Annotated in this window: 52 protein-coding genes, 1 pseudogene and 1 riboswitch (1 of these 54 only partly in view); of the genes and pseudogenes, 20 read left to right on the top strand and 33 right to left on the bottom strand. The window is 73.1% G+C overall.

From position 1 onward, the window contains the following. Window positions 1–1,216, top strand: partial view of a lipase maturation factor family protein gene (locus tag IE295_RS28290; protein ID WP_190066611.1) — the 3' portion only. 215 nt of this gene lie to the left of the window's left edge; 1,216 of the gene's 1,431 nt are visible here — the last part of the coding sequence; its start codon lies beyond the left edge, outside the window; its stop codon occupies window positions 1,214–1,216. 67 nt (window positions 1,217–1,283) lie between these two features. On the opposite strand, the gene IE295_RS28285 is transcribed toward IE295_RS28290, so the two are convergent. After that, window positions 1,284–2,729, bottom strand: coding sequence for an FAD-dependent monooxygenase (locus tag IE295_RS28285; RefSeq protein ID WP_224323432.1), 1,446 nt, complete (start codon window positions 2,727–2,729; stop codon window positions 1,284–1,286). A 125-nt stretch (window positions 2,730–2,854) separates the two neighbouring features. On the opposite strand from IE295_RS28285, the gene IE295_RS28280 reads away from it, so the two are divergent. Both IE295_RS28280 and ligD (IE295_RS28275) read left to right on the top strand, forming a co-directional pair. Then, complete coding sequence (locus IE295_RS28280) at window positions 2,855–3,859, top strand: PHP domain-containing protein (protein WP_190066678.1); 1,005 nt, start codon at window positions 2,855–2,857, stop codon at window positions 3,857–3,859. Between the two features lie 32 nt (window positions 3,860–3,891). After that, window positions 3,892–4,815 carry a non-homologous end-joining DNA ligase gene (gene ligD, locus IE295_RS28275; protein ID WP_190066610.1) on the top strand — a complete coding sequence of 308 codons (924 nt, stop codon included), beginning with the start codon at window positions 3,892–3,894 and terminating at the stop codon, window positions 4,813–4,815. 7 nt (window positions 4,816–4,822) lie between these two features. On the opposite strand, the gene ligD (IE295_RS28270) is transcribed toward ligD (IE295_RS28275), so the two are convergent. Then, complete coding sequence (gene ligD, locus IE295_RS28270) at window positions 4,823–5,743, bottom strand: non-homologous end-joining DNA ligase (RefSeq protein ID WP_190066609.1); 921 nt, start codon at window positions 5,741–5,743, stop codon at window positions 4,823–4,825. Window positions 5,744–5,775: 32 nt separating this feature from the next. Here ligD (IE295_RS28270) and ku point away from each other — a divergent pair, with 32 nt between their 5' ends. After that, a complete protein-coding gene (gene ku / locus IE295_RS28265) occupies window positions 5,776–6,741 on the top strand; it encodes a non-homologous end joining protein Ku (RefSeq protein WP_190066608.1) in 966 nt (321 codons plus the stop codon). Window positions 6,742–6,777: 36 nt separating this feature from the next. Here ku and IE295_RS28260 read toward each other — a convergent pair whose 3' ends face one another. Then, entirely contained in the window at window positions 6,778–6,945 is a 168-nt protein-coding gene (locus tag IE295_RS28260) for a hypothetical protein (protein WP_229923009.1), read from the bottom strand. Between the two features lie 59 nt (window positions 6,946–7,004). Then, window positions 7,005–9,482, bottom strand: coding sequence for an ATP-binding protein (locus IE295_RS28255; RefSeq protein ID WP_190066606.1), 2,478 nt, complete (start codon window positions 9,480–9,482; stop codon window positions 7,005–7,007). Between the two features lie 405 nt (window positions 9,483–9,887). On the opposite strand from IE295_RS28255, the gene IE295_RS28250 reads away from it, so the two are divergent. The 5 genes from IE295_RS28250 to IE295_RS28230 are packed head-to-tail and all read left to right on the top strand — an operon-like array spanning window position 9,888 to window position 14,195. Continuing rightward, window positions 9,888–11,375, top strand: coding sequence for a sensor histidine kinase (locus tag IE295_RS28250; protein ID WP_190066605.1), 1,488 nt, complete (start codon window positions 9,888–9,890; stop codon window positions 11,373–11,375). 25 nt (window positions 11,376–11,400) lie between these two features. Next, on the top strand, window positions 11,401–11,787 hold the full coding sequence (locus IE295_RS28245; protein ID WP_086571098.1) for a roadblock/LC7 domain-containing protein: 387 nt from the start codon (window positions 11,401–11,403) through the stop codon (window positions 11,785–11,787). After that, window positions 11,784–12,143: a DUF742 domain-containing protein gene (locus IE295_RS28240; protein WP_190066604.1), complete on the top strand. Its 360-nt coding sequence runs from the start codon at window positions 11,784–11,786 to the stop codon at window positions 12,141–12,143. The genes IE295_RS28245 and IE295_RS28240 overlap by 4 nt, the downstream gene beginning before the upstream one ends. Further along, window positions 12,124–12,747, top strand: a complete 624-nt coding sequence (locus IE295_RS28235) for a GTP-binding protein (RefSeq protein WP_190066603.1) — start codon at window positions 12,124–12,126, stop codon at window positions 12,745–12,747. The genes IE295_RS28240 and IE295_RS28235 overlap by 20 nt, the downstream gene beginning before the upstream one ends. Further along, on the top strand, window positions 12,744–14,195 hold the full coding sequence (locus IE295_RS28230) for a cytochrome P450 (protein ID WP_224323435.1): 1,452 nt from the start codon (window positions 12,744–12,746) through the stop codon (window positions 14,193–14,195). Before IE295_RS28235 ends, IE295_RS28230 begins: the two co-directional genes overlap by 4 nt. 284 nt (window positions 14,196–14,479) lie before the next feature. Here the strand turns inward: IE295_RS28230 and IE295_RS33835 are convergent. Together IE295_RS33835 and IE295_RS28225 are read right to left on the bottom strand one after the other, a co-directional pair. Continuing rightward, window positions 14,480–15,298 (bottom strand): annotated as a pseudogene (locus IE295_RS33835) (terpene synthase family protein); the annotation flags it as partial. Window position 15,299: 1 nt separating this feature from the next. Next, entirely contained in the window at window positions 15,300–16,148 is an 849-nt protein-coding gene (locus IE295_RS28225; RefSeq protein ID WP_224323436.1) for a class I SAM-dependent methyltransferase, read from the bottom strand. Window positions 16,149–16,747: 599 nt separating this feature from the next. Between IE295_RS28225 and lnt the strand changes: the two genes are divergently transcribed. After that, on the top strand, window positions 16,748–18,301 hold the full coding sequence (gene lnt / locus IE295_RS28220) for an apolipoprotein N-acyltransferase (RefSeq protein ID WP_190066601.1): 1,554 nt from the start codon (window positions 16,748–16,750) through the stop codon (window positions 18,299–18,301). Here lnt and IE295_RS28215 read toward each other — a convergent pair. Further along, entirely contained in the window at window positions 18,273–19,178 is a 906-nt protein-coding gene (locus tag IE295_RS28215) for a Gfo/Idh/MocA family protein (RefSeq protein WP_190066600.1), read from the bottom strand. The two genes, lnt and IE295_RS28215, sit on opposite strands and share 29 nt — an antisense overlap. Then, complete coding sequence (locus tag IE295_RS28210) at window positions 19,175–20,395, bottom strand: FAD-dependent monooxygenase (protein ID WP_190066599.1); 1,221 nt, start codon at window positions 20,393–20,395, stop codon at window positions 19,175–19,177. Before IE295_RS28210 ends, IE295_RS28215 begins: the two co-directional genes overlap by 4 nt. A 116-nt stretch (window positions 20,396–20,511) precedes the next feature. Here IE295_RS28210 and IE295_RS28205 point away from each other — a divergent pair, with 116 nt between their 5' ends. Both IE295_RS28205 and IE295_RS28200 read left to right on the top strand, forming a co-directional pair. Then, a complete protein-coding gene (locus IE295_RS28205) occupies window positions 20,512–21,141 on the top strand; it encodes a TetR/AcrR family transcriptional regulator (protein WP_190066598.1) in 630 nt (209 codons plus the stop codon). 95 nt (window positions 21,142–21,236) lie between these two features. Further along, the gene (locus tag IE295_RS28200; protein ID WP_190066597.1) at window positions 21,237–21,926 is read left to right on the top strand and encodes a hypothetical protein; all 690 of its coding nucleotides are present in this window, start codon (window positions 21,237–21,239) and stop codon (window positions 21,924–21,926) included. Between the two features lie 91 nt (window positions 21,927–22,017). Here IE295_RS28200 and IE295_RS28195 read toward each other — a convergent pair whose 3' ends face one another. From IE295_RS28195 to IE295_RS28175, 5 genes are all read right to left on the bottom strand, one after another. After that, the gene (locus tag IE295_RS28195; protein WP_190066596.1) at window positions 22,018–22,704 is read right to left on the bottom strand and encodes a uracil-DNA glycosylase; all 687 of its coding nucleotides are present in this window, start codon (window positions 22,702–22,704) and stop codon (window positions 22,018–22,020) included. 87 nt (window positions 22,705–22,791) lie between these two features. Continuing rightward, a complete protein-coding gene (locus IE295_RS28190; RefSeq protein WP_190066595.1) occupies window positions 22,792–23,553 on the bottom strand; it encodes an SDR family oxidoreductase in 762 nt (253 codons plus the stop codon). A 17-nt stretch (window positions 23,554–23,570) separates the two neighbouring features. After that, window positions 23,571–24,332, bottom strand: a complete 762-nt coding sequence (fabG, locus tag IE295_RS28185) for a 3-oxoacyl-ACP reductase FabG (protein ID WP_190066594.1) — start codon at window positions 24,330–24,332, stop codon at window positions 23,571–23,573. Between the two features lie 133 nt (window positions 24,333–24,465). Then, window positions 24,466–24,858: a DUF3037 domain-containing protein gene (locus tag IE295_RS28180; protein WP_086574892.1), complete on the bottom strand. Its 393-nt coding sequence runs from the start codon at window positions 24,856–24,858 to the stop codon at window positions 24,466–24,468. Further along, window positions 24,855–25,679, bottom strand: a complete 825-nt coding sequence (locus IE295_RS28175) for a HipA family kinase (protein WP_190066593.1) — start codon at window positions 25,677–25,679, stop codon at window positions 24,855–24,857. Before IE295_RS28175 ends, IE295_RS28180 begins: the two co-directional genes overlap by 4 nt. 94 nt (window positions 25,680–25,773) lie before the next feature. Between IE295_RS28175 and IE295_RS28170 the strand changes: the two genes are divergently transcribed. After that, entirely contained in the window at window positions 25,774–26,229 is a 456-nt protein-coding gene (locus IE295_RS28170; protein WP_190066592.1) for a Rieske (2Fe-2S) protein, read from the top strand. Between the two features lie 59 nt (window positions 26,230–26,288). Here IE295_RS28170 and IE295_RS28165 read toward each other — a convergent pair whose 3' ends face one another. Further along, on the bottom strand, window positions 26,289–26,936 hold the full coding sequence (locus IE295_RS28165; RefSeq protein WP_190066591.1) for a cysteine hydrolase family protein: 648 nt from the start codon (window positions 26,934–26,936) through the stop codon (window positions 26,289–26,291). Window positions 26,937–27,042: 106 nt separating this feature from the next. Between IE295_RS28165 and IE295_RS28160 the strand changes: the two genes are divergently transcribed. Next, complete coding sequence (locus IE295_RS28160) at window positions 27,043–27,510, top strand: pyridoxamine 5'-phosphate oxidase family protein (protein ID WP_190066590.1); 468 nt, start codon at window positions 27,043–27,045, stop codon at window positions 27,508–27,510. Between the two features lie 81 nt (window positions 27,511–27,591). Here IE295_RS28160 and IE295_RS28155 read toward each other — a convergent pair whose 3' ends face one another. Then, on the bottom strand, window positions 27,592–28,512 hold the full coding sequence (locus IE295_RS28155; RefSeq protein ID WP_190066589.1) for a LysR family transcriptional regulator: 921 nt from the start codon (window positions 28,510–28,512) through the stop codon (window positions 27,592–27,594). A 74-nt stretch (window positions 28,513–28,586) separates the two neighbouring features. On the opposite strand from IE295_RS28155, the gene IE295_RS28150 reads away from it, so the two are divergent. Continuing rightward, complete coding sequence (locus IE295_RS28150; RefSeq protein ID WP_190066588.1) at window positions 28,587–29,642, top strand: DMT family transporter; 1,056 nt, start codon at window positions 28,587–28,589, stop codon at window positions 29,640–29,642. A 19-nt stretch (window positions 29,643–29,661) separates the two neighbouring features. Here IE295_RS28150 and IE295_RS28145 read toward each other — a convergent pair whose 3' ends face one another. After that, a complete protein-coding gene (locus IE295_RS28145; RefSeq protein ID WP_190066587.1) occupies window positions 29,662–30,993 on the bottom strand; it encodes an aminotransferase class I/II-fold pyridoxal phosphate-dependent enzyme in 1,332 nt (443 codons plus the stop codon). A 35-nt stretch (window positions 30,994–31,028) separates the two neighbouring features. Between IE295_RS28145 and IE295_RS28140 the strand changes: the two genes are divergently transcribed. Next, window positions 31,029–31,712: a pyridoxamine 5'-phosphate oxidase family protein gene (locus tag IE295_RS28140; RefSeq protein ID WP_190066586.1), complete on the top strand. Its 684-nt coding sequence runs from the start codon at window positions 31,029–31,031 to the stop codon at window positions 31,710–31,712. On the opposite strand, the gene IE295_RS28135 is transcribed toward IE295_RS28140, so the two are convergent. The 4 genes from IE295_RS28135 to IE295_RS28120 all read right to left on the bottom strand — a co-directional run bounded on the left by IE295_RS28135 (window position 31,685) and on the right by IE295_RS28120 (window position 37,113). Next, window positions 31,685–32,725, bottom strand: coding sequence for a DMT family transporter (locus IE295_RS28135; RefSeq protein ID WP_190066676.1), 1,041 nt, complete (start codon window positions 32,723–32,725; stop codon window positions 31,685–31,687). The genes IE295_RS28140 and IE295_RS28135 overlap by 28 nt on opposite strands. A 262-nt stretch (window positions 32,726–32,987) precedes the next feature. Next, window positions 32,988–34,094 carry an EamA family transporter gene (locus IE295_RS28130; RefSeq protein WP_190066585.1) on the bottom strand — a complete coding sequence of 369 codons (1,107 nt, stop codon included), beginning with the start codon at window positions 34,092–34,094 and terminating at the stop codon, window positions 32,988–32,990. Between the two features lie 55 nt (window positions 34,095–34,149). Continuing rightward, window positions 34,150–34,680 carry a Clp protease N-terminal domain-containing protein gene (locus tag IE295_RS28125; RefSeq protein ID WP_190066584.1) on the bottom strand — a complete coding sequence of 177 codons (531 nt, stop codon included), beginning with the start codon at window positions 34,678–34,680 and terminating at the stop codon, window positions 34,150–34,152. Window positions 34,681–34,803: 123 nt separating this feature from the next. Then, a complete protein-coding gene (locus tag IE295_RS28120; protein ID WP_190066583.1) occupies window positions 34,804–37,113 on the bottom strand; it encodes a glycoside hydrolase family 3 N-terminal domain-containing protein in 2,310 nt (769 codons plus the stop codon). 170 nt (window positions 37,114–37,283) lie between these two features. On the opposite strand from IE295_RS28120, the gene IE295_RS28115 reads away from it, so the two are divergent. Beyond that, window positions 37,284–38,099, top strand: coding sequence for a PhzF family phenazine biosynthesis protein (locus IE295_RS28115; RefSeq protein ID WP_190066582.1), 816 nt, complete (start codon window positions 37,284–37,286; stop codon window positions 38,097–38,099). An 18-nt stretch (window positions 38,100–38,117) separates the two neighbouring features. Here the strand turns inward: IE295_RS28115 and IE295_RS28110 are convergent, their stop codons facing one another. Then, entirely contained in the window at window positions 38,118–38,990 is an 873-nt protein-coding gene (locus IE295_RS28110; protein WP_190066675.1) for a CPBP family intramembrane glutamic endopeptidase, read from the bottom strand. Window positions 38,991–39,057: 67 nt separating this feature from the next. After that, entirely contained in the window at window positions 39,058–40,557 is a 1,500-nt protein-coding gene (locus IE295_RS28105) for a glutamate-cysteine ligase family protein (RefSeq protein WP_190066581.1), read from the bottom strand. Window positions 40,558–41,046: 489 nt separating this feature from the next. Here IE295_RS28105 and IE295_RS28100 point away from each other — a divergent pair, with 489 nt between their 5' ends. Together IE295_RS28100 and IE295_RS28095 are read left to right on the top strand one after the other, a co-directional pair. Then, window positions 41,047–41,634, top strand: coding sequence for a hypothetical protein (locus IE295_RS28100; protein ID WP_190066580.1), 588 nt, complete (start codon window positions 41,047–41,049; stop codon window positions 41,632–41,634). A 314-nt stretch (window positions 41,635–41,948) separates the two neighbouring features. Beyond that, window positions 41,949–42,155, top strand: a complete 207-nt coding sequence (locus IE295_RS28095; protein ID WP_190066579.1) for a DUF5999 family protein — start codon at window positions 41,949–41,951, stop codon at window positions 42,153–42,155. Window positions 42,156–42,308: 153 nt separating this feature from the next. Here the strand turns inward: IE295_RS28095 and gcvP are convergent, their stop codons facing one another. Beyond that, complete coding sequence (gcvP, locus tag IE295_RS28090; protein WP_190066578.1) at window positions 42,309–45,194, bottom strand: aminomethyl-transferring glycine dehydrogenase; 2,886 nt, start codon at window positions 45,192–45,194, stop codon at window positions 42,309–42,311. A 189-nt stretch (window positions 45,195–45,383) separates the two neighbouring features. Next, a riboswitch (glycine riboswitch) is annotated at window positions 45,384–45,492 on the bottom strand. A 124-nt stretch (window positions 45,493–45,616) separates the two neighbouring features. On the opposite strand from gcvP, the gene IE295_RS28085 reads away from it, so the two are divergent. After that, on the top strand, window positions 45,617–46,000 hold the full coding sequence (locus tag IE295_RS28085) for a PRC-barrel domain-containing protein (RefSeq protein WP_190066577.1): 384 nt from the start codon (window positions 45,617–45,619) through the stop codon (window positions 45,998–46,000). On the opposite strand, the gene IE295_RS28080 is transcribed toward IE295_RS28085, so the two are convergent. The 10 genes from IE295_RS28080 to clsA form a co-directional block, all read right to left on the bottom strand. Continuing rightward, window positions 45,910–47,382 (bottom strand): DNA polymerase IV, encoded by a 1,473-nt coding sequence (locus tag IE295_RS28080; RefSeq protein ID WP_190066576.1) that lies wholly within the window; start codon window positions 47,380–47,382, stop codon window positions 45,910–45,912. The genes IE295_RS28085 and IE295_RS28080 overlap by 91 nt on opposite strands. A 125-nt stretch (window positions 47,383–47,507) precedes the next feature. Further along, a complete protein-coding gene (locus IE295_RS28075) occupies window positions 47,508–48,149 on the bottom strand; it encodes a MerR family transcriptional regulator (protein ID WP_086574148.1) in 642 nt (213 codons plus the stop codon). 203 nt (window positions 48,150–48,352) lie between these two features. Further along, complete coding sequence (locus IE295_RS28070) at window positions 48,353–48,826, bottom strand: bifunctional nuclease family protein (protein ID WP_086574146.1); 474 nt, start codon at window positions 48,824–48,826, stop codon at window positions 48,353–48,355. A 52-nt stretch (window positions 48,827–48,878) separates the two neighbouring features. Beyond that, window positions 48,879–49,658 carry a transcriptional regulator FtsR gene (gene ftsR, locus IE295_RS28065; protein WP_190066575.1) on the bottom strand — a complete coding sequence of 260 codons (780 nt, stop codon included), beginning with the start codon at window positions 49,656–49,658 and terminating at the stop codon, window positions 48,879–48,881. 43 nt (window positions 49,659–49,701) lie between these two features. Continuing rightward, window positions 49,702–50,550: an FHA domain-containing protein gene (locus IE295_RS34515; protein ID WP_372479439.1), complete on the bottom strand. Its 849-nt coding sequence runs from the start codon at window positions 50,548–50,550 to the stop codon at window positions 49,702–49,704. A gap of 130 nt (window positions 50,551–50,680) precedes the next feature. Next, on the bottom strand, window positions 50,681–51,730 hold the full coding sequence (locus IE295_RS28055) for a DUF881 domain-containing protein (RefSeq protein ID WP_190066574.1): 1,050 nt from the start codon (window positions 51,728–51,730) through the stop codon (window positions 50,681–50,683). Window positions 51,731–51,736: 6 nt separating this feature from the next. Next, window positions 51,737–52,069 carry a small basic family protein gene (locus IE295_RS28050; protein WP_071964751.1) on the bottom strand — a complete coding sequence of 111 codons (333 nt, stop codon included), beginning with the start codon at window positions 52,067–52,069 and terminating at the stop codon, window positions 51,737–51,739. After that, window positions 52,066–52,947 carry a DUF881 domain-containing protein gene (locus IE295_RS28045; protein WP_190066573.1) on the bottom strand — a complete coding sequence of 294 codons (882 nt, stop codon included), beginning with the start codon at window positions 52,945–52,947 and terminating at the stop codon, window positions 52,066–52,068. The genes IE295_RS28050 and IE295_RS28045 overlap by 4 nt, the downstream gene beginning before the upstream one ends. A 115-nt stretch (window positions 52,948–53,062) precedes the next feature. Further along, window positions 53,063–55,558 (bottom strand): mannose-1-phosphate guanyltransferase, encoded by a 2,496-nt coding sequence (locus IE295_RS28040; protein WP_190066572.1) that lies wholly within the window; start codon window positions 55,556–55,558, stop codon window positions 53,063–53,065. Window positions 55,559–55,651: 93 nt separating this feature from the next. Further along, window positions 55,652–56,242, bottom strand: a complete 591-nt coding sequence (gene clsA, locus IE295_RS28035) for a cardiolipin synthase ClsA (RefSeq protein ID WP_190066571.1) — start codon at window positions 56,240–56,242, stop codon at window positions 55,652–55,654. Window positions 56,243–56,457 lie beyond the last annotated feature (215 nt).

Raw genomic sequence — 56,457 nt, 5'->3', positions numbered from 1 at the left:
CGCCGCCTGGGCCTGGGGCGGCGCGCTGCTGGCGGCCGCGGTGACGGCGGGGGCGGCGGACGCGGTGCCGCTGTGGGCGTCGATGCTGATGTGGCTGGCGCTGTGGGCGCTGTACCTGTCCATCGTGAACGTCGGCCAGACCTGGTACGGCTTCGGCTGGGAGTCGCTGCTGCTGGAGGCCGGCTTCCTGGCGGTCTTCCTGGGCAACGCGCGGACGGACCCGCCCGTGCTGGTGCTGTGGCTGGTGCGGTGGCTGCTGTTCCGCGTGGAGTTCGGCGCGGGGCTGATCAAGCTGCGCGGGGACCCCTGCTGGCGGAATCTGACCTGCCTGTACTACCACCACGAGACCCAGCCCATGCCCGGGCCGCTGAGCTGGTTCTTCCACCGGCTGCCCCGGCCGCTGCACCGCGTGGAGACGGCCGCCAACCACGTCGCCCAGCTCGTGGTGCCCATCGGGCTCTTCGCCCCGCAGCCGGTGGCGAGCGTCGCGGCCGGCGTGATCATCTGCACCCAGCTCTGGCTGGTCGCCTCCGGCAACTTCTCCTGGCTGAACTGGCTGACCATCGTCCTGGCCTTCGCCGCCGTCGACGGTCAGGCGATGGCGGACGTGTTCTCCGTGGCGCGCCACGCACCGCTGGGCCCGGCGCCCGTGTGGTACGAGGTCCTGGTCCTCGCCGCGACGGCGCTGGTGGTGGTGCTCAGCTGGTGGCCCGCGCGCAATCTGCTCTCCCGGCACCAGCGGATGAACATGTCCTTCAATGTGTTTCACCTGGTCAACACCTACGGTGCCTTCGGCAGCGTCAACCGCAGCCGGCACGAGGTGGTCGTCGAGGGCACCGACGAGGAGACCCTCACCGACGGGACGGTCTGGAAGGAGTACGGCTTCAGGGGCAAGCCGGGCGACCCCCGCCGGCTCCCCCGCCAGTTCGCCCCGTACCACCTGCGACTGGACTGGCTGATGTGGTTCGCGGGGATCTCACCGGCCTACGCGCGGGAGTGGTTCGGCCCCTTCGTCGAACGGCTGCTGACGGGCGACCCGGCGACCCTGCGCCTGCTGCGGCACAACCCCTTCCCCACCGCCCCGCCCACCCACGTCCGCGCCCGGCTCTACCTCTACCGCTTCACCACCTGGCGGGAGCTGCGGGAGACCGGCGCCTGGTGGCACCGCACCCTCGAGCGCGAGTACCTCCCGCCCACACGGCTGGCCAGGCGCTGACCGGCGCGCGGGCGGGGAAGCACGCCGGCCCCGCCGCGCGGCCGGTCAGCTGCCGGCCGGCAGCCGGTCAGCGGGCCGCCAGGCCGGCGCGGGCCATTTCGTCGGCAGTGACCGGCGGCTCGTGCGGCGGCCGGAGGCCGGGGCCGCGCGCCACGCGCAGCGCCACGTCGGGCGCGAACAGCCGCGACAACGGCGCCGACAGCGTCATCACGTCGAGCAGCACCCGGGTCACGGCGTGGTCCACCGTCCCCGTGCGCATCAGGCGCTGCAGATAGCCCCGCAGCAGCCGCGTGGCGGCCGGCGGCCGCTCGCCGACGGCGCCCGGGTAGTGGATGTCCTCGCCGGCCGCCATGGCCCAGGCCGCGTCCGCCGTACGGGCGAGGGCGCGCTGGGCACGGCGGGCCACCCGGGGGTCGGCGAGCACCTCCCCCGCCAGGACCTCGCGCAGCGCGACCGCGTCGAGGGCGGCCACCGACATGCCGTGCCCGTAGACGGGGTTGTAGGCGGCGACGGCGTCCCCGGTGACGACGAAGCCGGCGGGCCAGGCGTCCAGGCGCTCGAAGCGGCGGCGCCGGTTGACGGTGGAGCGGTTGAGGTGGACGTCGGTCAGCGGCTCCGCGCGGGCGATGAGGTCGGCCGCGATGGGGTGGCGCAGCCGGCGCGCGAACGGCTCGAACGCGTCGTTGTCCCGGGAGGGTTCGCCGCCGCGCGTGCCGGAGACGGTCATCAGCCACCGCCCGCCCTCGACGGGGTGCATGGTCATCCCCTGGCCCGGCAGGTCCCTGCCCGGCGAGGGCGCGACGCTCACCAGGGGGAAGTCCTCGGCGCCCGGCGGTGCCCGGAAGAGCCGGCTGGCGTAGACCAGGCCGGAGTCGACGGTCTCCTCCCGGACCGCGGGCAGGCCGAGCCCGGTCAGCCAGCGGGGGGCCCGCGAGCCGCGGCCGGTGGCGTCGACGACGAAGTCGGCCGCCAGCGTGCCCGGGCCGCCGTTCCCCTCGTCGGTCAGGCGCACGCCGGTGACCCGCCGGGCGTCGCCGGTCAGGCCGTGGACCTCGACGCCCTCCCGCACGGTGACCCGCGGCAGGGCCGTCACCCGCTGCCGGACGACCAGGTCGAGCAGGTCACGGCTGCAGGAGATGAGGAACTGCCGCTCGGCCGCGCGCGGGATCCAGCCCTGTGCCGACAGCGACACCAGGGCGGTGGGCAGCGCCATCCGCCGGGCCCCCGCCGCCAGCCAGGCGTCGGTGATCCCGGGCAGCAGCGACTCCATGGCCCGGGCCCCGCCGGAGAGCAGCACATGGGCGTGCCGGGCCTGCGGCAGGCCCTTGCGCGGCAGGGCCGTCGCCGGGAGCCGGTCGCGCTCGAGCACCACCACCTCGTCGGCGTGGCCGGTCAGCACGGACGCGGCCAGCATGCCGGCCAGTCCCCCGCCGAGGACCACCGCCCGGCGGGGCCTTGCGGCCGGCGGGCCGTGCCGCGGGGTGCTCGTCTCGGCTCTCTCCTCGACGCTCACGTCCGCCTCCTCGAGGTCGCTGCGCGGGAAGGTGCTCCGGGTTGGTCCTGCCCGTACGGGGCCCGGGCCGAACGCGTGCGAACGCGCGAGGGGTAGCGCACGGTGGTGGTGTGGAGGCAGAGGCCATGGAACCGGTGGAGGCGCTCGAGCGCATCGCGTTCCTGCTGGAGCGCGCCCAGGCGCCCACCTACCGGGTGAAGGCGTTCCGGACGGCCGCCGCCGTGGTCGGCGCGATGCCGGACGAGGAGGTGCGCCGCCGCGCCGCCGACGGATCCCTCACCGGCCTGAAGGGCGTCGGGCCCAAGACCGCGGCGGTGGTGACCGAGGCCGTGCGCGGCGAGGTGCCCGGCTATCTGGCCCGCCTGGAGGAGGAGGCCGGGCCGCTGGCGGAGGGCGGGCTGGAGCTGCGGGCGGCGCTGCGCGGCGACTGCCATCTGCACTCGGACTGGTCGGACGGCGGCAGCCCGATCGGGGAGATGGCCCGCGCCGCCCGGGCGCTGGGCCACGAGTGGGCCGTCCTCACCGACCACTCCCCCCGGCTGACGATCGCCCGCGGCCTGTCGCCGGAGCGGCTGCGCGAGCAGCTCGAGGTGGTCGCGGAGGTCGACGAGCTGTTCGGGGACGGCTTCCGGCTGCTGACCGGCATCGAGTGCGACATCCTGGCCGACGGCTCGCTGGACCAGGACCCGGAGCTGCTCGAGCGCCTGGACGTGGTGGTCGCCTCGGTGCACTCCAAGCTGCGGATGGACGCCGAGTCCATGACGCGCCGCATGGTGGCCGCCGTCGCCAATCCCCTCGTCGACGTCCTGGGGCACTGCACGGGGCGGATCCTGGGCCACCGGCCGGAGTCGGAGTTCGACGCGGCGATGGTCTTCGCCGCGTGCGCCCGCTTCGGCACCGCCGTGGAGATCAACTGCCGGCCCGAGCGCCTCGACCCCCCGCGCAGGCTGCTGCGCGAGGCGCTGGACGCGGGGGTGCTGTTCTCCATCGACAGCGACGCCCACGCCCCGGGCCAGCTCGACTGGCAGATCCACGGGTGTGCGCGGGCCGAGGAGTGCGGCGTGCCCGCCGACCGCGTCGTCACCACCTGGACGGCGGAGGAGCTGCTGGACTGGGCCGGGTCGACGTGACGCCGGCGCACGACCTCCCGGAGATCGGGCCCATGCTGGCCACGCCGGCCCCGCTGCCCGCCGAGGACGACGAGGCGTCCTGGGGCTTCGAGGTCAAGTGGGACGGCGTGCGCTGCGTGGTCGGCGCACCGGGCGACGGCACCCTGCGGCTGGTCACCCGGGCGGGCAACGACGCCACCCGGACCTACCCCGAGCTGCAGGGGCTCGGCGAGCGGCTGGCGGGCCGGCCGGTGGTGCTCGACGGGGAGATCGTGGTGGTGGACGAGCGGGGGCGGCCCGACTTCGGGCTGCTGCAGCGGAGGATGGGGGTCACCAACCCGCGCCGCGCGGCGCACCTGGCGATGGAGTGCCCCGTCCACCTGATGCTCTTCGACGTCATGTACCTCGACGGCGCGCTGCTGACCGAGCTCCCCTACCGGGAGCGCCGCGCCCTGCTGTACGGGCTGGGCCTCGGGGGGCCCAACTGGTCGGTGCCCGCGCATCTGGAGGGGCACGGCCGGCAGGCGTGGGACGCCACGCTGGCGAGCGGCTTCGAGGGGGTGCTGGCCAAGCGGCTGACGTCCCGCTACCTGCCGGGCGTCCGGTCACCCGACTGGCGCAAGACCAAGCACGTGATCACCCTCGACGTGGTCATCGGCGGCTGGGCGGAGGGACGGGGCCGCCTCTCCGGGCTTCCCGGCGCCGTGCTGACCGGCCTGCCGGAGCCGTCCGGCCTGCGCTACACCGGTTCCGTGGGTTCCGGGCTCTCCGAATACGAACGCGGGGAGCTGGCCCGCTACCTGGGGGTGATCCCGCGCGACGGTTCCCCCTTCACCGGCCCGGTCGACGTGAGCGGCGCGCACTGGGTCGAGCCGCGCCTGGTGGCGGAGGTCGTCTTCTCCGGCTGGACGGCCGGCGGGCGGCTGCGGCACCCGACCTGGCACCGGCTGCGCCCGGACCTGACGCGGCTGGGGTGAGTCCCTGTCAGGGCAGCGGCGCCCGGGTGTCGTCGCCGGCGAGGGGTGCCAGCGGGTCGCCGTGGGCGTCGAGGCGGTCGAGGACCTCCTCCGGGGTGAAGGCGAGTTCGCCGGGCTCGGCGCAGGCCGCGACCTCGTCCCAGGTGACGGGGGCGGCGACGCCCGGGCGGTCGGGCAGCAGGCGCACGGTGTAGGGGGCGGCGGTGGTCTTCGCGCTCGCGTTCTGCGACCAGTCGATGAGCACCTTGCCCTCGCGTTCGGCCTTGGTCATGGAGACGACCACGAGGCCGGGGTGTTCGTTCATCATCGAGGTGGCCAGGCGCTTGGCGTAGTGCCCGGTGGCCCGGCCGGAGGTGGCCTCGACGGGCGCGTACAGGTGCAGCCCCTTGGCGCCGGAGACCACCGGATAGGCCGTGAGCCCGTCGTCGGCGAGCAGCTGGCGCAGCCGCTGGGCGACGCGGCAGCAGACGACGAGGTCGGCGCCGGGGCCGGGGTCGAGGTCGAGGACCAGGCGGTCGTGGCCGTCGGGGCCGGCTTCGGCGGTCCACTGCGGGACGTGCACCTCGTACGCGCCGAGGTTCACCATGGCGATCAGGGCCGCCGTGGAATCGATCATCACCTGTTCGGCCACCCCGTCCTTGTGCCGGACCGGTACCCGGGGCACCCAGCCGGGTGATCCGTTGGGCGGGGTCTTGGCGACCCAGCTCTGCCCGCCGGTGCCCTCGGGGGCGCGGACGAAGGAGGCGGCCCGGCCCGCCGCGTGCGGCAGCATCGCCGGGGCGGCGCCGGCGTAGTACCGCAGGATCTGGGCCTTGGTGTGCCCGGAGGCCGCGAAGAGCACCCGGTCGAGGTGGGAGAGGGACAGCCTGCGGCCCTCGACCTCCACCACCTGCCGTTCCGGGGACTGCCGCTCCGAAGAAGTGGACATATGGTGATAATTCCCACGGAGGGACACGAGCTATGCGGACGATGTGGAAGGGCGCGATCGGGTTCGGGCTGGTCTCCGTCCCCGTACGGCTGTACGCCGCCACCGAGGAGCACGGCACCAGGCTGCACCAGGTCCACGACGCGGACGGCGGCCGGATCCACCTCAAGCGGGTCTGCGACGCGTGCGGCAAGGAGATCGACTACGAGCACGTCGCCAGGGGCTTCGAGGACGACGAGGGCAACACCGCCGTCCTGACCAAGAGCGACCTGGCCGGCCTGCCCCTGCCGAGCAAGAAGCTCATCGACGTCCTGGCCTTCGTCGACGCCGACCGCATCGACCCCCTGCGGCTGTCCGGCGCCTACTACCTGGCGCCGGACAACGCCGCCGCCGGCAAGCCGTACGTCCTGCTGCGCGAGACCCTCAAGCAGACCGAACGGGTGGCCGTCACCAAGATCGCACTGCGCACCCGGGAGTCCCTGGCGCTGCTGCGCGTCCACGACGACCTGCTGACCCTGCACACGATGTACTGGCCCGACGAGATCCGCGAGCCCGCGGGCCTGGCCCCGCCCGCCTCGGTCACCGTGCGCCCGCAGGAACTCAAGATGGCCACCAGCCTGATGGACACCCTCTCCGAGGACTTCGACCTGGAGTCGCTGGAGGACGAGTACGAGGTCGCCCTCGGCGAGCTCATCAGCGCCCACCTCGAACACCGGCCCGCGCCCAAGAAGGCCACCGCGGCCGCCCCCGACAACGTCATCGACCTGATGGCCGCCCTGCAGGCGTCCATCGACACGGCGGGCAAGAAGGGCGGGGCCGCCGAGAAGGCCCCGGGAAGGGCTCCGGCCGCCGCGAAGAAGACGACGGAGACGAAGAAGCGCGCGGCCGCGAAGAAGTCCGCCGCCTCCTCGACGACGAAGAAGGCCGCCACCGCCAGGACGACGAAGGCGGCCGGGACGGCCAAGAGCGCGACCAAGAAGTCGGGCCGCCGCGCGGGCTGACCCGCCCCGCGCCACGGCCCCCGGCCGACCGGTCCCCTACCGGACCGGCTGCCCCTCTTCCCCGGCGAGCGCGGCGACCTCTTCCCGGGCCGTCGCCGCGAGTCCCTCCGCCCCGCACTCCTCCGCGAGCACCAGCCCCTCGCTCAGCTGCGCCTCGGCCTCCCCGGACCGCCCGGCCCGCCGCAGCGCCACGCCGTGGTCCACCAGCGCGGCCGCGTACTCGGAGCGGCAGGGGGACCTGCGCAGATGCTCGAGCGCCTGCGTCAGCCGGGGCAGACCTCGTGCTCCTCGACCACCCGCGCGGACCGCCGCAGCGCCTCGCCCATGGCGGTGTCCGTACCGAAGAGGGCGGCGTTGCGCACCGCCTGCTCGGCCAGCGCCCGGGCCCGTTCGGGCTCCTCGGGCGCCACGGCCAGGGCCAGGTCGAGGGCCCAGGGCGCCCAGAGGGTGTTGTTGCGGCCGCGCTCCTCGAGCCGGCGCCCGGCGGCCTCCAGCTCCGCGACGGCCTCCTTCCGCCGGCCGAGCGCCAGCAGCAGGCGGCCGACCACGCTCGGCGCGTCGGGCATCACCATCGCCGGAGGATAGGGCGGCCCGAACGCGTACGTCTCGGCGACGACCCGGGCCTCGTCCACCCGGCCGCGGGCGAGGAGCGTGTCGATGAGCAGACAGGTCCCGTCCCACTGGATGGGCAGCCCCGGCCCCAGCCGGTCGGCCAGGCGCAGCCCCTCGCGCAGGAAGCCCTCGGCGAGGTCGAGCTTGCCGCGCCGCAGGTGGACCATGCCGAGGAACTCGTGGGCGAACGCCAGGTGGGCGCCGCGCCATCCGGAGATCTCGAAGGACCGCACGGCCTCGTTGAAGAGCTCCTCGGCCTGGTCGAGCCGGTCGGTGTAGGCGTAGGTGATGCCGACGACGCTGGGGATCTCGAAGCCCCACTCGGTGTTGGTCCAGGACATGCCGGGGTCGAGCCGGCCGTCCTTGAGCACCCGGTCGTTGAGCTCGGTCACCCGCACGGCGTCCTCGCCGCGGATCATCGCGTCGAAGGCACGCAGCGCGAGCATGGCCCGCTCGGCGTTGTCCCGGCCCTGCAGGGGGTCGGCGAGCCGGGCGAGCCGCCGCGAACGCTCGTGCGCGCCCTCTTCCTCCAGCTGGATGCCCTTCCAGAGGTAGTGCGCGGCCTGCAGCCGCATGCGTCCCGGCCCGTCCGGGGTGTTCGCCTCCTGCTCGGCGACCACCCGGGCCGCCTCCTCCAGCTGGCTGTTGTGGGCGTAGGCCTGCGAGAGCCGGTACGTGGCGTCGACGCGCACTTCCCTGGGCAGGCCGGGCAGCTCGAGGGCCGAGCGCAGGTGGTTGATGGTGGTGGGCGGGGACGTCAGCAGCGCGGAGCAGCCGAGTTCGTAGAGGACGGCGGCCCGGTCGTCCGGGGGCGGCGGCTCGGCCAGCGCGCGCTCCAGACAGCGGCTGGCCGCCTCGGGCGCCCCGACGGCGAGGTGCTCGCGGGCGGCCTCGCGCAGGGATTCCACGAGCTCCGCGTCGCCGTCGGGGTGGACCTCCAGCAGGTGCCGCGAGGCGGCGGCGGCGCCGAGGCCGGCGTTGGTGAGCGCCCAGGCCGCCAGGCCGTGCATCGCGGTGCGGGTGGCGGGCGGGACGGCCTGGTAGACGGCCGTGGCGATCAGCGGGTGGACGAATTCCAGCGTCTCGGCGCCGGTCAGGATGCGCGCCTCGCGCAGCCGGTCCGCGCAGTCGTCGGCCTCCGCGGGGCTCATCCCGGCGAGCATGGCGGCCCGGCGCGGCGAGATCTCGGTGCCGAGCACGGAGGCCGCCCAGGCGAACCGGGTGGCGGACGTGCCCAGCCGCTCCAGCCGGGTCACCAGGCCGCTGCCGCGGGCGGCGGCGCCGAGCTCGCGCAGCAGGACCGCCGACTCCTCGGCCGGCTTCAGGCCCCGGTCGCACGCCTTGGCGATCAGCTCCGTGGTCTCGTAGGGGTTGCCGCCGGTGACGGCCCACACCTCGCGGCAGAAGGGGTCGTCGGCCTTGTCCCCCAGGGCGGCGCGGACCAGCTCGGCCACCGCGCGCGGGGTGAGGGCGTGCAGCACGACCGGGCGGTGGCCGCGGCCGCCGACCAGCTCCTGGAAGGCGGGGGTGTGGGCGGGAAGTTCGTCGTGCCGGTAGGCGACGACCATCAGCAGCGGCAGGTCGCCGAGGCGCACCGCGAACGAGGAGAGCCAGGCGAGGGACTCCGCGTCGCCCCAGTGCGCGTCGTCGACGATCAGGATCAACGGGGCGCGGGTCAGCGCCATTTGCGTGACCAGCCAGTCGATGCCGTCGCGCACGCCCTGCGGGTCGGCGGGCGGGCCGACGGGCGGCGCGATGCCGAGCGCCGGGCCCGCGATGTCGAACCAGCCGCCGAGCAGCTCCTCGCGCTGCGCCGGCGTCATGGCGGCGAGGGCCGGCTGCAGGAGCTGCCGGACGATGTGGAAGGGGACGGTCTCCCCCGAGGCGCTGCAGCGGGCGTGGAGCACGGTGCAGCCCTCGTACCCGGCGGCCATCCGCCGCAGCTCGCTCAGCAGCGCCGTCTTGCCCGCTCCCGCCTCCCCGCTGTACAGCAACAGGCCGCCCTGCGCCGGCCGCCCCTCGGCGACGCCGGCGCACAGGGCCTCGACGGCCTGCCGGGTAGCGGTGATCTCCTGCTCGCGCTCGAACAGGGCGTTGTGCGGGCGTCGTTCACGCTGTTGCCCCGTCATAAGAGTGTCTCCCGTATGAGTGTGGTGCAGCGAGCCTAGACCCGTCGGCCGGGCTTGTGGACAGGGTTCCGCCAGCCGAACCACCCGGGAGCGTGACCCCACCAGCGAATCGAACGCCCATTCCGCTATTCAAAGATTTATTCGGCGGGCATGGTGCGGGGTCATTGTGAACCCTTTCGAATTCGCCTGTCAGCCCATTCTGCGAATATGACAACTTCACGTCGTCACACCGCACGACAGGCTACGCTCCATCTCGCACAGCTGGTTGCGGCAACCGCAGCACGCTGCTGCCCCCTGCTGCGCCGCGCAGCCGGAGAAGCCGCCGCGCATTTCGCGGCAGGGCGGCGCTCCCCTTATTTCCCCATGCCGCACGCACATCATTTCCCAAGAGCTTCGAGGACGTCGATGGCTGGTACTGGATCGTCACAGCAAGGCAGGCGGCCCGCCTCCTCCCTCATATGGCTGGTACCCCCTGTCGTGCTGGCGGTCTGCACGGCCGCCGCGGCCCTCCTCACGCCCGACGGGGCGCGCGTGCCGGCCCTGTGGTGCGGCACGGCGGCGACCCTGGCGGTGGCCGTCACCTCGTCCGAGACCGCGCGCCGGGGGCGGGTGATCGACGCGCTGCGCCGGCGGAGCGCCGAGCAGGAGGCCGTACTGCGCCACCGGCTCGTCCAACAGGAGGCCGAGACCCAGCGGTTGGCGCGCGAACTGCTCCCCGCGGCCGTCCGCATGCTGCAGCAGGGCGCGTCCACCGAAGAGGTCCTGCGCGAGGTGGCTCCGCGCACCTCTCTGGACCCGTCGTTCCTGGCCGCCCACCGCGCCGTGCTCCGTTCGGTGCTGGAGGCGGTGCAGGCCGAGGAGGGGCTGCGCGAGTCCGCGCACCGCGCGTTCGTCAACATCGCCCGCCGGGTGCAGGCGATCGTGCACCAACAGGCCACCGACCTCCGCGAGATGGAGGACCGGCACGGCAACAGCCCCGAGGTCTTCGGCGACCTGCTGCACCTGGACCACGAGACCGCGCTGGTCGGCCGGCTCGCCGACAGCATCGCGGTGCTCGGCGGCTCCCGGCCCGGCCGTCAGTGGAAGAACCCGGTGCCCCTGTACAACGTCCTGCGCGGCGCGATGTCCCGGATCATGGACTACCGCCGGGTCGACCTCCACTCGGTGGCCGACGTCGCCGTGGTGGGCCCCGGGGTGGAGCCGCTGATCCACGCGCTGGCCGAGCTGCTGGACAACGCCACCCGCTACTCCCCGCCGCAGACCCGCGTCCACCTGACCGCCGTGGAGGTCCAGTCGGGGGTCGCGGTCGAGATCGAGGACGCCGGCGTCGGCCTCACCGACGAGGCCCGGCGGCGCGCCGAGGCCGTGCTGGAGATCGCCGACCGCGGGCTCGACCTCAACGACCTCGGCGAGACCCCCCGGCTCGGCCTGGCCGTCGTCAGCAAGCTCGCCAAGACCTACGCCTTCCGGGTCTCCCTGCGCCCCTCGGCCTACGGCGGGGTGCGGGCGGTCCTGATCGTGCCGGAGGACCTCACCACCCCGAGCGCGACGCCGGGCGGCGAGATCGCCCGGGCGGCCACCCTGCCGCCCCCCAAGATCAGGAAGAAGCCGGGCCGGCCGCTCCCGGACCTCCCCTTCGACGCACAGGCCGTCGCCTCGCACAGCTCCGGCGGGCTGCCGCAGCGTCGCAGGCGGGCCCCCGGGCTGGCCGCGCGCGGTGTGCGGGCCGGCGCGGCGGCCCCGGCGGCCGCCCCGCGCCACCAGCCCCCGGCCGAGCCTCCCCCGCAGCCGGGCATGTGGCTGGCCGCCTTCACGAGCGCCGTCAACGGCGAGGCTCGTCCGGCGGGTTCCGGGGGACCGAACAGTGATGAATCGTCAGACGAGAAAGAGTAGCCAAGTGACGCAGCCGCGGTTCAACATGGACTGGATGCTCAAGGACCTGGCATCCAGCGTCCCTCAGACGCGCCACGTGATCGTGCTGTCCTCGGACGGCCTGCGCATGGCTCAGCACGGCTCGGACACGGATGCCGCGGACCGCCTGGCAGCCGCCTGCGCCGGACTGCAGAGCCTCTCCACGGCGGTGGCCGCCGAGTTCCCCAACGGCGACGGCCGGATGCGCCTGGTCGTGATCGAGGTCGACGGCGGCTTCTTCTATCTGATGGCGGCCGGCGCGGGGGCGTACCTGGCGGTGCTGGCGGACGACGACGTGGACGCCGGGCTGATGGGACAGCGGATGCGCGACCTGGTGGCCCGCATCGGCGAGCATCTCACCAGTCCGCCGCGCGTCAGCGGGCCGGTGGCATGAGCAAAGCCGGAAAAGCGTGGGACCCCGGCAATCCGGACCGGCTCTACATCATCACCAGCGGCCGCAGCCGTACGGGCAAGCAGGCCAAGCTCGACCTGGTGACGCTGGTCGTCGCCCGGGCCGACCCCGACCCCGGGCTCCAGCCCGAGCACTCCGCCATCGTCCAGATGTGCGACTACCCGCTCTCCGTCGCCGAGATATCCGCGTACCTCACGTTACCCGTCAGCACCGTGACCGTCCTGGTCACCGATCTGCTCAAGGAAGACCAGGTGGAGGCCAGGCCCCCCGTACCGGTCGCCGCCCTGCCCAATGTCCAGCTCCTGGAGGCGGTGATGCATGGACTACAAAACCTCTGACTCATACGCCGGCCCCAGGAAGGAGGACATCCTTCCCTCCTCGACGGCGGCCGCCGTCAAGGTGGTGATCGTCGGCGGGTTCGGTGTCGGCAAGACGACGCTGGTGGGCACGGTCAGCGAGATCAGACCGCTGACCACCGAGGAGACGATGACCCAGGCCGGCGTCGGCGTGGACGACCTCGCCGGCATCGAGCACAAGATCGAAACCACCGTGGCCATGGACTTCGGCCGGATCAGCATCAACGAGCAGCTGGTGCTGTATCTGTTCGGCACTCCGGGCCAGGAGCGCTTCTGGTTCCTGTGGGACGGCCTCTTCGAAGGCGCCCTGGGCGCGGTGGTGCTGCTCGACACCCGCCGCCTGGAGGTGAGTTACGACGTGATCGGGCTCCTGGAGGAACGCGGCGTCCCGTTCGTGGTCGCCGTCAACACCTTCCCCGGGGCGCCCGTCCACCCCATGACGGAACTGCGCTCCGCCATGGACCTGCCCGAGTCGGTCCCCATGTTCACCTGTGACGCGCGTGACCGCGTCTCCTGCCGGGACACGCTGATGGCGCTCATGCGCTACCTCTACCACCTCACGAACGAGATCTCGGAGCCACAGTGACCCCACCCGACGAGCACTCCCAGGCGGACACCACCCTGGCCGCTCCCCCGCCGCAGTGCCCGGCCCACGCCTACGGCCCCGGGGGCGTCGCGCGGCTGTACGGTCCGGCCGCGGAGGCCGACCCGATGGGACTGTACGAGCAGCTGCGCGACCGGCACGGCGGCGTGGCCCCCGTCCTGCTCCACGGTGATCTGCCCGCCTGGCTGATCCTGGGGTACCGCGAGAACCTCGACGTCACCCGCACGCCCTCGCGCTTCTCGCGCGACTCCCGCATCTGGCGCGACATGCGCGAGGGCAAGCTGACCCCCGATCACCCCCTGGCGCCGATCTCGACCTGGCAGCCCATCTGCGCGTTCGCCGACGGCCAGGTCCACGAGCGGTGGCGCGGCGCCATCAACGACTCCCTCGGCCGCTTCGACCGGCGCGGGGTCCGGCGCCACATCACCCGCTTCGCCGACCAGCTGGTCGACACCTTCTGCCTCAAGGGCAGCACCGATCTCGTGCACGAGTTCGCGGAGCCGCTGCCCATGCTGGTCATGACCCAGCTGCTGGGCATGCCCGAGGAGTACGGCCCCCGGCTGGTCAAGGCCGCCCGTGACATGATCAAGGGCACCGAGACCGCCGTCGCCAGCAACGAGTACGTGCAGGAGGCCCTGCGCAAGCTGGTCGCCCGCAAGCGCACGGACCCCGGCCCCGACTTCACCAGCTGGCTGCTGGAGCACTCCAGCGAGCTCACCGACGACGAGGTGCAGCAGCATCTGCGGCTGGTGCTCATCGCCGCGTTCGAGACCACGGCCAATCTGATCGCGAACACTCTGCGGATGCTGCTGACCGACCCCCGCTGCCGCGCCAATCTGGCCGGCGGGCACATGACGCTGCCCGACGCAGTCGAGCAGGTCCTCTGGGACGAGCCTCCCTTCACCACCATCCTCGGCCGCTGGGCGACCCAGGACACGGAACTCGGCGGGCAGAAGATCAAGGCCGGGGACGCCCTCGTGCTGGGCCTCGCCGCGGCCAACGTCGACACCGCGATCCGCCCCGACCCCACCACGCCCGTCCACGGCAACCGCTCCCACCTCGCCTTCAGCGGCGGTGCACACGAGTGCCCCGGCCAGGACATCGGCCGTGCCATCGCGGACACCGGCATCGAGGCGCTGCTGAACCGGCTGCCCGACATCCAGCTGGCCGCCCCCGAGGACGAACTGCGCTGGATCTCGTCCCTGATGTCACGTCATCTCGTGGCGCTGCCGGTCAAGTTCACTTCGCAGCAGCCGCTGCCCGCCGAGCGGACCGAACCGGTGACCACGACCGCGGCCATCGCGGATCACGAGTCCGGCCGGGCCTTGGCGCCCGAGCAGCCCACGGCGATCCCGGCGCCGCCGGTCCGCGCCTCCGGCACCCGCGCCTCCCGGTGGAGGTCGCTGACGCGGTGGTTCCGGCGCCGCTGAGCCGTGGCGTCGAGCTGATCCCACCACCAGGCCGCCGACGCTATGGGCAGCGGCCCGGTGCCGGGGTCGCTGGGGGTGTCGCGCCACGTTATGCCGTAGGTCGCGCCGGGGACCGGGAGGTCGTAACGGTTCCGCGGGCTGGCGTAGCGCGGCGCGGCGTTCATCCACCGGATGCAGCCGGAGATGTAGTGCCCCAGCGCCTCGAGGTAGCGCAGCAGCTCCGGGTCGGCTTCGCGGGCGATCTGTTCGCGGAGCCGCAGGAAGAGCGTCATGGCACGGTCCCTTATGGCCAGGGCGTCGCGCAGGGCCCGCTCCGGGGAGCTGCCGTCGTGGTGGACGAGGACGTTGACGATGTTCTGGTCCGTGGTCTCCTGGTTGTCCTCCTTGGCGTAGGAGAACAGGTCGTTGTCACAGCTGACGATGAAGCCGGCGGCCTCGGTGAGGGCCTGCACCGGGGCGGAGTACAGGTCGCTGTCCGGCACCTCGATGCCACTGGCGATCTCGCTCCAGGACAGCGAGAAGCGGGTTCCGTTGATGGACGGCCGCAGGGCGACGTAGTCGGAGAGCGTGGGCATGACGCGGCGCTCGATGTTGCTGACCTGCCAGGAGGCGCCGAGCAGCCAGTCCCGCATCCCCTCGGCCACGCGCCGGAGCTGGACCGGTGTGGCCATGGCGCGGGTGCGGGCCGCGAGGTCCTCCAGGGCCGCGTCGAACGGGCTGTCGCCGAGCATGGCGGAGCCCGGGGCCTCCAGGGAGCGGGAGATCCGCGCGTTGAGGTCCACGATGGCGGCCGTGCGGATGTCGGCGCTGCCGGTGTCGTGCCAGACGTCGTCGAGGGCGAACGCCCAGTGGTTCCACTCGATGAACAGCAGCAGCGGCTCGTCCCGGCCGTAGGGGATGATGCGGCAGCTGAAGTCGGTGCTGTGGGTGGCGATGCTCCAGGCCCGTTCGGTCTCGTCGCGGAAGATGCCGGTCGAGTCCAGCCAGGAGATGGCCCGTCGCTCCAGCTCGTCCACGCGCGGGTGGACGGGCGATTCGATCGGGCAGTAGAACGGCGGTAGCCGCCAGCCGATCGCCGAAGCGCGCACTGCGCCGTCGCTCATGTCACCTTCCTTCGAGCCGGAAGAGCAGCTGGCGGGTCTCGACGGCGTGGTCGCGCCACACCCGGAAGAGCTTGCCGTGGGCGAGCGCCGACTCCAGCAGCCGGTTCTTCGCGATGGGGGACTGCGTGCCCGCGTGTTCCACCCGGTCGAGCTCGGCCGTGGTCCAGGCCATGGACTGCACCCAGAACTCGGCCACGCGGTCGGTCAGGTCCTCGTCCTGTTCCAGGGTGAAGCCGGCGGCGTGGGCGGCCGCGATGTACTCGGGGAGCGTGCCCAGGCGGGTCTTGTAATAGCCGTCGATGAAGGCCGTCCACTCGGGGCGGCACAGGAAGTGTTCCTGGATGCCGAACCAGCCGCCCGGCTTGAGCGCCTTGGCCACCACCGAGAAGAGCCGCTCGCGGTCCATGTATCCCGAGCTCTCGATGGCGACGGCCGCGTCGTACGTCCGCTCCTCGCGCAGGTCGTGGATGTCGCCGAGGACCGGGGTGACGCGGTCCTCGACGCCGGCCTTGCGGACCAGTTCGGCCATCACGGGGACGTGTTTGGCGGTCACGGTGATGGCGGTGACGGAGCAACCGTACTCCTGGGCCCAGTAGATGGACCCGCCGCCGAGGCCGCAGCCGATGTCGAAGAGCCGGGCGGGTGGGTTCTCGGCCACGCGCCAGGCCTGGGCCGCGTGCGCGAGCGCGGCCTCCTGGGAGTCGAACAGGCGCCGCCTGAGCATGGTCTGCGACACCGTGGTGTTGGGGGTGGCACCGGTATCGAAGATGCCCACGTGGAAGTGCACCCGCGGTCCAGGCCCGTACTTGTGCAGGATGTCCGTGGTCTTGCGCGAGTAGTACGAAGGCACCTGGGTCTTATCACGTACCACGTCAGCAGCAGCGGTCACTTCAGCAACAAGGTGGTCCATGAAGTCCTCCGGGACATCGGCTGTCGGTGGATGGACGAACGGAACGGTCGGCTACGAAGGGGGACGGTCCCCTCCGGCGGGATACCTATTCGATCACGCGTGCGTGTCACGCCGCCCCCCAGCGACCAACGGCCAGCGTTCCTGTCCAGTTTTGCCCGGTACCTGCCCACGCCGGGTCAGCGATAACCCACGGTACGTACCGGCACGGGCCTTTCTGACGTGCGCGACTACGATCGATTCGCTTCACCTTAGATCAAATCAAGTCATTTTTGCCTTACTTGAAGACCAGAAAGACTGAAACTTGCGCACCGTTGTCGGGGTTTTGGCCTCACGGTAGGCGATATTCCGGCCGCCCGGCACATGGCCGGATCCCGCTGGAGGGCCTGGTGTGCGGACGATCGAGGGGGCGCTGGGCATGTGCCATTCGCGCCCCCGCAATGCCCCCGCAACGCCGTCGCAGCGTGTCGCAGAGGGCGCCCCCTGTGTCCCGCCGCCTCACTGGCGCACACTGGTGACCGGCCGGAACGAGGGAGACGCGCATGGCGGTGACTGCGGGGCGGCGGGAGCGGCTCCTCGCCTCGTCCTGGTGGCGGGGAGCCGCCGCGATCGGCGCGGGCGCGCTGCCCGCCCTGACGTTTCCGGCACCGTCCTGGTGGTGGCTGGGGTACGTGGCGCTCGTGCCCTGGCTGCTCGTGCTGCGTTCGGCCACGACCGCCCGCCGCGCCGCGCTCCTGGGCTGGCTGGGCGGCGCCGGGTTCCTGCTGGCGGTGCATCACTGGCTGCTGCCGAGTCTGCATGTCTTCATTCTCGTACTGGCGGGCCTGCTGGGCCTGTTGTGGGTCCCCTGGGGGCTGCTCGCGCACCGGCTGCTGGGCGGCTCGCCCGGGCCCGGGCGGGTGGCGGCGGCCCTGCTGGTACTGCCGTCGGGGTGGCTGCTGGCCGAACTGGTGCGGTCCTGGGAGTACTTGGGCGGGCCGTGGGGCCTGCTCGGCGCGGGTCAGTGGCAGGTCGCCCCGGCGCTGCGGCTGGCCTCGGTGGGCGGCGTCTGGCTGGTCGGCTTCCTGCTGGTGGCGGTCAACGTGGCGCTGGCGGCGCTGATTTCGGCCCCCCGGGCCCGCAGGACGGCGCTGGGCGGCGTCCTGGCCTGCGGAGCGGTGGTCGGCTGGGTGTGGGCGTGGGCGCCCGTGCCGGAGCCGGCGGGCACGGTGCGCATCGCACTGGTCCAGCCGGGCGTGGTCGACGGGCCGGGCAGCGCGGGGCGCCGCTTCGACCGCGAGGAGGAGCTCACGCGGACGCTTGCGGGGCAGCGGGTGGACCTGGTGGTGTGGGGCGAGAGCAGCGTCGGACAGGACCTGGGCAGCCGGCCGGACCTGCGGGAGCGGCTGGCCGCGCTTTCCCGCACGGTCGGCGCGGACCTCCTGGTGAACGTCGACGCCCGGCGCTCGGACCGGCCGGGCATCTTCAAGAGCTCGGTGCTGATCGGCCCCGACGGACCGACCGGCGACCGCTACGACAAGATGCGGCTGGTGCCCTTCGGCGAGTACGTCCCCGCCCGCTCGCTGCTGGGCTGGGCCACGTCGGTGGGGAAGGCGGCCACCGAGGACCGCAGGCGCGGGGACGGGCCGGTGGTGATGCGGGTGCCGGGCGCGGGCGGCGGGCTGCGGATCGGCCCGCTTGTGTGCTTCGAGTCGGCGTTCCCCGACATGAGCCGGCGGCTGGCGCGCGACGGCGCCCAGCTGCTGGTCGCCCAGTCGGCGACCTCTACCTTCCAGCACAGCTGGGCGCCGTACCAGCACGCCTCGCTGGCCGCGCTGCGGGCGGCCGAGACCTGGCGGCCGATGGTGCACGCGACCCTGACCGGCGTGAGCACGGTCGCGGACGCCCACGGCCACCTGATCGGCGAGCGGCTCGGCCCGGACCGCTCCGCGGCCGCCGTCTACGACGTACCGCTGGCGCGCGGGACGAGCCCGTACGTACGGACCGGCGACTGGGTCCTGTACGGCTCACTCGCGGTCCTGGCCGTCACCTGTGCCGTCGAGGGACTGCGAAGGATCCGACGGACCGTCAGGAAGCCTGCTGCTGAACGAGAGTGACGACGCGTTCGCACAGCTCGTGGGTGCGCAGCGCGTCCTCGGCGTCGAGGGTGGACCCCGCCCGGACGGCGTCGAGGAAGGCGTGCGCGACCTGTTCGATGCCCCGCTGGCGGGCGACGGGGACCCAGTCGCCGCGGCGGCGGACGGTCGGCTGTCCCTTGTGGTCGATCACCTCGGCGAGGTTGAGGACCTGCCGCTTGGAGTCCTGGCCCGACACCTCGAGGATCTCCTCGGTGGAGCCGCTCATGCGGTTCATGGTGCCGATGGCGGTGAAGCCGTCGCCGGAGAGCTGGAGCACGACGTGGTGCAGCAGGCCGTCGCGCGTCCTCGACCGTACGTCGACGTGGTCGACGGGGCCCGGCGCGAGGAAGCGCAGGGTGTCGACGACGTGTATGAAGTCGTCGAAGACGAGGCTGCGCGCGGCTTCGGGGAGGCCGACCCGGTTCTTCTGCATCAGGATCAGGTCGCGCGGGTGCTCCAGGCACTGGGCGTACCCGGGCGCGTGGCGGCGGTTGAAGCCGACCGCCAGCGAGACCCTGCGCTCCCGGGCCAGGTGGACCAGCCGCTCGCTCTCCGCGTAGGAGTAGGCCAGGGGCTTGTCGACGTAGACGGGGACGTCCGCTTCGAGGAGGCGGGTGACGATCTCGGGGTGGGCCTCGGTGGGGGCGTGCACGAACGCCGCGTCGAGGCCGGCCGCGAGCAGGGAGTCGAGGTCGGTGTGGCGGTGGGCGTCGGGCACGCGGTAGGTGTCGGCGACCCGGTGGAGGGTGGCCGGCGTGCGGGTCTGCAGGTGCGGCACGAGGCCCGGGTGCGCGGCGAGCACGGGCAGGTACGCCTTCTGCGCGATGTCGCCCAGACCGATGCAGCCGACCTTCACTGTGCCTCCTGTGACGTGCGATTCGTCCGTTCCGTCTGTGCAGCATACGTGCGAACGGGCGGCCGCCAGTCGGCTATGCCGTCGAATCCGCGCAGCAGCGCTCCCGGGGCGAATCGGCTGACGGCGGCGATCCCGACGTCGCGCAGGGCGACCGCGGGGGCGGCGGTGAGCATGAACAGCCGTGCCGCCGAGGCCGAGCGGCGCACGACGGCGGTGGTGCGGGGCAGCCGGTCGCGGGTGTAGGCGGCCAGCGCGGACGCCGTGTCCGGCCGGCCGGAAGCCAGGTGGTGGGCGAGGACGACGGCGTCCTCGATGGCCTGGTTGCCGCCCTGGCCGAGGCTGGGGGCCATGGCGTGGGCGGCGTCGCCGACGAGGGCGGTGCGCCCGCGGTGGTGGGCGGGCAGCGGGTCGGTCATGTGATGGACGTCGTGACGGAGGACGTCGCCGGGGGTGATCGCGGCGAGGATGCCGGGGACCGGGGCGTGCCAGGTGCCGAAGCGGCGCAGGAGTTCGGCCTTCTCGTCGTCGGGTGCCCTGCTTCCCGCCGGGGCGAGGGCGGCGGCGTAGGCGTAGATCCGTCCGTCCTTCAGCGGCTGGGTGCCCCAGAGCCGGCCACGGCCCCAGGTCTCGTGGGGGGCGAACGGCCCTACGGGGGCGGGGGTGACGACCCGCCAGGTGGTGAATCCGGCGTAGGCGGGGCCGGGGTGGCCGGGGAAGAGGGCACGGCGCACGGCGGAGTGGATGCCGTCGGCGCCGACGACGAGGTCCGCCTCGATCTCGCCGTCGGAGGCGGTGACGACGGCGGGGCGGCCGGCATCACCGGGGTCGGCCAGGGAGGCGTCCTCTCCTGTGCGTATGGCCCCGTCGGGCAGGCGGGAGGAGAGCAGGCCGGCGAGGGTGGCGCGGTGCAGGAGGACCAGGGGGCCGCCGAAGCGCCGGGCCGCGGCATCGCTGTCGGTGCGCGAGAGCCAGCGGCCGCCCGGTGCCCGCAGCCCGCCGTCGCCCTGCCAGGCGGCCAGGGCCCGGACCTCGTCGCCCAGGCCGATGACGTCGAGGGCGCGCTGGGCATTGGGGGCGAGGGAGATGCCTGCGCCGACGGGCTCGAGGGAGGCGGCGCGTTCGAGGACGGTGACCCGCCAGCCCGTGCGGTGCAGGGCCACCGCCGCGGTGAGACCGCCGATTCCGGCACCGACGATCACGGCGTGGGGCTGTTCCATGGCTCCTCCTCGGCATGGGGGCGCGGACGGTCGCGAGGGCTCGACCCACGGGAACCGACCACTACAGGTGTAGTTGCAGGTTACTACGCCCGTAGTGGAACGGCTAGGTTGGACTCATGACCACGGAACGTCCCGCCGCCCCTCCCCCGGGCGCCGCCTCCCGCACCGAGCTCATCGCCGACACCGCCCTGGCCCTGCTCGCCGAACGCGGCATGCGCGGCCTGACCCACCGCGCCGTGGACGAGGCGGCGGGGCTGCCGCCGGGCTCGACGTCCAACCGGGCCCGCACCCGCGCGGCACTGCTGGAGGCCGCGGTGCGGCGGCTGGCCGTGCGCGAGGCGGCGGTGCTGGGCACCGCGGAGCTGCCGGACCCGGCGGGCGGCCCGGACGCGCTGGCCGAGGCGCTCGCGCCCGCCCTGCACGGCTCGCTGACCGGGCAGCGGGAGCTGCTGCTGGCCCGCTACGAGCTGGCGCTGGAGGCGGCCCGGCGGCCCGAACTGCGGGAGATCTACGACGCGACGGGGCGGGGCCACTTCCGGGAGCCGCTGGTGGCGCTGATGGCGGCGGCGGGATCGGCCGACCCGGAACGGCACGCGCTGTCCCTCATCGCCTGGTGCGAGGGGCTGATGTTCTCGTGCGCCGCGGGGTCGTACCACGCCGAGGTGCCCGGCGAGGCGCAGCTGCGCGCGGGGATGGCGGAGCTGCTGCACGGCATGCTCGGGCGCGGGCGGCGGGACGGGGGGTGACGGGGGTGCGGGACGGCGCGCGCCGAGGGCCGTGATCCCGCGCCACTCCGGCGGGGTGTTCACAACCGCTGTTGTCCGCCTGCAGGGTTGGGCGGGTGCAGCGAATGCCCGCGGCGGCGGTCCTGGTGGCGGTGGCGATGTCGGCCGCCGTCGGCTGTGTCTCCGTCTCCCCGCCCACCGAACGTACCGGTCCGCACCGCCTCACGCGCGGCGCCGCACCGGAGGACGGGCCGGGCCCCGCCCGGGAGTCCCTGGTCACCGTCGGGGGCGGCCCGGCGCGGGAGGGGTCCACGGACCCGGCGGCGCCGTCACCGGCCCTGCCCCCGGGACCGTCATGGGGTCCGGAGCACATCCGGCCGTGGGATCCGCCGTGGCTGCCCGGGCGGGATCCGGCCCGGGGCGCGGACGCCGGGCCGCGCCGTCCGGCCGGCCAGGCCGCCCCCGGGGAGCCCGCCCGGGAGGCGGAGCGCCCGGCCGGCTCCCCCGGCTCCGCGGCTCGCCCGCCCGCCGCCGGACCGGCCCCCGCCTCGCGGGAGGCACCCCCGGCTTCCGCCCCGCAGCGCCAGGCACCGCCGGCCGAGTCCCGGCGCGTGGAGCCCCGGCCCGATGCCGGCGAGCGCCGTGAGGCCCCGCGTCAGGAGGCCCCGCGCCAGGAGATGCCCGCCCCCGCCCCGGACCGGCGCGGCCAGAAGGGCCGTGGCGTCTGCGCCTTGGGCGACACCTACGGAAAGTGGCAGAAGGGCGAGGACGCGTCGCGGATCTGCCACCAGGTGTACGGCAACTGACCGGCCGGGCGCGCCCCGTACGAAACGGAGCCGCGCGCCCGGCGCGACCGGACCACGATCGAAACGCGATCGGGCCGCCATCAATTCGCGATCAGACGGCGAGGTTGGGGATCCGCCAGTCGATCGGCTCGTGGCCCTGGCCCGCGACCGCCTCGTTGATCTGCGTGAAGGGACGGCTGCCGAAGAACTTCTTCGCCGACAGCGGCGAGGGGTGGGCACCCTTGACCACGATGTGGCGCTCCTCGTCGATCAGGGGCAGCTTCTTCTGCGCGTAGTTGCCCCACAGCACGAAGACGGCCGGGTCGGGGCGGGCGGCCACCGCGCGGATCACCGCGTCGGTGAACTTCTCCCAGCCCTTGCCCTTGTGGGAGTTGGGCTCCCCGCCGCGCACCGTGAGCACGGCATTGAGCAGCAGGACGCCCTGCTCGGCCCACGGCATCAGATAGCCGTTGTCGGGGACGTCGTAGCCGAGCTCCTCGCCCATCTCCTTGTAGATGTTGCGCAGGGAGGGCGGCGTCTTGACGCCCGGGCGCACCGAGAAGCACAGGCCGTGCCCCTGGCCCGCGCCGTGGTACGGGTCCTGGCCGAGGATGAGGACCTTCACCCGGTCGTACGGGGTGGCCTCCAGGGCGGCGAAGACCTCCCCGCGCGGCGGGTACACCGGCGCCTTCGTCCTCTCGTCCTCGACGAAGTCGGTGAGCTCCTTGAAGTAGGGCTTCTCCAGCTCCTCGCCGAGGACACCGCGCCAGGACTCGGGCAGCATGTCGGTGACGGTCACGGGGCAACCTCCGGGTTCGCTTTCGTTCTCGGAGGAGAACTTACCGGCGACCACTGACAACGCCCGCCGCGGAGGTCCCCCGCCCGCTCAGACCCCGGCGTTGAGGAAGAGCCCGCCGTCCACGACGAGGGTCTGCCCGGTGATCCACCCGGCGGCGTCGGACAGCAGGAAGGCCGCCGCACCCCCGATGTCCTCCGGCACGCCCAGCCGCCCGAGCGGGTAGGAGGCCGCGGCCTCCTCCTCGCGCCCCTCGTAGAGGGCCGCCGCGAACTTCGTCTTCACCACGGCCGGGGCGATGGCGTTGACCCGCACGCCCGGCGCGAATTCGTGCGCGAGCTGCAGGGTGAGGTTGATCATGGCGGCCTTGCTCACGCCGTACGCGCCGATGAACGGCGAGGGGGCGACCCCGGCGATGGAGGCGATGTTGAGGATCGCCCCGCCGTTGTCCTTCTGCCAGGCGTGCCAGGTCCGCTGGGCGAAGCCGAGCGCCGAGACGACGTTGGTCTCGAAGACCTTGCGGGCGACGGCCAGGTCGAGGTCGGCCAGGGGGCCGAACACCGGGTTGGTACCGGCGTTGTTGACCAGGTAGTCGACGCGGCCGAAGGCCTCCATGGCCCGCTCGACGGCCACCGCCTGATGGTCCTCGTCGTGCGCCTTGCCGGGTACGCCGACCGCCTGCCGGTCGCCGAGCCGCTCGACGGCCTCCTTGAGGGCCTCTTCGTTGCGGCCGGTGATGACGACCCTGGCGCCACGGGCCACGAGGGCCTCGGCGACGCCGAAGCCGATGCCGCGGCTGGCCCCGGTGACGAGGGCGACTCTTCCTTCGAGCTCGCGCTCCTGAGCGTTCATCCGTCCTGCCCCTTTCGTCAGTTGAGCGGGCCGCCGGCCACGTACATGACCTGGCCGGAGACGTAGCCGGCCTGCTCGCCGGTGAAGAAGGCGATGGCGTGGGCGACGTCCTCGGGCTCGCCGACGCGCTGCACCGGGATCTGGGTGGCCGCCGCGGCGCTGAAGTCCTCGAAGCTCATGCCGACCCGGGCCGCGGTGGCGGCGGTCATCTCGGTGGCGATGAAGCCGGGGGCGACGGAGTTGGCGGTGATGCCGAACTTCCCGAGCTCCTTGGCGAGGGTCTTGGTCAGGCCCTGCATGCCGGCCTTGGCGGCGGCGTAGTTGGCCTGGCCGCGGTTGCCGAGGGCCGAGCTGCTGGAGAGGTTGACGATCCGGCCGAAGCGCGCGTCCACCATGTGCTTCTGGCAGGCGCGCGACATCAGGAACGCGCCCCGCAGGTGCACGTTCATGACGGTGTCCCAGTCGCTGTCGCTCATCTTGAACAGCAGGTTGTCGCGCAGGACGCCCGCGTTGTTCACGAGGATGACGGGCGCGCCGAGGGCGTCCGCGATGCGGGCGACGGCTGAGTCCACCTGGGCGGAGTCGGAGACGTCGCAGCCGACGGCCAGGGCCCGGCCGCCCGCCGCGGTGATCTTCTCCACGGTGTCCGCGCAGGCCGCCTCGTCGAGGTCGAGGACGGCGACCGCGCGGCCCTCCGCGGCCAGGCGCACGGCGGTCGCCGCGCCGATGCCTCGGGCCGCGCCCGTGACGACGGCCACGCGCTGCTCGGTGGTGGACATGCGGTTCTCCTCACCTGAAGGCGGTTCCCCGGCCGCCGGGGCAGCAGGTGAGCAACCGCTTAGTAACGTCCGACGATCAGACGCTAGAAGCCCCGCCACCCCCTGTCAACGCCTGCGGCGCGCCCGCCCGGCGTCACCGCACCAGCAGGTCGAGGAGGCGTTCGGACTCGCTCTCGGGGTCGGCGGTCAGGCCCGTGTGCACCGGCCCGGGCTGCACGACGGTGCTGCGGGGCGCGATCAGCCAGCGGAAGCGCCGGCCCGCGTCGTCGCAGGCCGCCTGGCCGGCCCGTTCCCCGCCGGCGCAGACGCCCTCCACGGCGTGCAGCGCGGCCCGTACGCCCGCGACGTCCGCCGCCGGGTCGAGGGCCAGCAGGCGGGCCTCGTCCAGGTGGACGCGGGCGGCGACGTAGGACTTCGCCTGGCAGTAGACGACGATCCCGGCGTTGATCTGCTCGCCGCGCTCCACGCGGGGAACGACGCGCAGCAGCGCGTACTCGAAGACGTCGCGTCCGTTGTGCCGGGTCACTGCGGGGCCTTTCCGTTCAGCCTCACGCGCACCCACTCGGGCGCCTGCGAGGGTTTGTCGGCGGAGCGCTCGCCGACGGTGATGCGCTCGCCGATGACGGCGGCGCGTTCGAGCAGCACCTCGACGTAGGCCCGGCGCAGGGCGTCCGGGCTGTCGAAGCCCGGCTCGCCGGCCAGCCACGCGTCGGGCACGTCGGCCGCGGCCGCGGCCAGCAGTTCCTCGGTGACCCGGGGGGCCAGCTCGGCCGCGGCGCCGGCGACGTCCGGGGCGAAGGTGGCCAGGACGTGGTCGGAGGCGTCGTACGCCTTGCCGGCCGCGGCGGCCGCACTCGGCCAGTTGTGGTGCCAGATCATGGTGGCGCCGTGGTCGATGAGCCACATCCGGCCGTGCCAGACCAGGAGGTTGGGGTTGCGCCAGGAGCGGTCGACGTTGTTGATCAGGGCGTCGAACCACACCACGCGCCCGGCCTCGGCCGGGTCGGTCTCGAAGGCGAGCGGGTCGAAGCCGAGGGCGCCGGGCAGGAAGTCCATGCCGAGGTTGGGCCCGCCGCTGGCCTTGAGCAGCGCCTGCACCTCGGGGTCGGGTTCTCCGCGGCCGATGACCGGGTCCAGCTCGAGGACGGCCAGCTCGGGGACGCGCAGGCCCAGCCGGCGGGCCAGCTGTCCGCAGATGACCTCGGCGACCAGCGTCTTGCGGCCCTGGCCCGCGCCGGTGAACTTCATGACGTACGTCCCGAGGTCGTCGGCCTCGACGATGCCGGGGAGCGAGCCACCCTCGCGCAGGGGCGCGACATAGCGGGTGGCCGTGACATGGGGGAGCATCGTCCCAGGTTACTCGGCGTCTGAACGCCCAGGGCCGCCGATCCGTATGAGTCCTCGACCCAGCTGCCCCACCGGATACAGCAAAGGATCGATCATGACGCATCCCGCATCCGCCCAGGCCGGCCCCGCCCGTCGCGCCGTCGTCGCCACGGCCGGTGTCTGTGGCCTGGCTACCCTGCTCGCCGCCTGCGGCGGCTCGGACGGCAAGAAGGAGAACGCCCAGGACGGCGAGAAGGGCGGCGGGGCCGCGCAGCCGGGGGCCGGGGCGGCCCTGGGCAGGGCGGCGGACATCCCCGAAGGCGGCGGGAAGGTCTTCCCGGACCGCAAGGTGGTGGTCACCCAGCCGTCGAAGGGCGAGTTCAAGGCGTTCTCGGCGGTGTGCACCCACCAGGGCTGCCTGGTGAAGGAGGTCGCGGACGGAACCATCAACTGCCCCTGCCACGACAGCAGGTTCTCGGTGACCGACGGCAGCGTGCGCGGCGGGCCGGCGCGGCAGCCGCTGCCGGCGCGCAAGGTGTCGGTGAACGGGGACTCCCTCACCCTGGGCTGAGGGGGACTCCCTCGCTCCGGGCTGACAGGAGCGGTCCGCCGCGCCCCTCGCCGGCCGCCTCAGCCGCTCCGCCGCCGTCGCTGCCGCCAGGCGCGCAGCAGGGCGTCGGTGGTGGTGAGGGCGGCCACGTGCGCGAGGGTGTGGCGGACCATCGCCGCCGTGTAGTCGGCGGGCACTCCGGCGATGGCGTCGGAGGGGACGACGGCCGCGTAGCCGAGGTTGACGGCGTCGAAGACCGCGTTGGGGACGGCGACGTTGGCCGAGACCCCGGTGACGATCAGGGTGCGGCAGCCGAGGTTGCGCAGCACGGCGTCCAGGCCGGTGCCGGCCAGCGGCGAGAGCCCGTGCAGCCGCCGCAGGACCAGGTCGCCGTCCCCCACCGGGATCGGCTCGGCGACCCGGACGGCCAGGGTGCCGGTCAGCTGTTGCACGGGGAGCCGTTCGACGGCGCGCAGGAGAGGGGCGTTGCGCCCGGCGCCGCGGCCGTCGGGGCGGCGCTCGGCGATGGCGTGCACGACCTGGACGCCGGCCTCGTGCGCCCCGGCGACGAGGCGGGCGACGTTGACCAGGGCGCCCGAGGCGCGGGCGACGGCGGCGAGCTCGGGCAGGGCGCTGTCGGGGCCGACGACGCCGCGCTGGCACTCGACGGTCAGCAGCACGGTGGTCGCCGGGTCGCTCTCGTCGGCGGGCTGTTCCTTCGGCGCCATGGTGCGGGTGAGGCTAGCGGGCATTGCGCGGCGGGGGAAGAGGGCCCATGCTGTGGGCCACATGCTTTCTGACGGGTAGTCAGCTACGCGGAGGGTGGGGTGCGCGATGGCCGGCACACAGCGACGCGGCCGCCGGATCATGATGACGCCGGCGGAGCTGGACGCCTTCCTCACCGGACAGCGCGTCTGCCGGGTGGCGACGGCCGGCCCGGGCGGCCGTCCGCACGCCAGTGCCCTGTGGTACGCGTGGGACGGCCGGGCCCTGTGGCTGTACTCCCTCACCCGCAGCCGACGCTGGGCCGACCTGCGGCGCGACCCGCGCGTGGCGGTGGTCGTCGACGACGGCCACGCATACGGGGAGCTGCGCGGGGCCGAGCTGTCGGGCACGGCGGTGCCGGTCGGTGAGGCGCCGCGCTCGGGCGGGGCGTGCCCGGAGCTGGAGGAGGCGGAGCGGCTCTTCGCCGGCAAGTACTTCGGCCTGGCCGCCATGCCGCACGACGGCCGGCACGCCTGGCTGCGACTGGTGCCGCGGACGGTCGTCTCATGGGACTTCCGCAAGCTCGCGGGCGGCTAGGGGCCATTCCGGCGCGGTCCTGTCCGGCACGGCCCATCCGGCACGGCTGCCTTGTCCGGCCCAGTCCTATCCGGCGCGGTCCTATCCGGCGCGGTCCTGGCGGGCGACGGCCGCGCCGGAGGAGCGCAGCGCGTCGACGGCGGCCCGGATCGAGGGCCTGCGGCCCGCGTCCGCCCGCCAGATCGCGTACACATGGCGGCACATCGTGTGCCGTACGGGCACCACGCGCACCCCCTCCGGCACCGGCCCCCGGCCCAGGCGCGGCGCGACGGCGACGCCCAGGCCGGCGGCGACGAGGGCGAGCTGGGTGTGGTGCTCCTCGGCCATGTGCGAGATGCGGGGCTCGACGCCCTTGCCGCGCAGGGTGAGCATCAGCCAGTCGTGGCAGAACTCGCCCTTGGGCCAGGAGATCCACTCGTCGTCCGCGAAGTCCTCCAGCGCGACGTGGTCACGACCGGCGAGCGGGTGGCCGGCGGGGACGGCGACGTCGACGGGGTCGTCGAGGAGCCACTCCTTGGCCAGCTCGGCCGGGACGGGCAGGGGCTTGTTGTACCAGTCGAGGACCACGGCGAGGTCGATGTCACCGCGCACCACCCGCGGCACGGCGTCGTCCTGCTCCATCTCCTCCAGTCGCAGGCGCAGCTGGGGGTGGTCGCGGCGCAGTCCGGCGAGGGAGGTGGGGAACAGGCCGCGGGCCGCGGTGGGGAAGGCGCCCAGCAGCAGTTCGCCGACGGCCTGGCCCTGCTGGGCCTCCAGGTCGGCCTGGGCGAGCTCCACCTGGGAGAGGATGCGCGAGGCGTGCTCGGCGAGCAGCCGCCCGGCATCGGTGAGGCGCACGCCCCGGCCGTTCTTGGCGAGCAGCCGCTGTCCGGTCTCGCGCTCCAGCTTGGCCAGCTGCTGGGAGACGGCCGAGGTCGTCACGTGCAGCCCGTCGGCCGCGGCGCTGACGGAGCCGTGGCGGGCGACGGCGTTGAGGGTGCGCAGGCGCTCCAGATTCAACATGTAAGCGATGCTACGCGGTCTTGCGTAAATATATTTGCTTGTTCTAATTGGTACGGCCCTGCATCGTAGTCATCATGAGCACCGCCGCCACGCCCGGATCCTCCGCCGCCCCTGCCGCCCGCCCCACCGTGGACTGGCGCATACGGTTCGGCGTCCTGTCCCTCATATGGGGCTTCAGCTTTCTGTTCATCAAGGTCGGCACCGACGGCTTCGCCCCGCTGTACGTCTCCTTCGGCCGGATGTTCTTCGGGGCGGCGGTGCTCCTGGTGACGCTGCTGGTCACCCGGCAGCGGCTGCCCCGCCGGGGCCGGACGTGGGCGCACCTGACCGTCGCGGCCTTCCTCTGCAACGCCCTGCCGTTCACGCTCTTCGCCTACGCCGAACTGAGCATCTCCACCACCCTGGCGGGCATCTGCAACGCCACCACCCCGCTGTGGGGCATGCTCCTCTCGCTCGTGGCCCTCTCCGAGGACCGGCCGACCCGGCGCCGCTTCGCCGGGCTGGGCCTGGGCTTCATCGGCGTGCTCACCGTGCTCGGCGCCTGGCAGGGCTTCTCGGGCCAGGACGCCGAGGGCACCCTGCTGGCCCTGATCGCGTCGCTGAGCTACGCCGTCGGCTGGATCTACGTCCGGCGCACCCTGTCGGACACCGGCGACTCCCACCTGGCGAAGTCCGGCAGCCAGCTGCTGCTGGGCGCCGCCCAGCTCGCCGTCGTCGCCCCGCTGTTCAGCCCGCTGCCGTCCTCCTTCCCCGTCGTGCCGCTGCTGGCGGTCTTCGCGCTGGGCGCGCTGGGCACCGGGCTCGCCTTCCTCCTGCAGTACGCGCTGGTGGCCGAGGTCGGGCCGACGACCGCCACCATGACCACCTACTTCATCCCCGTCGTCGCGACGGCGGCGGGCGTCAGCCTCCTCGGCGAGGACCTGACCTGGAACACTCCCGTCGGAGCCCTGATCGTCCTGGCCGGCGCGGCCCTCACCCAGAGCCGGGGCGCCGGCACGGGCACGTCCCGGACGGCGGCCCGCTCGGAGGACGAGGCCGCTGCCACCGCCCGAACCGAGACCGCCCCGGAGACCGCCGTCGTCCCGGAGACCGCCGCCGTCGCGGAGGCCGAGGCGGCCGCCCGGCCGTAGCACGCCGACGGCGCACCCTTCAGTCGTAACGCCCCGCGGGCACCGGGACGGTCGCGGACGCCAGCGCGTCCGCGACCGTCCCTATCTCGTCCGGGGACAGCGAGGAGACGGTGACCCGCACCCCGGGCGGGGAGCCGAGGCGGAAGCGCGCCCCGGGCGCCACCGCCCAGCCCGCCTGCAGCAGCCGCGCCACCGCGCCCGTCTCGTCCGGCACCGGCAGCCACACGTTCACCCCGCTGCGCCCGTGCGCCGTGATCCCCCGCTCCCGCAGCGCCGCCAGCAGGGCGTCGCGGCGCCGCCCGTACGAGGCCGCCACCGCCCGCTGGTCCACGGCCCCCTCACGCCACAGGTGCAGCACGGCGTCCTGCAGCAGATGGCTCACCCAGCCGTGCCCCAGCCGCTGCCGCCCCAGCACCCGGTCCACGGTCACCGCGTCGCCGGTGAGCACCGCGAGCCGCAGGTCGGGGCCGTAGGCCTTGGCGACCGAACGCACCAGCGCCCAGTGCGTGGTGGCCCCGGCCAGGGAGTGCAGCGGCAGGTCGACGAAGCCGTGGCCGTGGTCGTCCTCGATGAGCAGCACCCCGGGATGGCCGGAGAGCACGGCGCGCAGCTCGCGGGCGCGCGCCTCACCGATCGCCGCTCCCGTGGGGTTCTGCGCCCGGTCGGTGACGACCAGCGCCCGGGCGCCCGCGCGCAGCGCGCGCTCGGCCTCCCCGGGAAGGGGGCCGTCGTCGTCGACGGCGACGGGAACGGGCCGCAGCCCGAGCGCCGGCACGAGGTCCAGGAGGCTTCCCCAGCCCGGGTCCTCGACGGCGACGGCGTCCCCGGGGCGCAGGTGGGCGCTCAGCACCCGCTCGATGCCGTCCAGCGCTCCCGAGGTGACCGCCACCGGCCCCTCGGGAACGCCCTCCTCGGTGAAGGCCGCGCGGGCCATCCGCTCCAGCTCGCTGTCCACGGCCGGGGTGCCGTAGAGCACGGGAGCGGTGCGGGAACGGGCGGCAGCGGCGGCGAGCGCCTCTTCGAGCGGGGGCAGCAGGGCCGGGTCGGGATTGCCGCTCGAGACGTCGCGCACCCCCTCCGGCGCCTCCACCCGCAGCATCTCTCGGGGCGTGCTGGCCGGGCGCGGCCGCACCCGGCTCCCTCGGCGGCCCGCAGTCTCGATCACCCCACGGTCGCGCAGCGTGCGGTACGCGGACGCGACGGTGTTGGGATTGACGCCCAGCTCGACCGCCAACTCCCGCAACGGAGGCAGCAGTTCACCCGGGGCCAGTCTGCCTTCACCGACCGCCCGCTCCACGCTCGCGGAAATGTCCGCTGCGCGACGACCCTCGATCCGATACTCTCCTAGCACAAACAACACTATGCACTAGTTCAATGGAGAGCGCAATGCCTGCTTCCACGGTTCCCGGGCAGTACGAGAAGACCGAGCGCACCACCCCCACCCGTGCCCGCGAACGCGCCTCCTACGACCGCGAGCAGGTCCACGCGATACTCGACGCCGGCTACGTCTGCCACCTCGGCTTCGTCCGCGACGGCGCCCCCGTCGTCCTGCCCACGCTCTACGGCCGGATCGGCGAGCGCCTGTACGTCCACGGCTCGACCGGCTCGCGGCCGCTGCGCGCCGCGGACCGCAGCGGGGAGGAGGGGATGCCCGTGTGCGTCACGGTCACGCACGTCGACGGCCTGGTCCTGGCCCGCTCGGCGTTCCACCACTCCCTCAACTACCGCTCCGTGGTGGTGCACGGCCGGGCCCGGCGGGTCACCGACCCGGCCGAGCTGACCGCCGCCCTCGACGCGCTGGTGGACCAGGTCGTGCCGGGCCGGGCGGCCGACTCCCGCCCGGCGTCGCCCAAGGAGCTGGCCGCCACGGCCGTGCTGTGCCTCGACCTCGAGGAGGTCTCGGCCAAGGTCCGCACGGGCGGCCCCAACGACGACCCCGAGGATCTCGCGCTGCCGCACTGGAGCGGTGTCGTCCCCGTGACCACGGCCTACGGAGCCCCGGTCCCGGCGGACGACCTCGCCCCGGGCATCCCCGCGCCGGCCTACCTCACCGGCCTCGCCGACCGCTGAGCGGCACCCTCCCGCTCCACCGGCCGGGCAGCACAGGCCGGTTCCACCGGCGCGGCGGCCGGCCCTGCCGACGCGAGGGCAGGTTCCACCGGCACGGCGGCGGGCGCTCCGCGCGTCTCCGCGACGGCCAGCGCGGCCACCGCGCCCAGCAGCACGGCCGTGCCGAGCAGGGTCGGCGCGGTCAGCCGCTCACCGAGCAGCCCCACCGCGACGGCCGCCGCCGTCACCGGCTCCAGCAGCGTGATCACGGTGACCGTGGTGGCCCGTACCGCCGCCAGCCCCGCGAAGAACAGCCCGTACGACAGCGTCGTGGGGACCGCCACCAGATAGGCCATCAGCCCCAGCGTGCGTCCCAGCCCCTCCGCCCGGGGCCACAGGCCCTCGGCCGCGGCCAGGGGCAGCAGCGACACGGTCCCCACCGCGAAGGACGTCAGCGTCGTGGTGAACGCGTCGGCGCCCCTCCCCCGGCGGCCCAGGTAGCGCCCGTAGAGGGTGACCACCGCATAGCCGGCCGCCGACAGCAGCCCCATGGCGGCGCCCAGCGGACGCACCGCGTCCGTACCGGCGCCGCCCAGCATCAGCACCGCCAGCCCGGCCAGCGCCCCGGCGACGGCCACGCCGCCGCCCACGCCCAGCCGCTCCCCCATCAGCAGCCTGCCGCCCAGCGCCACCACCACGGGCGCCGCGCCCTGCGTGATGACCGTGCCGACGGCCGTTCCGGTCCCGGCGACGGCACCGAAATAGGCGGCCTGAAAGACGGTCAGGCCCAGGCCGGTGATCAGGACGCGGGCCACCCGGTGACGCGCCGGCTCCTGCGGCCGTGCCGGGCCGGTGCGGCGGGGCAGCAGGGCACGGACGGCCAGCAGCAGGACGAGGCCGCCGGCCATCCGCCAGAAGGTGAGCGCGACGGGGCCCAGGCCGCTGCTGTCGAAGGCCAGCGCGGCGGTTGCGCCCGCCGTGCCCCAGCCGACGGCGGCGACGGTGACGCAGGCCAGGCCGCGGCCGACGGACATCGCGGCCGTGCCGCCCGGCAGCGCGCCGCCGGGGCGGTCGTCGCCGGCCGTGCCGGCGGGGTGGCCGCCGCGTTCAGGGCAGGCCGAAAGAGCGGAGTTGTGCATGACTGTTCTCCCGCGGAAGACGTGGATGATCGCGTGATCCCGTCTGCGGGCAGCGGCGATCGGCCGGGGAGGTCGTCCCCGGCTCCGGTCCTCCGGTAGCGGCCGCCCGCGCTAGGCGGCGGGAGGCGGCAGAACAGTCATCGGCATGATCGTCAGACTAGGCCGGACGGGTGTCGCCGGACAACTCCCGGCCGCCCGACAACTCCCGTCCGCCCGACGCCTCAAGCCCGGCGGGCACGTCAAGCCCGCCGGACGCCTCAAGCCCGGCGGACGCCTCAAGCCCGGCGGATGCATCCGGCCCGGCGGGCACGCCCTCGGCCGCCCCGCCCCCCGCGGCCACCGGCCCGTCCGACGCCGCCTTGGGCGTGGAGCTCTGGGCGATGAGGGCGCCCATCAGCACCAGCCCCCCGCCCACCAGCTGCGGCCCGGACAGGTGCTCGCCCAGCAGCACCCACGCCAGCACGGTGGCGACGACGGCCTCCAGGCAGGCGACGACGCCGGCGACCTGCGGGGAGAGGTGACGCACGGCCAGCACTCCGGTGAGGTAGGCGGCCACCGTCGCGACGAGCACCACCCAGCCCAGCAGCAGCGCGGCCGGCACCTCGGTGCCGTTCATGTCGGCGGCCCCGGCCAGCACGGTCCAGTCCATCTCCCAGGGGCGCGCGACGGCGGTCAGCAGCAGGGCGCCGATGAGCAGGCCGTACGCGATGACGCCGAAGGGGTCGGCGGGGGCCTCGCCGTCGGTGCCGTGGTCGGACAGGACGAAGTAGCCGACCTGGCAGCAGGCCGCGCCCAGGGCCAGCACCAGGCCCAGGGCGTCGAAGCCGAGCCCGGACCACACTTCGACGACGCAGGCGAGCCCGCCCACCGCGAGGACCACGCCCACCGCCGCGGCCCGGCTCACCGGACGCCGCTGGACGAACCGCACCCAGCCCAGCAGCAGCGCGGGCCCCAGGTACTCCAGGAGCAGGGCGACGCCCACCGGGATCCGGGATATCGCGGCGAAGTAGCAGGCCTGCACGCCGGCGACGGCCAGCAGTCCGAAGCCCGCGAGCAGCGCGGGCCGGCGTATGAGGAGGGCGCGATGGCGCCAGGCGAGGGGCAGCAGCACCAGGGCCGCGCCGGCCACGCGCAACCACACCACGTGGAGCGGATCCAGCCCCGCCTCGATCAGCGGCTTGGCCGCCACACCCGATCCACCGAACGCCAGCGCGGACGTCAGGGCAAGGCCCAGCCCCGCGCTTCTCCCAGAAGTCGCTTGCATCGCTGCATCATGGCAGTAATGGACATGACCGTCACTAGCGATGGTCCTGTCGTGATCAGCGGCACTCGGGACAGGCGTGTTCCGCCAGCACCGAGGCCAGCGCGGCGGTGTCGACGCCGGCCCGGCGCAGCACGTCGACCGCCCGGCAGCGGGGGTCGCGCACCAGTGCGGCGAGCAGGTCGAGCCCCTCGACCCGGCCGGCGCCGCGTGCGCGGGCCCGGTCGCGGGCGTGGCGCATGGCGCCGGACGCGGCGGGCGACCAGCCGGCCGCCCTGCCGCCGGCCAGGACGGGCAGGGCGGCGGAGTCCTCGACGGTGCCGCTCCAGCGCAGGCCGTAGCCGATGGTGCGCTGGACCAGGTAGCCGAGCAGCCGGGCGACCTGGGCGGGCCCGCCGTGGAAGGCGCGGCGCGTGGCGGGGTCGGCCTCGAGGAGCGTGTGCAGCAGGTGGGCGGTGTCGGCCTGACGGTCGCCGTCGCGCGCGGCGCGCCTGCGGGCGCCCGAGACCGCCGAGGCCAGCTCCGTGCTCAGCGGAAGCTCGCTCGCGGCCCCGGACCGTCCGGTGTCGGCTGGTGTACGGCTTTGCACCCTCCCACCCCATCAGTCCCGTGTGATGAGAGCATCCCCGGAGGGTTGCATTCGCGCATCCGACGCGGGTTGGGTACGCCGGCCGTCCCGTCATCCTTCAGAAGGAGGGATGACGGGTCCGTCTCAGGGGCGCGCGGGCCCGTCCTGCGCGCCCTGCGTGATCGTCAGGGTGGCCGTGCGCGCCCCCGCGCTGACGATGTACGTGCCCGGCTCCACCCGCGGCGTCCCCGCTCCGTCGAGGTCGCCCGGGGTCACCTCGAGCGCCCGGGCCGGGACGGTGAGCCGCACCGTGCGCGACTCCCCCGCCCTCAGATGCGTCCGGGTGAAGGCCACCAGCCGGCGCGGCGGCGCCAGGACGCGGCTCACCGGCCGCGACACGTACACCGGTACGACCAGATCGCCGTCGCGCCCGCCGGTGTTGGCGACCCGCACCGTCACGGACACCTCCCGCCCGGCCGGGACGGTGGCCGCGTCCAGGCCGATGGCCTCGAAGCGGTAGGAGGTGTAGGAGAGGCCGTCGCCGAAGTCGTACGCCACGTCGTGCGCGGACTCCGCGCCCGCGTTGGTGCCCGGCAACTGCTGGTAGTACAGCGGTTCGTTGCCGGTCCGGCGGGGCCAGGAGACCGGCAGCCGCCCGCCGGGGTTCACGCCGCCGAACAGCACGCCGGCGACGGCGTGGCCGCCCTCGGTGCCCGGCAGCCAGGACATCAGCAGCCCTTCCGTGCCGGCCGCCTCGCCCAGCACCAGGGGGCGCCCGGCGAGCACGACCACGACGACCGGCCGGCCGCTCTCCTCCAGGGACCTCACCAGCTCCCGCTGGTCCGCCGGGAGCTCCGGCCGGGGGCTGTCGGCCGCGCCCTCGGCGGCCGGCCGCTCGCCGACGACCACGACGGTCGCGTCCGCGGTACGGGCCTGCCGCACGGCGTCGGCGGCATCGCGGGCCCGTACCACGCGGGTACCGGCGGGGGCGGCCGCCTCGATGCCCGCGAGCACGGTCGTACCGGGCACGTTCACCCCCTCGGGCACCCGGTGCCAGCCGACGGTCCAGCCGCCCGTCTGGGCGGCGATGTCGTCCGCGTACGGGCCGGCGACGACGATCTTCCTGACCGACGGCCCGAGCGGCAGGACGTTCCCCTCGTTGCGCAGCAGCACCTGCGAGCTCTCCGCGGCCCGGCGGGCCGTGTCGCGGTCGGCGCCCAGGACCTCTTGGTCCGCCCGTCCGGCGTCGGCGAACGGCCGCTCGAAGAGCCCGAGCGTGAATTTCAGCCGCAGGACGCGTCCGGCGGCCTCGTCGATCCGCCGCGGGGAGACGAGGCCGTCGCGGACGGCGGCGCGCAGTCCCTCGGTGAACTCGCCGGCTTCGTAGGGCTCCATCGCCATGTCCACCCCGGCGTTGACCGCGAGGGCGATGGCGTGCGGGTAATCCGCCGCCACCTTGTACCTCGTCCACAGCGCCCGCACGTCCTGCCAGTCGCTGACGGTGACCCCGGCGAACCCCCACCGCTGCCGCAGGATCGTCGTCAGCAGGTGGCGGGAGGCGGTCGCGGGCACGCCGTTGACCGCGCCGGAGTTGACCATCACGCTCTTCGCCCCGGCCTCGACGGCCGTGCGGTAGGGGGCGAGGAGGGTGTCCTGGAGGTAGCGGAGGGAGACGTCGGCGGGCACCCGGTCGTGGCCGTTGGCGGGTTCGGAGTAGCCGCCGAAGTGCTTGACGGTGGACGCGACGTCCTTGGCGCCGTGCGCGCCCTCGGTCCCGCGCACGGCCGCGGCGGCCAGGGCGCCCGCGAGCAGCGGGTCCTCACCGAACGTCTCGTAGTAGCGCCCCCAGCGCCGGTCGCGGGCCAGGTCGGCGACGGGGGCGAAGTTCCAGTCGATGCCGGTCGCGGCGACGGCCCGGGCGGTGGCCCCGGCGCAGTCGCGCACGAGCGCCGGGTCCCAGGCCGCGGCGAGGCCGATCTGGTGGGGGAAGACGGTCGCGCCGAGGACGCTGTGGTGGCCGTGGACGGCGTCGATGCCGTAGAGCACGGGAACGCGCAGCCGGCTGTGGTCCAGGGCGTACTTCTGAACGGCGTTGACCATGCGGGCCCACGCGCGCGGCGTGTTCACCGGCGGGCCCATGCCGCCGCCGGAGATCACCGAGCCGACCGCATGGTCGTGGAGCACGGTCCGCAGGCAGGCCTCGGTGAGCTCGCCGCCGCTCTCGCGGCAGTCCCCCTGCAGGCGGACGACGGCGATCTGGGTCATCTGCCCGATCTTCTCGTCGAGCGTCATGCGGCCCAGCAGGTCGCGTACGCGGGCGTCCGTGCCGGCCCGCGCGTCACGGTAGAGCGGCTCGCCGCCCGCACCGGCCGGGAAGCCGGCGAGCAGGGCGGCGCAGACGGCGACGGCCGCGAGGGCGACGGCGGGGCGTACGGGGCGCGGGCTCGGGGCCATGGCCGGGCTCCGTTTCTGTCGGACCGGATCCGGAGTCTGGCCAGCTGCTGACGGCCGGTCAAGGAACCCCGCGGGGCGGCGGCCAGGATCCGTCGAGCAGTCCACACATCAGTCCAGTTTTCTGCGATTGGCCATGGCCTGTGGCTCCTTCGCGCCTCTACGCTCCGGCCATGAAGATCCGCATCGTCGACGCCTTCACCGACCGTCCCTTCGCCGGCAACCCGGCCGGGGTCATGCTCTTCGACACCGGCGCCTTCCCCGGCGACGACCGGCTGCGGCAGATCGCCGCGGAGGTCAACCTCTCCGAGACCGCCTTCGCCCACCGCCTGCCCGAGGCAACGCCGCACGCCGACTGGGCGCTGCGCTGGTTCACCCCCACGACCGAGGTCGACCTGTGCGGCCACGCCACGCTCGCCACGGCCCACGTCCTGCACACCACGGGCATGGCCACCGGAACCGTCCGCTTCGCCGCCCGCTGCGGCGTCCTGACCGCGACCGCCCACGAGGACGGCCGGATCACCCTGGACTTCCCCACCTCGCAGCTCACGCCGATGACGGTCCCCGGACTGGCCGAGGCCCTGGGCGCGACGCCCCTGCAGGTCCTCGACACCAGCGAGCACATCGGCGACCTGGTGGTGGAGCTGGCCGACGAACAGGCCGTGCGCGCCCTCGCCCCGGACCTCGCGGCGCTGGCACGCGCCTCCCGCCGGGGCGTCATCGCCACCGCCGCCGCCGAGGACCCCTCGCGCGGCTACGACTACGTCTCGCGCTGCTTCTTCCCGAACGTGGGCATCGACGAGGACCCCGTCACCGGCAGCGCCCACACCGCGCTGGCCCCCTTCTGGTCCGCCCGGCTGGGCCGTGACGACCTCACGGGCCTGCAGGCCTCCGCCCGCACCGGCCTCGTCCGCACCGCGCTGCGCGGCGACCGCACGCTGCTGACCGGTTCGGCCGTCACCGTCATCGACGGGGAACTGCTCGCCTAGGTGGACCGGGGCCGCGGGTCAGGCCGTGGGCAGCCAGGCCACCTTGCCCGCGAGCAGCGCGTACCCGACGAACGCCACGATGTCGATGAGCGCGTGCGCGGCGACCAGCGGCCCCACCCGCCCCCACCGGCGGTAGCACAGGACGAACACCACGCCCATCACCATGTTGCCGACCAGGCCGCCGATGCCCTGGTAGAGGTGGTACGAGCCGCGCAGCACCGCGCTCGCGGCCAGGGCGGCCGCCGGGGTCCAGCCCAGTTGCCCGAGCCTGCGCAGCAGGTAGCCGACGACCACGACCTCCTCGAGCACGGCGTTCTGCAGGGCCGAGGCGATCAGCACGGGCAGCTTCCACCACACGTCGGGCAGGTTCTCCGGCACCACGGTCAGGTTGAAGCCCGCTGCCCGCACGGCGAGGTAGAACAGCAGCCCGCTGCCGCCGACGGCCGCGGCGAGAGCGGCGCCCCGGGCGAGGTCCAGGCCCGGCCGCCGGCGGTCGAGGCCGATGGCCCGCAGCGCGCCGCCCCCGGGCAACTCGCGCGCGAGCAGGTGGACGACGAGCAGCACCGGCACCAGCGCGGTCGCGATGCCGAAGACCTGCCAGGCGAGGTCGAGCCAGGGCCGGCCGGGGGCGTGCGAGGCGTTGAGGGTGGCGGCCTGGTCCTTGAGCCCGCCGGGGCGGGTGACCGAGCCGACGAAGCTGATCAGCGACGACACCGCACTGGCGCCGAGCGAGAGCGCGAGGACGATCAGTATCTCCGCGCGCAGCGTCCGCCGGGGCAGCCCGCCCTCCGACGGCCCGCCGCCGGACGGCCCTTCGCCGGCCGCCTTCGTCCCGGCGCCCGCCTCACCGTCTGGAGCGTTGTGCCGCACCCTCGTCTCCCGCCTGCCCATGGTCACGGTCGTCACAGCTTGCCCGACGACCCGGTGGCGGTACGAACAGGGGGTGCGGCGGGCCGCGTCAGGCGATGCCCACCGGCCAGGTGTGCACCGGCTCGCCCGTGCGCATCAGTTCGCAGTAGCGCCGCGTGGTGGCGGCCAGGGCGAGCCGGCGGTCCAGCCCGCGCTCGCGCGCCCGGTGATAGGTGTCCGCCTGCCAGGACGCTCCGTTGACGCCGCGCCGGCAGCGCTCCTCGATGACTCCCAGGTAGTGGTCGCGGTCGGCGGGCTCGACGCCCCAGGCGTCGAGCCCGGCCGCGGCCAGCGGCAGCAGCTCGTCGCGGACGAGCCGCACGGCGGGCACCCGCGCCGGGGTGCCGCCGCGCCCGGGCCGGGGCCAGCGCAGCACGGCGTCGATGCCGTGGCGGCAGGCGAGGTCGAAGTTCTCGGCGGCGACCTCGAACGGCAGCCGGGTCCACACCGGCCGGGACTCCTCGGCGAGCGCCCTGACCAGGCCGTAGTAGAAGGCGGTGTTGGCCATCACGTCGGTGACGGTGGGCCCGGCGGGCAGCACCCTGTTCTCCACGCGCAGGTGGGGGACGCCGTCGGCGATCCCGTAGACCGGGCGGTTCCAGCGGTAGACGGTGCCGTTGTGCAGGGTGAGTTCGTGCAGCCAGGGCACCCCGCCCTCGTCCAGCACGCGCAGCGGGTCCTCGTCGGCGGAGATGGGCAGCAGGGGCGGGAAGTAGCGGAGGTTCTCCTCGAACAGCTCGTACGCCGAGGTGATCCAGCGCTCCCCGAACCAGGTGCGCGGCCGCACGCCCTGGACCTGGAGCTCGGGCGGGCGGGTGTCGGTGGACTGGACGAACAGCGGGGGCCTGGACTCCCGCCACAGCTCCCGCCCGAAGAGGAACGGCGAGTTGGCGCCGACGGCTATCTGCGCGGCGGCGACGGCCTGCGCGGCGTTCCACACGGCGGCGAACCGGCCGGGGGTGACCTGCAGGTGCAGCTGGACGGAGGTGCAGGCGGCCTCGGGGGTGATGGAGCGGGCGGTGCAGGTCAGGTGCTCGACGCCGTCGATGTCGATGGTGAATTCCTCGCCCCGGGCGGCCACCACCTGGTCGTTCAGGAGGAAGTAGCGGTCGGCCGCGGAGAGGTTGGAGGAGACCAGGTCGGCGCTGGTGAGCGTCGGCAGGATACCGATCATGACGATTCCGGAATCGACCTCCATGGCCCTGCGGTCGGCGTACGACAGGGCGGTGCGCATCTCTTCCGCGAGCTGGTCGAGAACCCGGCCCGACAGCCGGTGCGGGACGATGTTCACTTCCAGGTTGAAACGCCCGAGTTCGGTCTGGAAATCCCCGCTCGCGATACGCTCGAGCACCTCCGCATTCACCATGCTCGGCATGCCGTCGGAGCCCGCGAGATTCAGCTCGATCTCCAGCCCCATGAGATTCCGGGGGCGATCGAATCGCTTCTCCTCCAGCAGCCTCGCCAACCCTTCCAGGCACTGCCGGAGCTTGTCCCGGTACCGCCGGCGGTCGGCGAGGTCGAACCCCATGGCCGCGACCTTCTCACCCATTCAAGCGTCCCTCCCTCAACCGGGTCGCCCATGGCGCCGGCCGCCTTGTCACGGTCGATGATGCCCAGACGGGACGATCCATAACGCCTCGCGGCGACCGCATACCCGGTAGGCTTCCCCCGAGCGCACTCCGGCACATTCCGTCGGCATAACGGGGACCCCCGACTGCGGCGCAATGCGCTGGTGATAAACACCGATGAGATCCGGCCTACCGTATGCGAAGGGAACGCCGAGGTCACGCGCGCAAAGAGGCCACAAAATCACCGAAATCACCCCTGGAACGCGCCCCGATTTCCCCTTGCCGGAAATGCTGCGGACAGCTAGGCGAAACACTGTGTGAACACGTGTCGTATAAACTCCGTAATGAGGCAGAGAGTAGGCGTCCCCGGAGTCGGTCCGGCCCCCCTCTGACCCCGTTCCGCTCGCCGACAGCGTCGTCGCACCTGCCCAGCTCCACCGTGTGTCTCCCAAAGCGAGAGGCGACTCACCATGCCGCTGCATGTCCCCCCTGCGCCCGCGCCTGCCCTCCGCAGCGTCCTCACGGCCCTCGGTTCCCCCACCGCCGTCCGCGAGGCCCGCACGCCTTCCCTGCGGTCCGCCCGCACTCCGCTCACCGCCGAACTCCCGCTGCCCGTCCATGTGCTGGAGCGCGTCACCGCGCGCGGCGGGACGCCCCGCACCCGGCTCTCGGGCTGGCGCTTCCTGATCACGGAGGACGGGCGGGCGGTGGCCGCCGGCGAGGCGCGGCCCACGCCCGACGGCTGGGCGTTCTCGCACTTCTTCGAGGGCCCGTACCTCGCCTCCACCGAACTGGCCCTGCGGCAGGCCGAGGCGCTGACCACGCCGTACCAGCCGCGGCTGCTGTCGGTGCCCGAGCTCTACATGCTCACCCTCTGGCTGCACGCCGACGTCGCGGCCGACGCCACCTCGGAGCTCTTCGCGCCGGGCGACCTCCTCGTGCCGCTCGCCCCCGCGCCCCCGGGCATCGCCGCGCACCGTCCCCACCGGGCCAGCGATCTGCTGCCCGTCCTCACCCGCCGGCTGGCCCCCGGCCCACAGCTCAAGGCGACCGCCTGAGCCAAGATCGCCACCCTCCGCCCCGCGCCCCCGGAGTCCGAGGGGGCGCGGGGCGTATCTCTGCCCCCATCTCTCACCCCACCGGACTAGTCCACTGCGGCCATGCCGAACCCCCCAAAGGGACTGCGGAGTTGGAAGCAACCGCCCGCATGGGTGATGCGTCATCCTCCTGTGAGGAGCGTCACGGTGAAATGCCTGCGGAACGAGGCCCGTGGGGCAACACTGGGACCGACCGACGATTCACTACGGGGGGCGGCATGACCAACGCATCGAGCCGCAGGACAGCCACCACATCAGAGCGAAAGATCCCTTCCATGTGCCAGCACCAGCCCACGTGCCCGTCAGCCGACTCCGCCGACCGGGAGGCCGCCCACCTCGTGGCCACCTACCCGGAGCAGGGATGGAGCCTGCTGTGCAACGGCGTCCTCTGCTTCGAGGACACCGGTGAGCTGCTGCCGGACGGGCAGATCATCGCCCCGCACCGGTCGCTGGGCACCGACCACGTGGTGACCGCCGCCTAGCGGCGCGCCACGCGGCACGGCACGCATGACCCACAGCACCACAGGCACGAAAAGAACAGGCACGAAAAGAACATGAAGGGGCCGGCCCGGCGCGAACGCCGAACCGGCCCCGACCCGTTTCCGGGCCCCTGACGTCAGCCGTCGCGGCCGCCGTCAGCCGTCGTACTCGTCCAGCGGCGGGCAGGAGCAGACCAGGTTGCGGTCGCCGTAGGCGCCGTCGACGCGCCGCACCGGCGGCCAGTACTTGTCGGGCGCCGACACCCCGGCCGGGAAGACGGCCTCCTCACGGCTGTAGGGGTGCTCCCACGCACCGGCCACCGAGGCGGCGGTGTGGGGGGCGTTGCGCAGCGGGTTGTCGTCCTTGTCCCACTCGCCCGAGCCGACCTTCTCGATCTCCGCGCGGATGGCGATCATCGCCTCGCAGAACCGGTCCAGCTCGGCCAGGTCCTCGCTCTCCGTCGGCTCGATCATCAGCGTTCCGGCGACGGGGAACGACATGGTCGGCGCGTGGAAGCCGTAGTCGATCAGGCGCTTGGCCACGTCGTCCACGCTCACCCCGGTCGCCTTGGTCAGCGGCCGCAGGTCCACGATGCACTCGTGCGCGACCAGCCCGTTCGGGCCGGTGTAGAGCACGGGGTAGTGCGGCTCGAGGCGCTTGGCGATGTAGTTGGCGCCGAGGACGGCGACCTGGGTGGCGCGCTTGAGGCCCTCGCCGCCCATGAGGCGGACGTACGCCCAGGAGATCGGCAGGATGCCGGCGGAGCCCCACGGCGCGGCCGAGATCGGCCCGACGCCCGTCTCCGGGCCCGCGGTGGGCTGCAGCGGGTGGTTGGGCAGGTAGGGGGCGAGGTGGGAGCGGACGGCCACCGGGCCGACGCCCGGGCCGCCGCCGCCGTGCGGGATGCAGAAGGTCTTGTGCAGGTTCAGGTGCGAGACGTCGCCGCCGAACCGGCCCGGCTTGGCGAGCCCGACCAGCGCGTTGAGGTTGGCACCGTCGACGTACACCTGGCCGCCCGCGTCGTGCACGGCCGCGCAGATGTCGGCGACGTGCTCCTCGAAGACGCCGTGGGTGGACGGGTAGGTGATCATCAGCACGGAGAGCTCGTCGCGGTGCTGCTCGATCTTCGCGCGCAGGTCCTCGACGTCGACCTCGCCGTCGTCGGCGGTCTTGACGACGACGACCTTCATGCCGGCCATCACGGCGCTGGCGGCGTTGGTGCCGTGCGCGGAGGACGGGATGAGGCAGACGGTGCGCTGCTCGTCGCCGTTGGCCCGGTGGTACGCGCGGACGGCCAGCAGGCCCGCGAGTTCGCCCTGGGAGCCGGCGTTGGGCTGGATGGAGACCTTGTCGTAGCCGGTGACCTCGGCGAGGCGCTCCTCGAGCTCGGTGATGAGGGTGAGGTAGCCCCCGGCCTGCTCGACCGGCGCGAAGGGGTGCAGCGCGCCGAACTCGGGCCAGGTGACCGGCTCCATCTCGGTGGTGGCGTTGAGCTTCATGGTGCACGAGCCGAGCGGGATCATGCCCCGGTCCAGCGCGTAGTCCCGGTCGGCCAGGCGGCGCAGGTAGCGCAGCATCGCCGTCTCGGAGCGGTGCTGGTGGAAGACCGGGTGGGTGAGGTACTCGTCGGAGCGCAGCAGCCCCTCGGGCAGGGCCTCGGCGGCCGTCGCGTCGAGCGCCTCGACGTCGGCCTCCACGCCGAACGCGGCCCACACGGACGCCAGGTGCGCGCGGGTGGTGGTCTCGTCGCAGGCGATGCCGACGTGGTCGGCGTCGGTCAGGCGGAGGTTGACGCCGCGCTCGCGGGCGGCCTCGACGACCTCGGCGGCCCGGCCGGGCACGCGCGCGGTGAGGGTGTCGAAGTAGCTGCCGTGCACGACCTCGACGCCACCGGCCCGCAGGCCCTCGGCGAGGAGGGTGGCGTAGCGGTGGGTGCGGCGGGCGATGCCCGCCAGGCCCTCGGGGCCGTGGTAGACGGCGTACATGCCGGCCATGACGGCGAGGAGCACCTGTGCCGTACAGATGTTGCTGGTGGCCTTCTCGCGGCGGATGTGCTGCTCGCGGGTCTGCAGGGCCAGGCGGTAGGCCTTGTTGCCGTCGGCGTCGACGGAGACGCCGACGAGGCGGCCGGGGAGGCTGCGGGCGAACTTCTCGCGGACGGCCATGAATCCGGCGTGCGGTCCGCCGAAGCCCATGGGCACGCCGAAGCGCTGGGTGGTGCCGACCGCGATGTCGGCGCCGAGGTCGCCGGGCGAGGTGAGCAGGGTCAGCGCGAGGAGGTCGGCGGCGACGGTGACGATCGCGCCGAGCTCGTGGGCGCGGTCGATGACCGGGCGCAGGTCGCGCACCGCGCCGGAGGCGCCGGGGTACTGCAGCAGGACGCCGAAGACGCCGCGCTCGGCGATCTCGTCGGGGATGCCGTCCGTGAGGTCGGCGACGACGACCTCGACGCCGGTGGGCTCGGCGCGGGTCTCGATCACGGCGATGGTCTGCGGCAGGGTCTCGGCGTCGACGAGGAAGACCCCGCCCTTGACCTTGCCGACCCGCCGGGCGAGCGACATGGCCTCGGCGGCCGCCGTGCCCTCGTCGAGGAGGGAGGCGCCGGAGGTGGGCAGGCCGGTGAGCTCGGCGACGACCGTCTGGAAGTTCAGCAGCGCCTCGAGGCGGCCCTGGGAGATCTCCGGCTGGTACGGCGTGTAGGCCGTGTACCAGGCGGGGTTCTCCATGACGTTGCGGAGGATCACCGGCGGGGTGAACGTGCCGTGGTAGCCGAGGCCGATCATGGGGGCGAGCACCTGGTTGCGGTCCGCGAGGGAGCGCAGCTCGGCGAGGACCTCGGCCTCGGTGCGGGCCTCGGGCAGCGCGAGCGCCTCGGCGTTCTTGATCACGTCCGGCACGGCGGCGGCGGTGAGTTCGTCGAGCGAGCCGAAGCCGACCTGGGCGAGCATCTTGGCCTGGGCCTCGCCGTCGGGCCCTATGTGGCGGGCCTCGAAGGGGGTGCCGCGCTCCAGGTCGGAGAGGGCGATGCGGTGGGCTGTCATCTGCGGAGGCCTCCTGGTCATTGCGACCTGCGAGGGGTACCACGGCGCGGGTACCCGGACGGCCTCCCCCTCTGTCATCTCAACCTGAGAGCTTCACCGGGGCGCAACGCGCGACCCGGCTTTCACCGTCGGTGAGGAGGGGCTTCGGTGAGATGCCTGACCTGGGCCCGCCCTGCTTTCCAGAGTGACCTCGTCCGTGCGGTACCGGGTGCCTGAGAGATTCCGGGGAGGATTTGCTCCTTCGGCGCCTCGCCGGTGCCCTGGTGGGCCTCGAGGAGGACTCTCCCGCACGGGGTCTGCGGCCAATCGCCAGCCTACCAGCGCGCCTTTCCGGGCGGATCTCCCGAGTGGCCGGTTCCTGTTTTGTGCACTTTCGTGGTTTCAGGGCGACGTCGGGGGGCGGAGAAGCCAAGGGAGGAATCGTGCAGAGCGACATCGATCCCCGGAGCCTGATCGGGCGCAAGGCCTTCGACCGGGAGGGCTCGAAGATCGGCACCGTGGACGAGGTGTACCTCGACGACGCGACCGGGGAGCCGGAGTGGGCGGCGGTGCGCACCGGCCTGTTCGGCCGGGACGCGTTCGTGCCGCTCGTGCCCAGCCGGGTCGAGGACGACGCGCTGCACGTGCCCTACGAACGGGAGCTGATCAAGAAGGCGCCGGGCTTCGGCGTCGGCCGCCACCTCTCCCCCGAGCAGGAGCTGCAGCTCTACCACCACTACGGGCTCGAGCTGCCGGCACCGCAGGCTCCGGCTCCGGCGGACTCCGGCGAGCCCCCGGAGCCCGGGACGCCCTCCGGACCGTCCTGATCCTCCCGGTCGCCCTGGTCCCCCGGGCCCGGCGCGCCGGCGTCCCGTACGAGCGGCAAGGGCTCCGCCGGCTCCAGCGCGGGGTCGTCGACGGCGAAGGTCCGTACCCGGCCCGGCTCCGACCAGGGCGTCTCGAAGCGGACGGTGACCCGCCCCAGGCCGCTGCCCTGCACCCACCCCGGCCCGTACTCGGCGTGCCGGAGGTCCAGGCCCGGCAGCCACTGCCGGGGCGGCGGAAGCGCCGCCGGAACCTCCGTGCTCTCGCCCTCCTCGTCCGTCACCCCTTCCGGGGCCTCGGCGGGGGTGCTGCTCGCCGCCTGGGCGAAGAGGTCCTCCTGGGTGTAGTCGGCGAGCCCGGAGACGCCGACGCCCAGCAGCCGCACGCCCGCCGTGGTGTCCACGCCCTCGAGCAGCCGGGCGGCCGCCTCTCGGACGACCGCCGGGTCGTCGGTGGGGCCGCGCAGCGTCTCGGAGCGGGTCAGCGTCGAGAAGTCGTAGCTCCGCACCTTGATCGAGACCGTGCGCCCGGACCGCCCGGCGCCGCGCAGCCGCCGCACGCAGCGGTCGGCGAGGCGGGCGAGCTCGAGCTGGACCCGGGTCCGGTCGGTGAGGTCCTCGGCGAAGGTGTCCTCCACGGACACGGACTTGGCGTCGCGCTCGGCGACGACCGGCCGGTCGTCATGGCCGGTGGCCAGGGCGTACAGGCCCGCGCCGTGCGCCCGGCCCAGCAGCCGCACCAGCTCGTCCTCGCCCGCCACGGCGGTCTCGGCCACGGTGGCGATGCCCGCCCGCCGCAACGTTTCGGCAGTGGCGGGGCCGACGCCCGGGATGGCACGCACCGACATCGGGCCCAGGATCTCCAGCTCGGTGCCGGGCTCGATGAGCAGCAGCCCGTCGGGCTTGGCCTCCTCGGAGGCGATCTTCGCCAGCATCTTGGAGCCGGCCAGCCCCACCGAGCCCGTGAGTCCCGTGGCCCTCGCGATGTCCCGGCGCAGTTTCTCGCCCACCGCCCGCGCCGCGGCGGCCGTGGGCTCCACGCCGCCCGCCTCGAGGTCCACGAACGCCTCGTCGAGGCTCAGCGGCTCCACCAGGGGCGACAGCTCGCGGAGCAGCTCCATGACGACCTGGCTGACGCTCTGGTAGAGCCCGAACCGCGGGGTGAGGTAGGCGGCGTTGGGACAGAGCCGGCGGGCCTGGGCCGTGGCCATGGCCGACCGCACGCCGAAGACCCGCGCCTCGTACGACGCCGTGGCCACCACGCCCCTCGGGCCGATGCCGCCGACGACCACCGGTTTTCCGCGCAGGCTGGGCTTGGCCGCCTGCTCCGCCGAAGCGTAGAAAGCGTCCATGTCCAGATGCAGGATCGTCGGTACACCCCTCACACGACCGATGCTCCCGCACACCACTGACAATCGGGCTCCCTGCCAGGGCCGGAGCACGCCGAAGCGCCCCCCGCCGGGTGCCTCACGGCAGCCGGCGGGGGGCGCTTCGAAGGTCGCTGAGAGCCCTACCCCGCCCGGTTGCGGCGGCGGGCGAGCTCATCGGCGGGGTTGTGGCCCACGAGCGTCTCGCCCGTGTCCACGCGCTCGCCGTGCAGCTGCGCGAGCGCGCTCTGCACATCGCGCCAGACGACGCCCACGGCGATCCCGAAGACTCCCTGGCCGCCCTGGAGGAGGTCGACGACCTCGTCGGGCGAGGTGCACTCGTAGACCGTGGCGCCGTCGCTCATGAGCGTCATCTGCGCCAGGTCGTCCATGCCCCGGGCCCGCAGGTGCTGCACCGCGGTGCGGATGTTCTGCAGCGAGACCCCGGTGTCCAGCAACCGCTTGACGATCTTCAGGACGACGACGTCCCGGAAGCTGTAGAGCCGCTGGCTGCCCGAGCCGTACGCGGGCCGCACGCTGGGCTCGACGAGCCCCGTACGCGCCCAGTAGTCCAGCTGCCGGTAGGTGATGCCGGCCGCGGCGCACGCGGTCGGCCCCCGGTAACCGATGCTGTCCGGACCACGCGAGGCGCTCTCGCCTTCGGAGTCCCGCCCCCGCGGAGTGGTGACCGCTGGCGTGGCGGAATAGCGGGGCACTGGTTCGACCATTCCCCCATGCAGCGGATACGGACCGCCGACCGCCGTACCGTCGCCCGTGCTTCTCACGCCGACCTCCGTCCTTGACCTGCCTTCTCGACGGTAGGCAGTCGCTCGGGGTGCGTCAACGATCGCCACACTCGGCACGCCGAGTGATAATCACCCTGAGAGTGGTTTTACGTGTCCGCATAGCGGGAAAAGCTACTCGAATGGGCGCGTATCGCCCGGAGCCACCCCGGTCGAGAGACGATCTGCAGGGACCGCCCGGGGTCTCACTGATTGCCGCTGCCGAAGTCCTCCGGCGAGATCTGGTCGAGGAACTCGCGGAACTTCTCCACCTCGTCCTCCTGCTCGTCCGGGATGGCGATCCCCGCGTCGTCCAGCACCCCGTCGCTGCCGTAGATCGGCGTGCCGGTGCGCAGCGCCAGCGCTATGGCGTCGGAGGGCCTCGCGCTGACCTCCACACCGCTGGCGAAGACGAGCTCCGCGTAGAACACGCCTTCGCGCAGATCCGTGATCCGGACCTCGGCGAGCTGCTGTCCGACCGCCTCCAGCACGTCCTTGAACAGGTCGTGGGTCAGCGGGCGGGCAGGCGCCATGCCCTGCTGGGCGAAGGCGATCGCCGTCGCCTCCCCCGGTCCGATCCAGATCGGGAGGTAACGGTCGCCTCCCACTTCCCGCAGGAGCACGATCGGCTGGTTGGAGGGCATTTCCACCCGGACGCCCACGACATCGAGCTCGTTCACACAGCAACCCTAGGCCGTGCCCGGCAGGTTTGGGTAGTCGGGCCGCCCGCGGTCACTGTCCCCGCAGGTGCAGGGCACCGCGCACCAGGGCGGCGTGCAGTCGAACGGAGAGGGCGGCCAGCTCCCGGGCGGTGGCCTCGGCGTGAGCCCTGGTCTGCGGATTGCGGTGCCTGCGCAGCGGCGCGATCACCTGTTCGATCAGGCCGGCCTCACGGTCGGCGGCCGCCTTGACGGCACGCAGATGCCGGGGTTCCAGGCCGTAGCGCCCCAGGTCCGCGACGATCCGGGCGGTCGCCTGGGAATCGGCGTCGAACCCGCCGTCCGGATGAGGGACGACCAGGCCGTACGACTCCCACTCCGCCAGCTCCTCCTCGGTGGCCCCCACGGTGGCCAGCAGCTCCGCACGGCCGATACGGGTGACCGTGGGGCCCTCGGGACCGGTGGGACTCCCGTCGGGCGCCGCGGGGCCCTCCAGGCCCTCCACGAGGTCCAGGGCGTCCCGCGGCTGGGCGGGAGCCGGCAGCTGCACGCGCTCGCCCCGGGCCAGGGCGTCCAGCTGCTCCCGGATGACCTTGAGCGGGAGGTAGTGGTCGCGCTGCACCCGCAGCACGTACCCGAGCCGCTCCACGTCCTCCGCGCTGAACTTGCGGTAGCCGGACGGGGTGCGCCGGGGCTCGACCAGGCCCTCCGACTCCAGGAAACGAATCTTGGAGATGGTGACCTCGGGGAACTCCTCGCGCAGCACGTTGAGCACCGTGCCGATGCTCATCAGCCGGCCTTCCGCGCCGACGGCACCGGAGGAACCGGTGCCGCCCGACGGTGTTCGAAGCATGGCCCTTCCCTGGGGTACCCCCCGGACGGAGTCCGGGAGAGGGTCAGATGCCCCGCTGGCCGCCGAAGAAGACCAGACGGTACTTGCCGATCTGCACCTCGTCGCCGTTGGACAGCGCGACCGAGTCGATCTGCTCACGGTTGACGTAGGTGCCGTTGAGGCTGCCGACGTCGGTGACGGTGAACGAGCCGTCCTGCTCCCGGCGGAACTCCACGTGCCGGCGCGAGACGGTGACGTCGTCGAGGAAGATGTCGCTCTGCGGGTGACGGCCCGCGGTGGTGACATCGGCGTCCAGGAGGAAACGGCTGCCGGAGTTCGGCCCCCGGCGCACCACCAGCAGCGCGGAGCCCAGCGGCAGCGCGTCCACGGCGGCCTGCGCCTCGGGCGAGAGCGCCGGGATCTGCGTCTGGCCGGTGGTCTCGGAGTCGTACGCCTCGAGACCGGAGATGGAGATGGTCGAGGTCGTCTCCGACGCGCGCTCGGCCACGGCACCCGGCCGCAGCGGCGCACCGCAGTTGGAACAGAACCGGCTGGCCTCGCCGTTCCGGTGGCCACACCTCGTACATACCGGCAAGGCAAACCCTCCACCCGCACTTGAGGTCGCTGGTGCCCCGAAACCTATGCGCCCCGCCTGGGCAGGGTCAACAGAGGACGCGCCCTGACCGCCCGGAATGTCGCCACCCGGTGCGCCGTGCGCGTCCACCTGGTCCCGGAACAGCGGACGGCCTTCCTGGGCCCCCTCGCCGCCGTCCCCCGGGCGGGACGCCCGGTGCCGGGCGCTGCCGCCGTCCTGGCGTGCGCTCTTGCCGAACAACTTCGCAAACAACTTCACGGGCGATTCCCCTTGACCGCTACAGACCCGCCCGTGGGGCAGGACAAACCCTTGCTGCACACACCATCCGACCTGGACATCTCTACAACGTCCGAGGTCAACAGACAGTTTCCATCACGCGCCCCGAACTTGGTGCGCCGACCCCCCGCAACCTCCCGCCCTCCCCATGGGCCCCGCCTGCGCGCCCGTCTCACTGCGATGACGACCGAGCGTAGTCAGGCCGCTTCGCCGGGCGCAAGGCATCCACAATGATCTTCTCAGACCGGGAGACAGTGACCCCGGCCTGCTCCTTCTCCAGAGTCTGCACGACACCGCCGGGGATGTTCAGCGCGGGCTCCAGGTCTTGCGGCTTGCCGATGACCTTGAACTTATAGGGCTGTGACACCTTCTTGCCATCGATCTCCACCTTTCCCGCGGAGCCCGAGAAGTACGTGTCGGCGACGACGCGGACGTCGTTGATCTGGATCGCCTCCGCGCCCGCGGCCCGCAGCTCCTGGATGGTGTCCAGCAGCTTGTCGGCCTCGACGGCCCCCTTGCTGTCGCTCACCGTGAGCTCGATGCCGGGCCCCTGGGCCGCCACCGTACCCGCGAGGACACCGAGCTGGTCCTCCTTCTGCGCGGTCTGCTTGCGGGCCTCGGCCGCCTGGTTGGAGCTGCTCTCCAACTGCGTCTTCTGGTTCTCCAGCCGGCGCTTCTCGTCCTCGAGCCGCTTGGTGCGGTTGTCCAGCTCGTCCAGGATCCGTACGAGGTCCTCCTGCCGGGCACCGCGCAGCGCGCTGTTGTCGCTGGTGGACCGGACCTGGATGGCCAGGCCGAGACCGAGCACGCACAGCAGCACCGCGACGGTCAGCTGGGCCCGCGTCAGCCTCGGCGGCCACAGCCCGTTCACCAGCCGTTGACGTCCCGTCAACGGCGGCTCCGCCCCGGCCTCCCCCGTGGACGGCTCGACGGGCTCGAGGCCCGGGCCGGCCACCGGCTCCGGCTCCGGTTCGGGCTCCGGTCCGGGCTCCGGTCCGGGCTCCGCTTGGGATTCCGGTTCGGGCTCCGGTTCCGGTTCGGGTTCCTGCTCGGGCTCCGGCTTCGCCCCGGGCTCCGGACGCGGCTGCGGCCCGGATCCCTCGCGGCCGGCCGGCTCCTCCGGCTTCCCGCCGTTCTCGGACATCGGGGACTTCTCAGCCCCTTCCGGCCCCTCGGGCCGGCCCTGCGCTCCGGACTTCTCCGGGGTGTCGTCAGTGCTCATTCGTTCTCACGCCCGGAAGATGTGCCGCCGGATGGCGGCCGCGTTGGAGAAGATGCGGATGCCCAGGACGACCACCACGCCGGTGGACAGCTGCGCGCCGACGCCCAGCTTGTCGCCCAGGAACACGATCAGGGCAGCCACCACCACATTGGACAGGAACGACACCACGAAGACCTTGTCGTCGAAGATCCCGTCCAGCATCGCCCGCAGGCCGCCGAACACCGCGTCCAGCGCCGCCACGACGGCGATGGGCAGGTAGGGCTCGACCGCCGTCGGCACCACGGGGCGGACGACCAGTCCGACCACGACTCCCACGATGAGGCCCAATACGGCGATCACGATGTGCCCTTCCCTGGCTTTGCGATTCGTACGATCAGACTCGGCGCGGCCGGCAGCCGGACCTCGTCCTGAGCGGAAATGCTGGCGCGAACCCCGTAGTTCTGCTGCAGAACATGCAGATACTGCCCGTCGGCACTGTCCTGGAAAGCGGTGCTCAGCCGCTGCCCGTTCCCGACCGCCAGCACCGTGTACGGCGGCACCAGCGGTTTGTTGTCGACCAGTATGGCGTCCCCCGCGGCCCTGATCGCCGACAGTGAGGTCAGGCGCTGCCCGTTGACCGCGATCGCCTCGGCACCGGACTGCCACAGGCCGTTGACGATGCGCTGCATGTCACGGTCGCGCACCCGTCCGGTGTCGGAGAACCCAGCACTCTCCCGGGGACCGCCACCGCCGGATTTGGCCTGTTTGGCATCGTCGACGACCACTTTGACCCCCGGCCCGTGCACCGGAGTGGCGCCGGCCAGCAGGGACACCAACTCGGCCTTGTCCCCACCGTGTTTCTGCAGCACGTCACGCTGCTTGCTGCCCACCGCCGAACGCAGGGAGTCGACGTTCCTCTGCAGCGTGTCGGCGGCCGACGTCTCCTTCTCGATCCGCTGGATCAGCTGCTCGCGCTCCTTGGCCAGCGTCGGTGCCGATATCTGCGCCTGCGCCGCCCCCAGCGTCACCACCACGGCGGCGAGCAACAGGGCGCCGGCCAGACCCAACTTCGCCCGCAGCGTGCCGGGAAGTCCCGTGCCTCCCTCGGCACGTCTGGCCGCCGCCTCCGCGTACCCCTCGTCGAGGCTGTGATGCATCACATTCGTCAGCAGCGACATCGACGCATCGGGGCGCGGCGGCGGTGAGGAGGTGCTCCGAACGGGGGGCTGCTGCGACATGCCGCACATCGTCGCACGTCGGGGGCGTCGTCTCCCAATGGCCCCACCGGCGTGCCGGATCCGGGACAGATCCGGGACACTCCGGGAACCCGGGAGACGACGCCCCCTCCCGCCGTCAGCGCCCGGCGCCGTCCACGACCGCCGACCACTCGTCCAGCAGCGCCTGGGCGGAGGCGTCGTCAGGCCCTTCCGCCCACAGGTGCGTCACGGCCTCGGAGGGATCGGGCAGCACCATCACCCATCGCCCGTCGGCCTCCACCACGCGCACACCATCCGTCGTATCCACCGAACGATCCCCGGCCGCCTCCACCACATGCCGCATGACGAGGCCCTTCACCGCCCAAGGGGTCGCCAGGTCACGGCGCAGGACATGAGCCCTGGGGATCCGGGCGTCTATCTGGCTGAGCGTGAGCTGCGTACGCGCCACCAGCCCGATGAGGCGTACGAACGCGGCCGTGCCGTCGAAGACGCTGCTGGACTCCGGGACGATGAACCCGCCGCGGCCGTCGCCGCCGAAGATCGTCGACTCCTGCCGGCCCACGCGCGTCAGGTCGTCCGGCGACGTCGTCGTCCACTCCACCTGCGTGCCGTGGTACGCCGCGACCTGCTCGGCGATGCGGGTCGTCGTCACCGGCAGCGCCACCCGCCCGCTGCGCCGCTCGGCCGCGACCAGGTCCAGCAGCACCAGCAGGGCCCGGTCGTCCTCCACGATGCGCCCGCGCTCGTCGACCAGCGAGATCCGCTCCCCCACCGGGTCGAACCGCACACCGAACGCCGCCCGCGCCGACGCCACGATCTCCCCGAGCCGCACCAGACCCGAACGACGCGTGTCGGCGGTCTCGGTCGGGCGTGCCTCGTCGAGCCCGGGATTGATGGTGAGCGCGTCCACCCCCAGCCGTCCGAGGAGGCTGGGCAGAACGAGCCCGGCGCTGCCGTTCGAGGCGTCCACGACGACCTTGAGCCCGGACTCCGCGACTCCGGTGGTGTCCACGGACCGCAGCAGCGAGCCCGTGTACGAGTCGTAGACGCTGGAGGGGAAGGACAGGTCGCCGATCTCCCCGGGGAAGGCCCGCCGGTACTCCTGGCGTGCGTAGACCCGGTCGAGCTTGCGCTGCCCTGCCTGGGAGAGGTCGGCACCGCGCTCGTCGAGGAACATGATGTCCACCGAGTCCGGCACGCCCGGCGAGGTGCGGATCATGATCCCGCCGGCGCTGCCCCGCGCCGTCTGCTGCCGGGCCACCGGCAGCGGTACGTTCTCCAGGTCCCGGACGTCGATCGCACTCGCCTGCAGGGCGGAGATCACCGCGCGCTTGAGCGCCCGCGCACCACGGGAGTGATCACGCGCCGTGGTGACCGTCGCCCCCTTCTTGAGCGTGGTGGCATACGCGCCGGCGAGCCGCACCGCGAGCTCGGGGGTGATCTCCACATTGAGGATGCCGGAGACGCCCCGGGTACCGAAGAGGTGCGCCTGGCCCCGGGACTCCCAGATGACGGAGGTGTTGACGAAGGCGCCCGCCTCGATCGTCTTGAACGGGTAGACGCGGACGTTCCCCTGGATAATCGATTCCTCGCCGATGAGGCACTCGTCCCCGATGACGGCCCCGTCCTCGATCCGGGCGGCACGCATGATGTCGGTGTTCTTGCCGACGACACAGCCGCGCAGATTGCTCTGCTGGCCGACGTAGACGTTGTCGTGGACCACGGCCCTGTGCAGAAAGGCGCCGGTCTTGACGACGACGTTGGACCCGACGACGGTGTGCTCACGGATCTCGGCGCCGGCCTCGACCTTGGCGTAGTCACCGATGTAGAGCGGCCCGCGCAGGGTGGCGTCGGGGTGCACCTCGGCTCCCTCGGCGACCCAGACTCCCGGGGAGATCTCGAAGCCGTCGAGATCGACGTCCACCTTGCCCTCGAGCACATCGGCCTGGGCCTTGACGTAGCTCTCGTGGGTGCCGACGTCCTCCCAGTAGCCCTCGGCGATGTAGCCGAAGACGCGCTTGCCCTCCTTCATCAGCTGCGGGAAGACATCTCCCGACCAGTCGACGGGGACGTCGGGCCGGACGTAGTCGAAGACCTCCGGCTCCATCACGTAGATGCCCGTGTTCACGGTGTCCGAGAAGACCTGGCCCCAGGTGGGCTTCTCCAGGAAGCGCTCGACCTTGCCCTCGTCGTCGACGATGGTGATGCCGAATTCCAGCGGATTGGGCACCCGGGTGAGGCAGACCGTGACGAGGGCGCCCTTTTCCTTGTGGAACCGGATCAGATCGGTCAGATCGAAATCGGTGAGGGCATCACCGGAGATGACCAGGAAGGCGTCGTCCTTGAGCGCCTCTTCCGCGTTCTTGACGCTGCCCGCGGTGCCGAGTGGCTTTTCCTCGTTGGCGTAGGAGAGCTCCATGCCGAGTTCCTCGCCGTCACCGAAGTAGTTCTTCACGAGGGAGGCGAGGAACTGCACGGTCACCACGGTCTCGGTGAGCCCGTGCCGCTTGAGCAGCCGTAGTACGTGCTCCATGATCGGCCGGTTGGCCACCGGCAGGAGCGGTTTGGGCATGCTCGAGGTCATGGGGCGAAGCCGGGTTCCTTCGCCACCGGCCATCACGACGGCCTTCATGTCGGAAGCGTCCTCCTTGGGAGACGACGGTCTTGCCGACTTTCACGCCCGCGACTTCAGTCAGGCCCCGGAACGCTCGGGGCTACGGCGCGATCAGTCAGCCGTGGCATCCGCCTTGACCAGCCGGCGGACCTGAACCACATAGAGGATCCCTGCCCACCAATAGAGGGTTGTACCCCATCCGGCGAACGCCCATCCGAAAATCGCGGCGAGTGAGGACAACCAGCCCTCTCCGTCACTGAGAAGCAGCAACGGGAAGGCGTACATGAGGTTGAAGGTCGCGGCCTTCCCGAGGAAGTTCACCTGCGGCGGCGGATAGCCGTGGCGCCTCAGGATCCACACCATGACCAGCAGCATCGCCTCCCGGGCGAGCAGCGCGACCGTCAGCCAGAGCGGAAGGATCTCACGCCACGTCAGGCCGAAGAGGGTGGAGAGGACGTAGAGCCGGTCGGCGGCCGGGTCGAGCAGCCGGCCGAGGTTGCTGATCTGGTTCCAGCGCCGGGCGAGCTTGCCGTCGAGGTAGTCGCTGACGCCGCTGAGAGCCAGTACGACCAGCGCCCATCCGTCGTGCTTCTGAAGAATCAGCCACAGGAAGAGGGGTACGCCGACCAGGCGCGCCATGCTGAGGATGTTCGGGATGGTGAGGACGCGGTCGGTCTGGACGCGCGTCTCCTGGACCTCCACCCGGGGGCCTCCTGTGGGGATATGTACCAACGATGTCCCATGACTTTACCCCCCGGCGAGTTGGGACCGTGCGGAGGGGGAGGGAAGCGGGCCGGAAACGCAAGAAAGCCCTGGCGGGGAACTGGGTTCCCTGCCAGGGCTTTCTTTCAAAAAAAGTTCGGCGGCGTCCTACTCTCCCACAGGGTCCCCCCTGCAGTACCATCGGCGCTGAAAGG

The organism is Streptomyces griseocarneus, from assembly GCF_014655595.1.
Classification (GTDB): Bacteria; Actinomycetota; Actinomycetes; order Streptomycetales; family Streptomycetaceae; genus Streptomyces; species Streptomyces griseocarneus.
Note: the sequence above shows the minus strand (reverse complement) of the source record. Positions and strands in the feature narration are given on the sequence as shown.

Coding starts and splice junctions, on each gene's coding strand:
- ligD (WP_190066609.1), bottom strand. CDS start 5,743: ATGTCCACTTCTTCGGAGCGGCAGTCCCCGGAACGGCAGGTGGTGGAG.
- IE295_RS28140 (WP_190066586.1), top strand. CDS start 31,029: ATGCCTGCTTCCACGGTTCCCGGGCAGTACGAGAAGACCGAGCGCACC.
- IE295_RS28255 (WP_190066606.1), bottom strand. CDS start 9,482: ATGACGGGGCAACAGCGTGAACGACGCCCGCACAACGCCCTGTTCGAG.
- IE295_RS28175 (WP_190066593.1), bottom strand. CDS start 25,679: ATGCTCCCCCATGTCACGGCCACCCGCTATGTCGCGCCCCTGCGCGAG.
- IE295_RS28100 (WP_190066580.1), top strand. CDS start 41,047: ATGCCGCTGCATGTCCCCCCTGCGCCCGCGCCTGCCCTCCGCAGCGTC.
- IE295_RS28240 (WP_190066604.1), top strand. CDS start 11,784: ATGAGCAAAGCCGGAAAAGCGTGGGACCCCGGCAATCCGGACCGGCTC.
- IE295_RS28045 (WP_190066573.1), bottom strand. CDS start 52,947: ATGTCGCAGCAGCCCCCCGTTCGGAGCACCTCCTCACCGCCGCCGCGC.
- IE295_RS28250 (WP_190066605.1), top strand. CDS start 9,888: ATGGCTGGTACTGGATCGTCACAGCAAGGCAGGCGGCCCGCCTCCTCC.
- IE295_RS28095 (WP_190066579.1), top strand. CDS start 41,949: ATGTGCCAGCACCAGCCCACGTGCCCGTCAGCCGACTCCGCCGACCGG.
- ku (WP_190066608.1), top strand. CDS start 5,776: ATGCGGACGATGTGGAAGGGCGCGATCGGGTTCGGGCTGGTCTCCGTC.
- IE295_RS28115 (WP_190066582.1), top strand. CDS start 37,284: ATGAAGATCCGCATCGTCGACGCCTTCACCGACCGTCCCTTCGCCGGC.
- lnt (WP_190066601.1), top strand. CDS start 16,748: ATGGCGGTGACTGCGGGGCGGCGGGAGCGGCTCCTCGCCTCGTCCTGG.
- IE295_RS28160 (WP_190066590.1), top strand. CDS start 27,043: ATGGCCGGCACACAGCGACGCGGCCGCCGGATCATGATGACGCCGGCG.
- IE295_RS28245 (WP_086571098.1), top strand. CDS start 11,401: ATGGACTGGATGCTCAAGGACCTGGCATCCAGCGTCCCTCAGACGCGC.
- IE295_RS28150 (WP_190066588.1), top strand. CDS start 28,587: ATGAGCACCGCCGCCACGCCCGGATCCTCCGCCGCCCCTGCCGCCCGC.
- IE295_RS28040 (WP_190066572.1), bottom strand. CDS start 55,558: ATGAAGGCCGTCGTGATGGCCGGTGGCGAAGGAACCCGGCTTCGCCCC.
- IE295_RS28135 (WP_190066676.1), bottom strand. CDS start 32,725: ATGTCCGTCGGCCGCGGCCTGGCCTGCGTCACCGTCGCCGCCGTCGGC.
- IE295_RS28210 (WP_190066599.1), bottom strand. CDS start 20,395: ATGGAACAGCCCCACGCCGTGATCGTCGGTGCCGGAATCGGCGGTCTC.
- IE295_RS28110 (WP_190066675.1), bottom strand. CDS start 38,990: ATGGGCAGGCGGGAGACGAGGGTGCGGCACAACGCTCCAGACGGTGAG.
- IE295_RS28105 (WP_190066581.1), bottom strand. CDS start 40,557: ATGGGTGAGAAGGTCGCGGCCATGGGGTTCGACCTCGCCGACCGCCGG.
- gcvP (WP_190066578.1), bottom strand. CDS start 45,194: ATGACAGCCCACCGCATCGCCCTCTCCGACCTGGAGCGCGGCACCCCC.
- IE295_RS28170 (WP_190066592.1), top strand. CDS start 25,774: ATGACGCATCCCGCATCCGCCCAGGCCGGCCCCGCCCGTCGCGCCGTC.
- IE295_RS28130 (WP_190066585.1), bottom strand. CDS start 34,094: ATGCAAGCGACTTCTGGGAGAAGCGCGGGGCTGGGCCTTGCCCTGACG.
- IE295_RS28205 (WP_190066598.1), top strand. CDS start 20,512: ATGACCACGGAACGTCCCGCCGCCCCTCCCCCGGGCGCCGCCTCCCGC.
- IE295_RS28190 (WP_190066595.1), bottom strand. CDS start 23,553: ATGAACGCTCAGGAGCGCGAGCTCGAAGGAAGAGTCGCCCTCGTCACC.
- ftsR (WP_190066575.1), bottom strand. CDS start 49,658: ATGCTTCGAACACCGTCGGGCGGCACCGGTTCCTCCGGTGCCGTCGGC.
- IE295_RS28165 (WP_190066591.1), bottom strand. CDS start 26,936: ATGGCGCCGAAGGAACAGCCCGCCGACGAGAGCGACCCGGCGACCACC.
- IE295_RS28155 (WP_190066589.1), bottom strand. CDS start 28,512: ATGTTGAATCTGGAGCGCCTGCGCACCCTCAACGCCGTCGCCCGCCAC.
- IE295_RS28235 (WP_190066603.1), top strand. CDS start 12,124: ATGGACTACAAAACCTCTGACTCATACGCCGGCCCCAGGAAGGAGGAC.
- ligD (WP_190066610.1), top strand. CDS start 3,892: ATGCTGGCCACGCCGGCCCCGCTGCCCGCCGAGGACGACGAGGCGTCC.
- IE295_RS28055 (WP_190066574.1), bottom strand. CDS start 51,730: ATGAGCACTGACGACACCCCGGAGAAGTCCGGAGCGCAGGGCCGGCCC.
- IE295_RS28120 (WP_190066583.1), bottom strand. CDS start 37,113: ATGGCCCCGAGCCCGCGCCCCGTACGCCCCGCCGTCGCCCTCGCGGCC.
- fabG (WP_190066594.1), bottom strand. CDS start 24,332: ATGTCCACCACCGAGCAGCGCGTGGCCGTCGTCACGGGCGCGGCCCGA.
- IE295_RS28280 (WP_190066678.1), top strand. CDS start 2,855: ATGGAACCGGTGGAGGCGCTCGAGCGCATCGCGTTCCTGCTGGAGCGC.